Source organism: Massilia sp. CMS3.1, assembly GCF_051262535.1.
Lineage (GTDB): Bacteria > Pseudomonadota > Gammaproteobacteria > Burkholderiales > Burkholderiaceae_D > Telluria.
Genome location: NZ_JBIMES010000003.1, coordinates 57672 through 112056 on the forward strand (window position 1 = coordinate 57672; position 54385 = coordinate 112056).

Consider the following 54385-nt stretch of genomic DNA (forward strand, 5'->3'; position numbering starts at 1 on the left):
CGCCACGCTGACCCAGCAATTGCTGGCCTTTGCCCGCCAGCAGCCGCTGCAGCCGGAAACGCGCAACGTGAACCGCCTCATTTCCGGGTTCGAATCGGTGCTGCGGCGCGCCGTGAGTGCGGCGATCGATTTCCAGGTGCGGCTCGACCCGCAGGTGCGCTCCACGGTCATCGACAGCGCGCGCTTCGAATCGGCGATCCTGAACCTGGTCGTCAACGCGCGCGACGCCATGCCCGACGGCGGACATGTGCGCATCGAGAGCGCCAACGTCGACCTCGCCGAGCACGCGGCGCAGGGTCTGGCGCCGGGGCCGTACGTGCGGGTGACCGTGACCGATACCGGCACCGGCATGTCGCCCGAGACCGCGGCGCGCGCTTTTGAACCCTTCTACACGACCAAGGAAGTGGGTAAAGGAACGGGCCTGGGCCTGTCTCAGGTCTACGGCTTCATCAAGCAGTCGGGCGGCGAGGTCGTGATAGCGACCGCGCCGGGCGAAGGAACGGCCATTTCCATCTTCCTGCCGGCCGCGCCCGACCAGGATGGCGCGACGACACACCGCGAAAATACCGAGCTGGTCCTGATCGTCGAGGACGAGTCCGACCTGATGGACGTGGCTGCAGCGCTCTACATCAGCATGGGCTACGAGGTCGTTACCGCATCGAGCAGCAACGAAGCGCTGCCGCTGCTGGCCAGCCGCAAAGTCGACATTCTGTTCACCGACATCATCATGCCGCACGGGATGAACGGCATCGAGCTGGCGGCCTATACGCGCGAGCACTATCCTGAGGTGAAGATCATCCTCGCCTCGGGCTATCCGCTGCCGGCCCTGAAGTTCGAGGACGCCAACCTGGAGGATTTCGCCTTCGTCAACAAGCCGTATCGCCTGTCGGACCTGGCGCGCGTCTTGCGCACGGCGGCCTGAGGCGCGCCTCGAGAATGGCGCTGCATATCGATACGCCGCTGCTGGCGTCAACAGCATTCCCACAGCGGCGCGTCTGGCTGAAGATGGAAGCGCTGCAGCCGAGCGGCTCATTCAAGCTGCGTGGCATCGGCCACGCCTGCGCAACTTATGCGGCCCGCGGCGCGCGCCGTATCGTTGCCTCCTCGGGCGGGAATGCGGGCTTGGCGGCAGCCTATGCCGGCCGCGAACTCGGCTTGCCGGTGCTGGTCGTGGTGCCGGAAACGACGAGCGAACGCGCCCGTGCCCTGCTGGCACGCGAAGAAGCCGAGGTCTGCGTCCACGGCCTGTCGTTCCAGGAAGCCAACGCGCATGCGCAATCACTGCTCGGCCCGCAGGATGCCTTCATTCACCCGTTCGACGATCCGCTGCTGTGGGAGGGACACGCCGGCATGATCGACGAAGTCGCACGGTGCAGCGTGCGGCCGGATGCGGTGGTGCTGGCGGTTGGCGGCGGCGGCTTGCTCAGTGGTACGGTGGCCGGCTTGCGCAGGCAGGGGTGGAACGAGGTGCCCGTGTTCGCGGTCGAGACCGTGGGTGCGGATTCGTATGCGCAGTCGCTGGCGGCGGGTAAGCGGGTCGAACTGGCGGCCATTGCCAGCATCGCCACCTCCCTGGGCGCGCGCAAGGTGTCGGAACATGCGTTCGACCTGGCGCGCACGCACCCGATCACGCCCATCGTGGTGACCGACCGTGAAGCGGTGACGGCCTGCCTGCGCTTCATGGACGATCACCGGGTCGTGGTCGAGCCGGCCTGCGGCGCCGCGCTGGCGTTGGCTTACCAGGCGGACGGTCCTTTGATCGGCTTCGAGAACCTTCTTGTCATTGTTTGCGGTGGCGCTACTGCGACGGTGGCGCAGCTGCAGGTATGGGATGCCCAGCTGGGTTGACCGAGTGCCCACGCGGATCCAAAGCACCATCAACGAAACAGGCAACAGCCCCACCAACCCCTGATCAGCGCTCACAACGCAAACAGGATATCGCTGATGCGCTCGTAAACGACGTCGGCTGACGGCCCCGCGTTCGGCCAGTTCAGGATATCGAAGTGATCGTAGCCGCGGTAGTTGCCCAGGAAATTCCAGCTGCCCCTGATGGGCGTGCCGTCGAAATCGTGCGCCGGGTGCCCGGCGGGAGCGCGCATGCTGACGGTGTTGACGACACCGTCATTGGCGAACCAGCTGCGGTCGATGCGCACCCGTCCCGACGTATCCTGGGTGTAACCGCCCATCCCGTGCTGCAGCATCGACGGCACGATCCATTCCCCGGCGTAGTTCTTGTAATAGGCGAACATGTCGCTCCTCGGGTACTGGTAATAGCGATTCTGCAGCGGCGCGATCCTGCGGTCGGTGTCGTTGCAGCAGGGGGCGCCCGCTTCGGTGGCCTGGGTGCCGACCGAAAAATAATAGACATGGGGAGAAGTGCGCGCCCAGGCATTGAAGCTGCGCGCGCCGTCGGGCGCCATTTCCCAGTTCGCGGAATCGGCCTGGAACCAGTCGCGCAGCGGCGGGGGAAGTTCGGACAAGATGCCCGTCACGGCGTCGCGCAGGGTGGTGCCGTTGTGCGGCGCCGAGATCGTGGTGACGCTGCGGATCCAGTCGCGCTTTCCGCCGCGGTAGAGTTCGCCACCGCCGGCGTTCGCATCGCCGTGTTCCAGCAGTTCGACCAGCGCCCGGATCGTGGTGCCGCCCTGGCTGTGGCCGATCATGTGCAGCCGATGGCGCGCGTCCCAGCCCGGGTGCAAGGCCGGCGGATGGCCCTGTGGATTGTTGGCGGGGTCGGCGGCCCAGCATTTGATGGCCTTCGCAGTACCGTCGGGTTCGAGGCGCTGCGCCCCGTAATCGACGCAGCCGCCCTTGATCTGGGCGTACAGTTCGGCCGCGCGCTCGCGGTTGGTGGCAATTGCGCCGACGACGGCGGTGTAGACGGTGCGCGGCCCTTTATACGTACGCAGGTGGTCGGCGACGTCGCCTTTGCCCCCCCAGTACAGGAAACCGCTGCGCGGGAACTGGTCGGGGCCGAAGCCGAGGAAGCCGTGTACCAGCACGACCGGATCGTTATTCGCGGCGCGGACGGGGCCGGACAGCACCGCCAGCATCAGCGTGAGTGCGGCGAAAAGGATCCAAGGCAAGCGCGGCATGCATCACTCCGAGAGGTCGATTGCCTCATTGTCGGAGCGCGCGCAAAGGATGGGTTTGCGCCAGGTCGTGTGTGCGCAGAAAAGACACCGCTGGCGCACCAGAAGGGTGCGCCGTCGGCTTGACGAAATGAATCAGTCTGCTGTCGGGGCCGCGGTGGCGGCGGGCGCCGGCTGGCGTGCCCCGGTACTGCCCACCGCGCCCGGCGCGTTGGCATCGGCCGGCGCCGCGATCGAGGCGGTCATGCTGGCTTTCTCGGCGGCGTCGATCCGGTTGCCGTTCCAGACGATGTAGTCGTCGATCGAATACAGCTTGCATGGCTCGCGGCTTTTCGCCGAGCAGGTGATCAGGGCACGCGCTTCCGGCGCTTCGCCTTCCTCGGCCCAGGTCCAGGCGCCGCTCGGCGAGACGGCAAACGCACGCGGCGTCATCTTGGTCAGATAGTCGGCGTAGGCGCGGCGCCCGTTTTCCGAAAGGAAGGGTACGGCCTCGAGGTCGTCGAGCTGCGCGTAATCGGTACGCGGCGGGGTCGGGGGCGGCGGCACGCTGTGCAGCACCTCGGTCGGCATGCCGACGCTTTTCAGGAAGCGCACCATGTCCTCGAGCCAGATCTTTTCGCCGTCGCGGCTGGCCAGCATGCCGTGGGCGTCGCGCTTGAATGAAGCGAACTCGACCAGGCGCGCCCTGCCGCCAGCCTGGGAAAACGCTTCGTGCAGGCGGTTCGCCAGGTCCGGGCCGAACAGCGAATCGTTCTCGCCATACATCCACAGGCTCGGTACCTTGCTGTTGGCGCCATACTCGGCAAAGGCTGAGACCAGCGCCGAGCGCCAGGCGCAGCGGTTGCTGTCGTCGCGCAGGCCACCGGCAAAATTGATCAGGCCGCGCACGCCCGGCAGGTCGCGCGTACCCAGCGCCATCGTCGCCAGGCCGCCGTAGGACTGGCCGGCCACGATCACGTGGCCGGCGTCGATCCAGGACTGGGAGCCGGCATAGTCGAGCGTCGAACGGATGTCGTCGGCTTGCAGGTGGCCGTTGGCCGTCATGTCGCAGCCGCGGTCGCGGTAGCGCCCGGTCGAGTTGGCAAAGCCCTGGCGCATCGGCACCATCACCGCATAGCCGCGCTTAACAAACGCGGTCGCCATGTGATAGAAGCGGTCGCGCGGCTGGGCGCTCGGGCGTCCCGGATCCTTGCCGTGGTTAATCACCAGTAAGGGGAAAGGGCCGGGGCCGTTCGGGCGAAACACCGTCGTCTCCAGCATCGCGCGCTTGTCCAGACCCGCCGGTACCTGCACGATCTGCTCGTTCATCCGGTAATCGAGTTCGAGCTCCTGCTCGATCGCGACGCTAGGCAACATGGCCAGGCTGGCGAGCAGGGCAGTGGCGATCTTGCGAACAGAGGGGCGAACTCTCAACATGGGAAACTCTGGAATGCCTGCCGGTGCGACAGAATTGCTAGAAAGAATGAATTGATTCTAGGCACCTAGTAAAGGCAGGGCAATATCCGTTTAGGCAACTCCAGAGCTAAATTTTCGTGTGTGGTCAAGATGCTTATTTACATCAATATCGAACGCCGTAAACGTGGCGCCGCGGGCACAAAAAAGCATGGGCAAGCCGGCAAGATTGTCGTTTATTCAGCTGTCGAAAGGGCCATGGCGCGAGTACGAAGCGCACGCAGCGGGAAACAAATGGATGGCATTGCCGCGCATAGGGAGATCGGATGCGATTCCGGAACCGGCTCCTGATCCCTGGTCGTCGCCATCCTCGTGCCCGCGTTCGTCGGCGCGACGCTGGCGGTGGCGTATGTCTACCTTCAGCAACAAAAGGACCAGGAGCTTGCGGTCGCGGAAACCAGTCACGCCTTCGCGTTGCTCATCGACCACGAAATGCGGCAGCAGGAGGGCATCCGGGCGACCTGGTGGCGCATCAGTAGCCGAGCGTCAAGGTGGCGCGCCCGGCCACGCGACTTCACTAGAATGGTTGCGGGGCTGTTCCCGGCTTGAGTGGAGGCGAACATGGTCAAGGTAGCGGTGATTGTCGGCAGTACCCGTCCCGGGCGCAAGGCGCTCGACGTGGCGCGCTGGGTGATGGAAACGGCCTCTCAACGCACGGACGCGAGCTTCGAACTGGTCGACATCCAGGATTTCAAGCTGCCCCTGCTCGACGAGCCGGTACCGCCCTCGATGGGCCAGTATTCGAAGCCGCACACGATCGCCTGGGCCGAAAAAATCGCCCAATACGACGGCTTCGTGTTCGTCACGCCCGAGTACAACCACGGCACCTCGGGCGCGCTGAAGAATGCCATCGATTTTCTCTACAAGGAATGGAACAACAAGGCTGCCGGCTTTGTCGGCTACGGCAGCGCTGGCGGCGCGCGCGCCATTGAAAGCCTGCGCCTGGTGATGGGCGAACTGATGGTGGCCGACGTGCGCGCCCAGGTGATGCTGTCGCTGTTCACCGACTTCGAAAAAATGACGGTTTTCAAGCCGGCGGCGCATCAGATCAAATCGGTCGACGCCATGCTGGAACAGGTGGTGGCCTGGAGCGGGGCGCTGGCGCCGTTGCGGGAAAGCCCGCGCTGATACAATCGGCGCCTTTTGCGCGCTCATGACAGTTGATCTTCCTTCCCGCCGCGCCCTCTGCGCGGCCTGCCTGCGCGCGCAAAGCGCCTGCATTTGCGCCTGGGTGCGGCCGGTCGCGGTACAGGCCGGTCTGCTCATCCTGCAGCACCCGCTGGAAGTGGGCAATGCCAAGAACAGCGCGCGCCTGCTGCACCTGTGCGTCGCGGGCAGCCGCATGGCAGTCGGCGAGGTGTTCGATCCGGTTTCACTGGATGCCATGTTGCAGGCTGACGGGCGAACGCCGGTCTTGCTGTATCCGGAAACGCCCGGCCTTGTTTGCGCAAAGCCGGACAGCGCCATCCCTCCACACAAGCTGCTGATCGTCGTGCTCGACGCCACGTGGCGCAAAAGCCGCAAGATGCTGTACCTCAATCCCGCCTTGCAGTGCCTGCCGCGCCTGGCGCTGGTCGATATGCCCGCGTCCGGCTACCGCATTCGCAAGGCGCATGCGCCAGACCAACTCTCGACGCTCGAAGCGAGCGCTCATGCGCTGGGACAGGTCACGGGCGACATGGCCGCGGTGGCGCCGCTGTTCGCCGCTTTCGAAGGATTTGTGCAACAACAGGCCGCTTTTGTGCCGCTGACTGTTGCGCGCACGCGGGACGCTTGAGTTCAAATGCGTAGCGGCGTACCATACTGTATAAATATACAGTATAAGGTGTCCTCATGGAACTCCGTGAACGAACGATAGACCGGGAATACAGTGCCGAGCAGCCAATGTTGCCGCCGCGTCCGCTCGCGGCGCACAAGGGGCGCGGTGCCGTATCGAATATCCAGGGCCGTCATGAAGTCAAGGCCCGCGAAGGTTTCGACGATGGGTGGGAAGCGGGCGTCGAGTCCGGCGCCGCATCGCCCTTCAAGACCCAGGTGACGGACGAGTTCGCGAAGAGCATCCTCTCGCGCAACGCCTCGCCCGACATCCCCTTTACAGTCTCGCTCAATCCCTACCGCGGCTGCGAGCATGGCTGCATCTATTGCTTCGCCCGGCCGACCCACAGCTACCTGGGCCTGTCGCAAGGCCTCGACTTCGAGACCCGCCTGTTTGCCAAGGTGAATGCGGCCGAGCTGCTGCGGCGCGAGCTGGCCCGTCCCGGCTACACGCCCGAGCACATCGCGATCGGCGTGAACACCGACGCCTACCAGCCCTGCGAGCGCGAGTATCGCCTCACGCGCCAGGTGCTCGAGGTGCTCAGCGAATGCCAGCATCCGGTCGGAATGATCACGAAATCCTCGCTGATCGAGCGCGACATCGACCTGCTGGCGCCCATGGCGGCCAAGGGCCAGGCCTGCGCGGCGATCACGATCACCACGCTCGACTCGGAAATCTCGCGCACACTCGAACCACGCGCGGCCGCACCGGCGCGCCGCCTGCGCACCATCCGCACGCTGACCGAGGCCGGCATTCCGGTGAGCGTCAGCGTGGCGCCGATCATCCCCTTCGTCACCGAGCCGGAGATCGAGCGCATCCTGGACGCAGCGCGCGACGCCGGCGCGGTGAGTGCGCATTACGTCGTGCTGCGCCTGCCCTTCGAAGTCAACCCCCTGTTCCAGGAGTGGTTGGAGGCCCATTTCCCGGAACGGGCCGGGCGTGTGATGAACCGCGTGCGCGAGATGCGCGGCGGGAAGGATTACGACAGCGATTTTTCGAAACGCATGCACGGAGAGGGTGTATGGGCGGATCTGATTCGCCAGCGCTTTACCAAGACCGTCGAACGGCTGGGCCTGGGCAAGCTGGGCAGCCGCTTCGAGCGGCTGGATGCGACGCAGTTCCGGCGGCCGCTGGTGGTGCCCGCGGCAGCCGGCAAGGCGGGAGGCAAGAAGGCGGGGCAGCTGGATTTGTTTTGAATCGCGCCGCGACCCTGCGTCCTGGGCCTACTGACCCAGGCAAATCACCTTCGTCGCATATTCCTTGGCGTTGCTCTTCTTGCCCGCTGCCCAGTCAATGACTTCCTGGGCCTCGGCCACCGTCATGATCGTGGCCTTTTCCTTGTTCTTGATAAAGGAAACGCCTTCGAACTTGCCGTCCTTGCCGCGCATGACTTTGGCAAAGACGGGCGGCTTCTTGTCGCCGTCGGCAATCTTGTTTTGTTGAACGAGGTAACGCTGATCGTTGGTTTCCATGGGGCGCTTATGCTGAAGTGAACAATACAGGCTATATTTTACGTCCTGGATGAAGGGAGGCGGGATCAGCGCAGCGAATCGAGGAAATCGCTGACGCGCGCGGGCGCGACCGGCTTGGTGAAATGCATGTCGAATCCGGCTTCTTTCGAACGGGCGAGATCATCCTTCGCGCCCCATCCCGACACCGCGACGATCCTGCAAGCATCCAGGTCCTTGTTCTTCCTGAGCTGCTGCGCCACTTCATAGCCCGTCATCTCCGGCATGCCGATATCGAGAAAGACAACCTGCGGCAGGAATTGCTCCGCAAGCGCAACGGCCTGGCGCCCATCGTGCGCGACGCGAAGATCGTGGCCATGCATGTCAAGCAGTGCGGCCAGGGTCGACGCCGCATCGACATTGTCGTCGACCACCAGGATGCGCAAGGTTTTCGCTGCCCCGGCAGTCGCGTTGGGCGCTGCGACACCCGCGAAGACAGCCATGCCGCCCGGGTCGACAGGAAGCCTGACAATGAAGGTGCTGCCCTTGCCGGGTCCCTCGCTGATGGCCCGGACCGTGCCGTCGTGCAGGCTGACCAGCTGGCGCACCAGCGACAGGCCGATTCCCAGGCCGCCCTGGGCGTGGTGCATGTTGCGTCCCACCTGGCTGAACATGTCGAATACCGATTCCAGCGCTTGCGCAGGAATGCCGATGCCGCTGTCGGTCACTGAAATGACGGCGTCCATACCATCCTGCTCCACAGTCAGTGCGATGGTGCCGCCATGCGGCGTGTATTTCGCCGCATTGGTCAGCAGGTTTCCCACCACCTGGGCAATGCGGGCGGCGTCGGCATTGACCGGGAGCGGCGCATCATGCAGCTTCAGGCTGAACAGGTGATGGCCTTGCTCGATCAGGAGGAGACTGGTTTCAACGGCATTCGAGACGATGGACTTCAGGTCGACCTGGGCCTTCCTGATATCGACTTTGCCGTTGGTCACGCGCGCGATATCGAGCAAGTCGCCGATCAGGTGGGATAACTGCTTTACCTGGCGCTCGATAATGCCGCGTACGTTCATGATCGTCTCGGTACTGTCCGAGCGCATGCGCATGATTTCCAGGCCCGTGAGAATCGGCGCCAGTGGATTACGCAATTCGTGTGCAAGGACAGCCAGAAATTCGCTCAGGTTCTTGTTCGATTTGGCGACCTCGTCGAACAAGGAGCGCTGCTTCGATTCGGCCAGCCGAAGCGCCGCCTCAGTACGCTTGAAAGCATCGATGTTCATGACAACCGTCACCTGGCCGTTCAGGCCGCCGTCGCTGCCGGTAAGCGGTACTGCGGCCACCTGCGTCCAGATCTCGTTGCCGTCGTCGTTTGTGTACAGCGCTTCGATGCCTGGAACAACCCGTTCGCCGCGCAAGGCGCGCGCTCCTACGAAGTCCTGGCGCGCATAAGGCCGGCCGTCCGCATGCACAGCACGCCAGCGCTCGCGCCGCGCGTCGTCCAGCGACGGCAGGATATTCGTCGGCAGGTAGCTGTGCATTTCCTTATTCGACAGCACGACCTTGCCATGCCGGTCGACTACTGCAACGCCGACCGGCAAGGCCTCGAACATGGCGGAAAGCGTTTCCCGTGTTTCATGAAGCGCTTGCTCGGTCTGCTTCCGATCGTTAATGTCAAGGACATTGCCGACGAATCCGAGAAAGTCGCCGCCGGCGGACCACCTGGGCCGGCCCGCATCGATGACCCAGCGGTAACCGCCGTCCGCGTGGAGGAGCCGATGTTCGAGGCTGAATTCCTCCCTGCGCGCGTTGGCCTCCAGGAAGGCCTTGCTTGCCGCCGCGCGATCTTCCGGGTGGATCATCGCGGTCCAGCCTAAGCCCAGGCCCTCCAGTTCACTTTGTCCGGTAAAGGCATACCAGCCGCGCGACAGGAAAGAGCAGCGGCCATCGGGCTCGGTTACCCAGAGCATCGCCGGCGCGGCATCGGCCAGGGTCAGGAATTGCGACTCGCTGCGCGCCAGGGCGCGCTCGGCCAAATGCCGTTGCAGCGCGACGGTCGCCTGGTTGACGGCCACTCCATGTTGGCGATATTGCGCGACATTTTTCCAGGGGGTGCATTCGCCGGATCGATCATCCCGAGCAAGGTCTCGATCATCAGGGCCTGATCGAATTTTCCATCCTTGAGGTAAGTCTCGCGCCAGTTCAGGACTTCGAGTTGTCCCCCCGCCTCGGCTGCGGCGACGTTGATGCCTTCCTGTGCCAGGCGCGCCAGGTGGGCGTCGCGCCGGTCCGGATCGACGATGTGGAAGGCGCGGTCGCCCCGTTCGAACCCTTCCATAATGAAAGGCATGAGCACGCGATATTCTTCTTCCCTGGTATGGAAGAAGGCGCAGGCGTGGCAGGAATGGGTGAGGGTGGAACCGGCGAGGTGTACGTGCTTCTGTGCGTTCGGCATGGTGGCTACCAGGAATGATGAGCCAGAACGTACCCAGGCCCAAGGTGTGTGTAGAAAAAACCAGCCAAAGTATTGATTTTTCGGCTATTTCACATTTTACATGAGCAACAGCAACCTGTTCCCGTAAAAGGCCCGGCACCGATCGCTCCTGTGGCGAAATCAGCGCTTCGCGTTGTTCGCCAGATGCCGTTCGATTTCGAACACGTGCGCATCCTCCTTGCCGAGTGCGCGCAGGGCGCGCGCCAGTTCCAGCAGGTACTCGCTGTTCGGTCCGCTCGGTCCGCGCGCGCCGGCGATCTGCTGCGCAATGTCGAGCTCGGTCGCCGGTCCCAGGAAGGCCGCGTTTTCATGCGTGGCGATGTACACCAGCCCCTCCACGCTGCTGCCGCCGTCGTCGAAAACGATATCGATTGCCAGCCGCAGGTAACCGTTCTTTTCGCGGTGGTCGAGGTGCGCGAATTCCTCGGGCGTGACCAGGTAGGCCATGCCGTGGCAGACGGCGCCGTCTTCCGGTACCAGCGTCACGACGCGACCCGGAGCGGTCTCGGTACCGCGGTGGTCGTGCGAACCCTGCCAGAAGCGGCGCGTCCAGCCGCGGATGGCGGCCGGGCGCCGTTCGACGTAGGGGAAGTCGGCCTTGAAAATCAGCGAGCCGTAGCCGAACAGCCACACGCGGTGGTGGCCGTCGAATTTATCCATGCGCTGGTTTGTGGCGACAGTGTTGTGGGACATCGGTGCTGCTCCGGCGAAAACAATGCGCCGATTCTAGCCCGGCGCGGCGCCCGGCGCTGGGGAAGGCTGCTCGCGCGCCAGGTCGCGCTTCGCGGCAACGTAGGGAAACAGGAAGTCGATGAAACTTTCCGCCGCCGGCGACAACGAGCGCCCGGTGCGCGTGTAGACAAAAAAGCGGCGTGTCAGCCGTGGCTCCTCGAGCGGGCGCATGTGCAGCTGGTGCATGCGCACCAGCGGCTCGGCATACGGCAGGCAGACCGTGATTCCGAGGCCGGCGCCGACCATCGCCAGCGCCGTCGTCATGAAGGTCACCTCGTTGGCAGGCTTCAGGGACACGTCTCGCAACTGCGCCCGCATGTCGGCCAGCAGGCGCTGGGTAAATTGTCCCTGAAGCGCGATGAACGGGTAGCGCGCGATGTCCTGCCAGGTGACGCGTCCGTTCGCCTCCAACGGGTGGCCCTGGGGGAATACCAGTGAAAACGGCATCTCGAACAGTTCGCGCGCTTCCAGTTGCGGCACCGCTTCGCGTTCCGGCCCGATGCCGAAATCCGATTCGCCGGAGAGCACGCGCGCGATCACGTGCTCGACCGCGCTGTCGGCAACCCGGACATCGATGTCCGGATAATCGGCGCGGTAAGCGGCCACGGCTTCGGGCACCAGGGTGCAGCACATCAGTTGCGGCGCGGCGATGCGCACCACGCCTTTTCGCAGCTGCGTATGGTCCGCCACGTTCGCCAGCGCACCGTCGAGATCATCGATCATCTGGCTAAATAGCGGATACAGCTCGCGCCCGATTTCCGTCAATACGATGCGCCGCGTGGAACGGTCGACCACGCGTGCGCCGAGCGTCTGTTCGAGCTCCTTGATCAGCCCGGACAAGGCCGATTGTGTGACGTGCAGGGTCTGTGCCGCCGACGTAAAGTGTCCCGTCTTGGCGAGTGCCACGAACGCGCGCATTTGGCGCAGGGTAGGATTCATAAGATAGTCTGATAACTCGCGCGAAAAATATTGTTTGTATGATAGTCCGATTTCATTTGTAATGGCCGCAACAACGCATCACCACAAAACAGAGACGAAGGAATCGCCATGAAACTCGCCACACTCAAGACCGGCGGCCGCGACGGCACGCTGGTGGTCGTCAGCCGCGACCTCGTCACCTGCCAGGCCGTCCCGAAGATCGCGCGCACCCTGCAATGCGCGCTCGACGACTGGGACGCGGTCGCACCGAAGCTGGAAGCCGTCTATGCCCTGCTCAACGCCGGCACCGCCGACAAGGCCGAGTCGTTTATCGAGATGGAATGCCATTCGCCGCTGCCGCGCGCCTACCAGTGGGCCGACGGCTCGGCCTACATCAACCACGTCGAGCTGGTACGCAAGGCACGCAATGCCGACGTGCCGGCCTCGTTCTACACCGACCCGCTGATGTACCAGGGCGGCGGCGACTCCTTCACCGGCCCGTGCGACCCGATTGCCGTCATGAGCGAGGACTGGGGCATCGACCTGGAAGCGGAAGTGGCGGTCGTCACCGGCGACGTGCCGATGGGGTCCAGCATCGAACAGGCGGCCAAGGCGATCCGCCTCGTCATGCTGGTCAACGACGTCTCGTTGCGCAACCTGATCCCGCACGAACTGGCAAAGGGTTTCGGCTTCTACCAGTCCAAGCCGGCGAGCGCTTTTTCTCCGGTGGCGGTCACGCCTGACGAGCTGGGTGGCGATTGGCGGGACAGCAAGCTGCACTTGCCCCTGCTGGTCACGATCAACGACGAGCCCTTCGGCAAGCCGAATGCCGGCGAAGACATGACCTTCAGCTTCGCGCAATTGATCCACCACGCGGCGAAGACGCGCGAACTGTGCGCCGGCAGCATCATCGGCTCGGGCACGGTGTCTAACAAGCAGGGCGGCCTGCACGGCTCCTCGATCGCCAACGGCGGCGTCGGCTATTGCTGCCTGGCCGAAGTGCGGATGTACGAAACCATCGAACACGGCGCGCCGCAAACGCCATTCCTGCACTACGGCGACAGCGTGCGCATCGAGATGTTCGATGCCGCCGGCGAGAGCATTTTCGGTGCAATCGACCATGAAGTCGCGCACTACCACGGGAGGAAAGAATGAAGCTCTATACCTATTTTCGCAGCTCCGCAGCCTACCGCGTGCGCATCGCCCTGAACCTGAAGGGCCTGAACTACGACGCGGTGCCCGTGCACCTGCTCAAGGAGGGCGGCCAGCAGCGCCAGGAAGAGTTCCGTGCGATCAATCCGAGCGGCCTGGTGCCGGCCTTCCAGGACGAGCGCATCACCCTGACGCAATCGATGGCGATCATCGAATACCTGGACGAGCGTTTCCCGGCCGTGCCGCTGATGCCGCAGGACGCGCCGGGCCGCGCGCGCGTGCGCGAGCTGGCCCAGATCATCGCCTGCGACATCCATCCGCTGAACAACCTGCGCGTGCTGCGACATCTGGTACACGAGCTCAAGCTGAGTGAAGAGCAGAAGAACGCCTGGATCCGCCACTGGATCAAAGAGGGCCTGGCCGGACTCGAATCTCACCTGGCGCGCGACCCGGCCGCCGGCCCGTTCTGCCACGGCCAATCGCCGACGATCGCCGACTGCTTCCTGGTGCCGCAGGTGTTCAATGCCCAGCGCTTCGAGATCGATATGGCGGCGTATCCGAATATTGCGCGTATTGATGCGCTGTGCGTGGAGATGCCGGCGTTTGTGGCCGCGCATCCATCGCAGCAGCCGGACGCGGAATAAGAGGCATCATGAACAACGGCGGACGCCTAGGCGCCCGCCGTTTTTGCATGTCACTTTTTGCTTGATGCCCGGTTGATTAACGGTCCGGTTCCGACGGCGAGGAGATTTCGTCGAGCGCGCGGTCGACGTCGGCTGAATGCCGGGTGGCCACGTCGCCCAGCGAAACGATACCGATCACTTTCCCGGTTTGCTCGTCGATCACGGGTACGCGGCGAATCTGCACGTCGCCCATCTTGCCAAGCACGGAATCGACGCTCTCGTTTTCCGTACAGGTGCGTACGTCGGTGCTCATCACTTCAAGTACTTTTGTCGAGCTCGGGTTCTGGCCCACGGCAACCGAGCGCACGGTGATGTCGCGGTCGGTGATCATGCCGACCAGCTTGTCGCCGTCGAGCACCGGAATGGCGCCCACGTTCAGTTCGTCCATCAGTTGCGCAGCGCGCTGCACGGTGTCCTGCGGCGAAATGGTTTGCACGTCACGGGTCATGATGTCCTGGATCGTTTGCATGCTGTCTCCTTTGATTATTGAGCGGATGACAACCATGCTCTCATTTCTGAAACCGCTACGCCTGATTGAGGCGCGGCACGCCCGCGCCCGCCAGTACGGGGCTGCGCTACAATCCGCCTCTTTTTTGCCTGCCCCATTCCATGACCAGCCCCGCCATTCCCGCTTCCATCGTCGACGCGCTCGACCTGGCCGACGCTTCCTGGCGCCCGCACCTGCTGCGCGGCTTGCAGGCGGTCGCCACAGCCGATCCCGGCTACCTGCCGGCCCTGGCGGCCGACGACTTCCTGCCGACGCAGGGGCGCCTGTTCGCCGCTTTCGCCCAGCCCTTGGAAAAGGTGCGTTATGTGCTGGTGGGGGAGGGGCCGTACCCGCGTGCCGAGAGTGCGACCGGTGTCTGTTTCATGGATGGCGCCGTCGGGGAATTGTGGAGCGAGACCGGGCTGTCCAAGCCGGTGAACCGGGCGACGTCGCTGCGCAACTTCATGAAGATGCTGCTGGTGGCCGATGGGCAGCTGCAACTGGAGGATACCGGTGGGGCGGCAATGGGACCGGTGGCGGCTGCCGCACGTACCAATGGCTCGATCGGGACCTTGGCGCAGCTGCAAGACAACCTGACGGCGCAGGGTTTCCTGCTGCTGAATGCGGCGCTGGTATTTCGCAAGCACGTCGCGCCGGTGATCGACGCGCGCGCCTGGCTGCCCTTCTTGCAGACTGTGCTGGCGGTGCTCAGCGAGCGGGCGCAAGCGCCGACGCTGGTGCTGTGGGGGAAGATCGCGGAGCAGTTACGCAAGCTGCCCGAGACCGCAGGCTTGCCGCAAGCGTATGCGGAGCATCCGTATAACCTGAGTTTCATCGGGCATCAGGGGATGCAGCGGCTGTTCGGGCCGATGGCCCTGTTGCGGGCGCGGTGATACGCGCCGCGAGCACCTCGAAACGGCGCCGCCGCCCACCCGGAAAACACCCTCAACCCACCCCGCCGGTTTTGGACCCCTCCAAGACAAACCCCACCGATTTTGCTATACTTGACTAAATCGTTCAACTAATCAGGTCTTCACACTTCAGCACCGAAGACTTGCAGAAATGAACAAGGGCAATATTTTAACATTACCGGGGTTGTGATGCGTCTGACCACCAAAGGCCGTTTTGCTGTTACTGCGATGATCGATCTTGCCCTGCGACAGGGTAACGGTCCCGTCACGCTGTCGGGCATCAGCCAGCGCCAGGCCATTTCGCTGTCCTACCTGGAGCAGCTCTTCGGTAAACTCCGCCGCCACGAGATCGTCGAATCGATCCGCGGACCGGGGGGTGGCTACAGCCTGGCGCGTCCGGCGGACAAGGTGACGGTGGCCGACATCATCATCGCCGTCGACGAGCCGCTTGATGCGACCCAGTGCGGCGGCAAGGAAAACTGCCACGGGTCCGATGCCGCCAGCGGCACCCGCTGCATGACCCATGAGCTGTGGACCACGCTCAACGCCAAGATGGTCGACTACCTGGACTCGGTCTCCCTGCAAGACCTGGTCGACCAGCAGAAGCAGAAAGAACAAAACGTCGTCGTGGTGCACCGCAATCCTGGTGCTGCCGCCGCCATTACCGCACAAAACTGAAGCAAAATTGGAGTGAACTGATGAACGCGCCTTTGGACAAAAAAATCGAGCAGAGCTTCGTGACTGCGCCGCATTTCCCGATCTACATGGATTATTCGGCGACCACGCCGGTCGATCCACGCGTGGCCGACAAGATGATTCCGTTCCTGCGCGAGCAGTTCGGTAATCCCGCGTCGCGCAGCCATATGTACGGCTGGTCGGCCGAGGCTGCCGTCGAAGAGGCGCGCGCCCACGTCGCCGCCCTGGTCGGCGCCGATCCGCGCGAAATCATCTGGACCTCCGGCGCGACCGAGTCGAACAACCTGGCGATCAAGGGTGCGGCCAACTTCTATAAAACGAAGGGCAAGCACATCATCACCGTCAAGACCGAGCACAAGGCCGTGCTCGACACCGTGCGCGAGCTGGAACGCGTCGGTTTCGAAGCGACCTACCTCGAGCCGCAGGACAACGGCCTGATCACGGTCGAGCAACTGGCCGCGGCGATCCGTCCGGACACGATCCTGGTTTCGGTCATGCTGGTCAATAACGAGATCGGCGTGATCCAGCCGATCGACGCGATTGGCGAGCTATGCCGCTCGAAAGGCATCATTTTCCACTGCGACGCCGCCCAGGCGACCGGCAAGCTCCACATCGACCTGGAAAAGACCAAGTGCGACCTGATGACCTTTACTGCGCACAAGACCTATGGTCCGAAGGGCATCGGCGCCCTGTACGTGCGCCGCAAGCCGCGCGTGCGCCTGGAAGCGCAGATGCACGGCGGCGGCCACGAGCGTGGCCTGCGTTCGGGCACCTTGCCGACGCACCAGATTGCCGGCATGGGCGAAGCCTTCCGCATCGCCAAGGAAGAAATGGACACCGAGATCGTACGCATCACCGCGCTGCGTGACCGCCTGGCCAAGGGTCTGATGGAAATCGAAGAGGCTTACATCAACGGCGACATGACCAATCGCGTGCCGCATAACCTGAACGTCTCGTTCAACTATGTCGAAGGCGAGTCGCTGATCATGGCGATCAAGGACATCGCCGTGTCGTCCGGTTCGGCCTGCACCTCGGCCAGCCTGGAGCCATCCTACGTGCTGCGCGCCTTAGGGCGCAGCGACGAACTGGCGCACAGCTCGATCCGTTTTACCATCGGCCGCTTCACGACCGAAGAAGACATCGATTTCACGATCGACCTGTTGAAGTCGAAGGTTGGCAAACTGCGCGAACTGTCGCCTCTGTGGGACATGTTCAAGGACGGAATCGATATCAGTTCCATCCAATGGGCAGCCCACTAATGAACCTCGCCAAACCTACTGCGCGTTGCACTGTCGGCCTGCGATGCTCGCTGTACTACTCGTACAGCTGCGCGTCTCGGCCAACATTGCTGCCGCTCGCTACGGTTTTTCGAGGTTCACTAATTTAAGAAATTCAAGGAGCATCAAAATGGCATATTCGGACAAAGTACTCGACCACTACGAAAACCCGCGCAACGTTGGCGCTTTCGACAAGGGTGACGAATCGATCGGCACCGGCATGGTCGGCGCACCGGCCTGCGGCGACGTGATGAAGCTGCAGATCAAGGTCAACGACCAGGGCCTGATCGAAGACGCGAAGTTCAAGACCTACGGCTGCGGTTCGGCCATCGCATCGAGCTCGCTGGTGACCGAATGGGTCAAGGGCAAGACGCTGGACCAGGCACTGGCCATCAAGAACACGCAGATCGCCGAAGAACTGGCGCTGCCGCCGGTGAAGATCCACTGCTCGATCCTGGCGGAAGACGCGATCAAGGCGGCTGTCGCCGACTACAAGACGAAGCACGCAACTGCGCAGTAAATTAGATTCGATAGTTAGATTCGATTGAAGCTCAAGAGGAACGCATGGCAATCACACTGACCGAAAAAGCCGCGAAGCACATCAGCCGCTACATCACGCGTCGCGGCAAGGGCCTCGGGCTGCGTTTCGGCGTGCGCACCACCGGCTGCTCGGGTCTGGCCTACAAGCTGGAGTACGTCGACGAAGCGGCGCCTGAAGACAATGTCTTCGAGTCCTATGGCGTGAAGGTCTTCGTCGACCCGAAGAGCCTGGCCTACATCGACGGCACCGAACTCGATTTCGCCCGCGAGGGACTGAACGAAGGCTTCCGCTTCAACAACCCGAACGTCAAGGACAATTGCGGTTGCGGCGAAAGCTTCCGGATCTGAGCCGGTGATGCAGAACCACTTCGAGCTGTTCCAGCTGCCCGCGCGTTTTGATGTCGACATGGCGGCGCTGGACGGGGCCTACCGCGAGGTCCAGGGGCGTGTGCACCCGGACCGTTTCGTGAACGCGACCGATGCCGAAAAGCGCGTCGCGATGCAGTGGGCCACGCGTGCCAATGAAGCCTATCAAACCTTGAAAAACCCCCAGAAGCGCGCGCAGTACCTGTGCGAGCTCAATGGCGTCGACCTGCAGACGGAATCGAACACGGCGATGCCGATGGCCTTCCTGATGCAGCAGATGGAGTGGCGCGAAGCGCTCGGCGACGCGCGCGCGGCGAAGGATGCCTCCGTGCTGGACGAACTCGATGCGCAGGTGCGCGGCGAACGCAAGACGATGCTGGCGCAGGTCGGCAAGCAGCTCGACGCCGGGAACTTCGATGCGGCTGCGCAGGGCGTGCGCTCGCTGATGTTCCTCGATAAATTCGGGGACGAAGTACAGTACGCGTTCGAAGCGATTGACAGCTAGAACAAAGCCTGCCTGAAGCGCAGGGACGTAGCGTGGGCGGGCTTCCCGCCCACGCGTTCAACATGTGTATGAACGTCGCGATGCGATGTTTACAGGATGGGCACGCGGCGCCCACGCCACGCCAATCAGCAAATAAAACAACAACCAGGTAACAAGAACATGGCACTTCTGCAGATTTCCGAACCCGGCATGTCGACCGCGCCGCACCAGCACCGGCTGGCGGTAGGCATCGACCTGGGTACTACCAATTCGCTCGTCGCCACCGTGCGCAGCGGCAGCCCTGAAGTGCTCAGCGACGAGGATGGCCGCGCGCTGCTGCCATCGGTCGTGCGTTACCTGGCCAACGGCAACGCGCATATCGGCCACAAGGCGCAAGCCCACCGCACCACCGACCCGAAGAACACCATCGTCTCGGTAAAACGCTTCATGGGCCGCGGCCTGAAAGACATCGCCCACGCCGAAAACCTGCCGTATGACTTCGTCGATTCTCCCGGCATGGTCCAGATCCGCACGGTGGCCGGCGTCAAAAGCCCGGTCGAGACCTCGGCCCAGATCCTGGCGACCCTGCGCCAGCTGGCCGAAGATTCGCTCGGCGACGACCTGGTCGGGGCGGTCATCACCGTGCCTGCCTACTTCGACGACGCCCAGCGCCAGGCCACCAAGGACGCGGCCCAGCTGGCCGGCATCAACGTGCTGCGCCTGCTGTCCGAACCGACCGCCGCAGCAATCGCCTACGGACTCGATCAGGGATCCGAAGGCGTGTTCGCCGTGTATGACCTCGGCGGCGGCACCTTCGACATCTCGATCCTGAAGCTTTCCAAAGGCGTGTTCGAAGTGATGTCCACCGGCGGCGATTCGGCCCTGGGCGGCGACGACTTCGACCACCGCCTGTTCTGCTGGATCACCGAGCAAGCCAAACTCTCGCCGCTGTCGGACGAAGACACCGCGACCCTGATGGTGAAGGCGCGCCAGGCCAAGGAACTGCTGTCGTCGAACGACGAAACGACGATCGACGCCATCTTGAACTCGGGCGAACTGGTGCACGTGAAAATCACCGCGCACACCTTCTCCGAGATCACGAAGCACCTGGTCGGCAAGACCATGAACGCGATCCGTAAAGCCATGCGCGACGCCGATGCGTCGGTGGAAGACGTCGATGGCGTGGTGATGGTCGGCGGCGCGACGCGCATGCCGCATGTGCGCCGCGCCGTGTCCGAGTTCTTCCACACCATCCCGCACGCGAACATCGACCCGGACAAGGTCGTCGCGCTGGGCGCCGCGATCCAGGCCAACCTCCTGGCCGGCAACCGCGCTTCGGGCGACGACTGGCTGCTGCTGGATGTGACGCCGCTCTCGCTCGGCATCGAGACGATGGGCGGCCTGGTCGAGAAGATCATCCCGCGCAATTCTACGATTCCGTGCGCGCGTGCGCAGGAGTTCACGACCTTCAAGGACGGCCAGACCGCCCTGGCGGTACACGTGGTGCAGGGCGAGCGCGAGCTGGTGTCGGATTGCCGTTCGCTGGCGCGCTTCGAGCTGCGCGGCATTCCGCCGATGGCAGCGGGCGCCGCGCGCATCCGCGTGACTTACCAGGTCGACGCCGACGGCCTGCTGTCGGTCGCCGCGCGCGAGACGCGTTCGGGCGTGGAAGCGTCGATCACCGTGAAACCGTCCTACGGTCTGGGTGACGACGAGGTTGCACGCATGCTGCAGGATTCGTACAGCTCGGCGCAAGTGGACATGCAGATGCGCGCGCTGCGCGAAGAGCAGGTCGAGGCCGAGCGCATTTTGCTGGCGACCCAGTCGGCGCTCGACTCGGACAGCAATTTGCTGGAAGAAGCGGAGCTCGCTGCGCTGGCGACCCTGGTGCAGGGCGTGGTTGACGCGCTCGCGCGTTCGAACGATGCCGAAGTGGAATCGGGCCTGCGCCAGAATGCGCTGCACGACGCCGTCCAGACGCTCGCCCACGGCACCGACGAGTTCGCCGCGCGGCGCATGGACAAGAGCGTGCGCCAGGCGCTGGCCGGCAAGTCGCTGGACGAGATTTAAACGGTCCGCAAACCGATCACCATTATTGTAGAGGTCAACAAGTGCCACAAATCGTCATCCTGCCCCACCCGGTCTTCTGCCCCGACGGCGCCGTCCTCGACGCCCCAAGCGGCAAATCCGTCTGCGACGTCATGCTGGAAAACGACATCGACATCGAACACGCCTGCGACCGCGTCTGCGCCTGCACCACCTGCCACGTGATCGTGCGCGAAGGCTTCGCCTCCCTCAACGAGCAGGAAGAAAAAGAAGAAGACATGCTCGACAAGGCCTGGGGCCTGGAGCCGAACTCGCGCCTGTCGTGTCAGGCGATCGTGGCAAGCGAGGACCTCGTGGTCGAGATCCCGAAGTACACGATCAACCACGCGGCCGAAAAGAACCACTGATACCAAGTCTATGAAGCGCGTTGAACACACCAGGAAGCCGGCCGCCGCGCCTGAGCTCCCGCCCGAGGTCCGTCCCGGCCAGTCGATCGAGCTGCTCAAGGAACTGCACATCCTCACGCGCGACGCCAAGCTCAATCAGGACAGCCGCCGCAAGCTGAAACAGGTCTACCACCTGGTCAACTTCATCGAGCCGCTGCTGAACGACGTTCGTGGCGATAAGGGCGCCGTCTCCCTGGTCGACCACGGCGCCGGCAAATCCTACCTCGGCTTCATCCTGTACGACCTGTTCTTCAAGGGCCTGGAAGAAGCCTCGCACATCTACGGCATCGAAACGCGCGACGAACTGGTCGCGAAATCGACCGAGCTGGCATCGCGCCTGGGCTTTCCGAACATGTCCTTCCTGCCGCTGTCGGTGGCCGAATCGACAAGCTCCAGCCTCCTGCCCGAGAGGATCGACATCGTCACCGCACTGCACGCCTGCAACACTGCGACCGACGACGCGATCGACTTCGCCTTGAAGAAGAAGGCCAGGCACATGGTGCTGGTGCCGTGCTGCCAGGCGGAAGTGGCGAGCGTGCTGCGCAAGAACAAGGGCAAGGACCTGGGCAAGAGCGCGCTGACCGAAATCTGGCGCCACCCGATCCACACCCGCGAATTCGGGAGCCAGGTCACCAACGTGCTGCGCTGCCTGCAGCTCGAAGCCCACGGCTACCAGGTGACGGTGACGGAACTGGTGGGCTGGGAGCACTCGATGAAGAATGAGCTGATCGTCGCCACCTATAAGGACCTGCCGCGCCGGCGCCCGAGCGAGCGCCTGCAGGAAGTGCTGGCCACGCTGGGACTGGAAGAGATGGGCGGGCGTTTCTATGCTGCGCAAGCCGAAGCCGTAACCAACGACGACTAATGACCATGAGCGAAAATAAACACTGGATCGACCTGCGCAGCGACACCGTCACCCAACCCTCGCAGGCGATGCGCGCCGCGATGGCCGCCGCTGAAGTCGGTGACGACGTCTACGCCGACGACCCGACTGTGAACCGCCTGCAGGATTTCGCGGCCGATCTGTTTGGTTACGAAGCGGGCATGTTCGCCCCGAGCGGCACGCAAACCAACCTGATCGCCCTGATGACCCACTGCGGCCGCGGCGACGAATACCTGGTCGGCCAGGAAGCGCACACCTATAAATACGAAGGCGGCGGCGCCGCGGTGCTGGGCTCGATCCAGCCGCAGCCGATCGCCAACCAGGCGGACGGCTCGATCTCGCTGGCCGACATCGAGGCCTACATCAAGCCCGACGACATGCACTTCGCCCGCACCCGTTTGCTGGCGCTGGAAAACACGATCGGCGGGCGCGTATTGAATCAGGACTACATCGCGGCCGCCACCTCGCTGGCGCATGCAAAAGGCCTCGCGACCCACCTCGACGGCGCGCGCGTGTGCAACGCCGCCGTCAAGCAGGGCGTCAGCCTGCGCGACGTGGTAAAGGGTTTCGATACGGTGTCGGTCTGCCTCTCGAAAGGCCTGGGCGCGCCGGTCGGCTCGGTGCTGCTGGGCCCGAAAGCCTTTATCGCACAGGGTATCCGCTGGCGCAAGATGCTCGGCGGCGGCATGCGCCAGGCGGGCGTGCTGGCCGCGGCTGCCCATCACGCGCTCGCGCACAATGTGGAACGTCTCGCTGACGACCATGAGAATGCGGCCCTGCTGGCGCGCGGTTTGAAGGAGATCGAGCTGCTTGCCGTCGGCACGCCGCAGACGAATATCTTCTGGCTCGACATCCCGCCAGCGGCCTGCGAGCCGTTACGGCAGTTCCTGGCGCAGCAGGGCATCCGCGCCTCGATCGGTGCGCGCACGCGCCTGGTGACCCACCTGGACATCTCGCGTGCCGACGTCGATACCGTCGTGGCCGCCTTCACCTCCTTCTTCAAGAACTGGCAAGCGTCATGAGTAACGATGGAATCCGCCTGGCCAAACGTGTGGCCGAACAGGCAGCATGCTCGCGCGCGGAAGCAGAGCGCTACATCGCCGGCGGCGGCGTGAGCGTCGACGGCGCCGTGGTCGAGGACCCGGCCACGCGCGTCACGCCTGCGCAAAGCGTTGTGCTGCTGCCGGGCGCCAGCGCCGAGGAAGCCCCTCCGGTCACCATCCTGCTGCACAAGCCGGCCGGGATGAATGCCGGCGTCGGCGCACGCGGTACGAGTGCGCTGGACTGCCTGACACAGGAGACGCTGGTCCTTGGCGGCCATGGCCAGCCGCGCTTCCTGAAGCGCCACCTGGCGCGCCTGACGCTGTGCACGCCGCTGGAAACCGATGCCAGCGGCCTGCTGGTCTACACCCAGGACTTCCGCGTCCTGCGCAAGTTGCTGGACGACGGCGAGCGCGTCGAGCACGAGTACGTGGTCGAGGTCTCGGGCGGTATCGCGGAAAATGGCCTGGCACTGCTGAACCACGGCTTGAACTTCAGCGGCAAGCCGGTCAACCCGATGAAGGTCAGCTGGCAAAGCGAAGGTCGCCTGCGCTTCGCCGCCAAGGGCATGCGTCCCGGCCAGATCGAGCACATGTGCGCGGCGGTGGGCTTGACGGTCACCGACATCAAGCGCTTGCGCGTGGGGCGGATGTCGATGGGTGGTGTGCCGGCGGGGCAGTGGCGCTATCTGACCGAATACGAGCGGTTTTGATGGTGGCGTAGGGTGGGCCTCCGCGGCCCCGCTGTCTCCCGCCCACCGTACGTCCCTCGCGTTCTACAACTTGGCGGATCGGCTTTACTTCTTCTTCCCCACCTTCGGCAACGCAATCAACCTCGTCCCCGCAATCCGGTCATGCAGGAACTGCCGGTCCTTGTCCAGAAACGCCGTCAGCGCCCAAGCTAGCAGCCCGAGTATCAAGACAAGCGCCCATTCCTTCACACGGTGCAGGTCCAGCAGCGCACCTACGACCAGCGCCGGCGCAAACCAGCCCCAGGCCAGCAGGTAGCGAATCGCCGCATTCCGGAACGGCACCTTTGCATGGCCTACTTTCACCAGCTTGATGCGCCAGGTCTTCATGGCCAGCGTAAAGCCGCTGCCGCTCCAGGCGTGGACGAAATACGCCGCCGTCACCAGGAACAGGAACACCATCAGCCCGGCACGGTAGGCCGGATCCTGGCGGTTGCCGGTGACGAAAATGTAGATGAAGACGGCGAGGGCCTCGACCGCGATCAGGAGCAAGGCTTCGTAGAGCATCGCGACGACGCGACGCTTGACGGTCGGCGTGCCGATCACGGGGGATGCAGCTGAATTAACCGTTTGCATTCGATGGCGCAGGGGCGGCGGAAGGTTGGGCGGTTGGCGCGGGCGCCGCCGGGGAAGCTGCGGCAGGTGGCGTCACCGGGACAGGCGCCGGCTGGCTGATCGCCGGCGCTGCCGGGATCGAGCTTGGTGCTTGCAAGGCGATGCAGGCGGCGCCGCGGCGCGTGGTGCCGGCCGGGCAACTGGTCGGGGCGACGATGGTGGTCGAGGAGGGCGCCGGAAGGTTGGCGGTGGCCGCCTTCTTGCGCGCGGCCGATTGCGCCAGGCGCTGCTTCTCGCCGGGGGTGAGCTGCTTGTAGCTTTCCCAATTGGCGGCCTTGTCGCCCGGTGCGAGTTTGCGCGTCTTGTTGTAGTTCTCGCGCGCCAGGGTGCGCTGCTCGGGCGTCAGGCGCATCCATTGGCGCATGCGCTCGTGCACGCGTCCTTGTTCGGTCGGATTCATGGAGCCGAAGCGGCGCGACATTTCGAGCCATTTTTTCTTGCGCACGCCATCCATCGCGTCCCATTCCGGATGCAGCGGGGCGAGGGCGATCTGCTGCGCGGGCGACAAGTCGCGCCACAGCGGCTTGTCGAACACGCGCGTGTCCTTGGCGGACGTGCCCGGGACGCTGGCGGCCGTGGCAGCGCTGCGCGCGTCGGCCGGGGCGTCGTTTCCTGTGTTATCCCAGATGAGCCAGGCTGCAAGCGCGGCCAGCAGCGCCGCCAGCGCGGCAATCCAGCCGAGGCGGCGGGGCTTGGAAGGGGGTGTCCTCATTGCTGGCGCTGTTGCGACTCCAGGTAGGCATTGAAGCCATGGTCGAGGTAAGCCGTCAACGGCAATTCATCGGCCAGCACGGCCGCGTCGAGTTCGGCCAGTTCGGCGATACGCTGCTGCTGGTCGTACTGGTACAGTCCGCCGAGGCCGAAGACCAGCGCCAGCAGGGGAATGGCGACGCCCAGGCGCCCGAGGCCGGCGCCGGATAAATGGAAGCCGACATCGAAGAAGCGGCGCGCCCCCTGTGCTCGCGCGGGCGCATCGGCTTTTTTTCGCGACAGGGCAAGTGCGCGTGCAGCGGCCAGGCGCTCGGTCGTGGACGCCGGCAGCGCGTCGAGGTTGTCGTTCAGGGCGTGGCGCAGCTTGTACGCCAGGTTGATGTCGTCGTTATTCATAGTATTATTCCCTTGGCCCGCAAGGCATCGGCAAGGGTATGCGTAGCGCGAGAACAGTGCGTTTTGACACTGCCCTCCGAACATCCCATTGCCGCGGCCGTTTCGGCCACGTCCATATCCTGCCAGTAACGCATAAGGAAGGCTTCGCGTTGACGCGTCGGGAGCTTTTGTATCTCCGCTTCGATCAGGCGCAGGGTCTGGGCACGTTCGACCTGGTCCATGCTGGACTCGGCCGCTGCCGTTCCTTCTTCCGCTTCATACGCATCGAGTATATCAAAGTCCTCGTCCTCGCCCCCACGCCGGCCGAGCCCGGAAAACAGGCTGACCCAAGTATTGCGTACCTTTTCGCGGCGGAAATAATCAAGGATGGTGGTCTGCAAGATGCGCTGGAACAACATCGGCAGTTCGGCGGCCGGCTTGTCGCCGTATTTTTCGGCGAGCTTGATCATCGCGTCCTGCACGATGTCGAGCGCCGCTTCGTCCTTGCGCACTGCGTACACGGCTTGCTTGAACGCCCGCCGTTCGACATTCTCGAGGAAGTCGCCTAGTTCTTTGTCTGTGGCCATGCGCTGAAGGAGAGGGTGATGCGCCCGGATGCTTGGTCCGTGCTTTATGGAAAACTCACGAATCCTAGCAAAAATCCCCCTTGGTTGCACCCTTATTGCTCAGTGTCGCTCGGTCCGGGCGAACTGGGCTTTAAAAAAAACGCATGACGATCCTCGAAATGATTCGTTTTCAAGCCGACACCGGCTGGCTAAGCTGAACCCAACATTGACTCAGCGAGCCCATCATGCCGTTAGATACCGCTTCCCGCCAGGACTTCGACATCCGGCCATTGCACGCACCGCTAGGCGCCGAAGTGCTCGGCCTCGATCTGTCGCGCCCGATCAGCACCGCCGACCTGGCCCGCGTGCACCGCGCCCACCTCGGCCACCACGTGCTGGTGTTTCGCGACACCCGTATCACCCCGGCCCAGCAGGTGGAATTTTCGCGCCGCTTCGGCGAACTGCAGATCCACGTGCTGCGCCAGTTCCAGCTCGCCGGGACCCCGGAGGTGCTGGTGATCTCGAACATCCGCGAGAACGGCGAACCGGTCGGCCTGGGCGACGCCGGCCACTACTGGCATTCCGACCTCTCCTATAAAGCGACCCCGAGCCTGGGTTCGATGCTGCATGCGCAGGAACTCCCGGCAGAGGGCGGCGACACCCTGTTTTCGAACCAGCACCTGGCCTGGGACACGCTGCCCGACGCCCTGAAACGCGAAGTGGAAAATGCCCAGGCCGAGCACAGCTACCTGGCGCGCTACGAAGACCTGCGCAAGATCAATCCGTGGCGCCCGGCGCTGACGCAGGCACAAATCGACGAAGTGGTGCCGGTGCGCCATCCGGTCGTGCGCACCCATCCGGAAACCGGACGCCGCGCGCTCTTCGTCAGCGAGCATTTCACGACGCGCATCATCGGCATTCCGGAAGAACGCAGCCGCGCCTCCCTCGACGCCTTGTTCGAACACAGTACGAAACCGGAATTCATCTACCGCCACGCATGGCAGCCGCACGACATGGTGTTCTGGGACAACCGCTCGCTGATGCACCTGGCCGCCGGTTGCCCACCCGAACAGCGCCGCAAGCTGTACCGCACCACGATCGCGGGCGATGTCCCGTTCTGAACCAGGAGAATCGATGGCTAATTTGAAAAAATTCGCGGCCGCACTGGCAGCTGCCTCTCTGGTTGCCGCCGCACCCGCCGCTCAGGCCGAGGGCAAGATCCGCATCGCCGAGCAGTTCGGCGTGGTCTACCTGTTGCTCAATGTCGCGCAGGACCAGAAGCTCATCGAAAAGCACGGCAAGAAGCATGGTGTCGAGATCGATGTCGACTGGGTCAAGCTGTCGGGCGGGGCGGCCGTCAACGATGCCTTGCTGTCGAATTCGGTGGACGTGGTCGGCGCCGGCCTGGGGCCCTTGATGACCATCTGGGACCGCACCAACGGAAAGCAAAACGTGCGCGCCGTCGCTTCGCTCGGTAATTTTCCGTATTACCTGGTCAGCACGAATCCGGCCGTCAAATCGATCGCCGACTTCTCTTCGCGCGACCGCATCGCGCTGCCCGCAGTCACCGTCTCGGTGCAGGCGCGCATCCTGCAGATGGCCTCCGCCAAGCAGTGGGGCCCGGCCCAGTTCAAGAAACTCGATCAGTTCACGCAAGCCCTGCCGCACCCGGACGCGGCGGCGGCCGTGATCGCCGGCGGCACCGAGATCAACGCCCATTTCGCCAATCCGCCGTTCCAGGAGCAGGAACTGGCCGGCAATCCGAAGGCGAGGATCGTGCTCGATTCCTACCAGGTGCTGGGTGGCCCGAGCTCGTCGACGGTGCTGTACGCCACCGAAAAATATGTGAAGGACAATCCGAAAACCTACCGCGCCTTCCTCGACGCGCTGGTCGAAGCGGCGCAATTGGCCAGTACCAATCCGGAAGCGGCGGCCGACGCCTACCTGCGCGTAAACAAGGGCAGCATCGACCGCGCGCTTCTCGTGAAAGTGATCAGGAATCAGAAGGTGCAATTCAAGGTGGCGCCGCAGAACACGCTGGGTCTCGCGCAGTTCCTGTTCGAGGTCGGCGCGATCAAGAAGAAGCCGGAAAGCTGGAAAGACTATTTCTTCGAGCATCCGGCGCTCGCCTCGGGGAGTTAAGCATGAACACGCCCCCATTGCAGGTCGTGCCGCCGCAGGGACCGCTGCTGCGCGCCGAGCACGTGACGATCGAATACGCCGGGACGGCAGGCACCGTGCGCGCCACGGAAGACGTCAGCTTCGAGGTGCATCGGGGCGACCGTTTCGTGCTGCTCGGCCCCTCCGGCTGCGGCAAGTCGACCTTGCTGAAGGCGGTGGGCGGTTTTATCCAGCCGCGTGCCGGCAGCCTGCGCCTGGCCGGACAACCGATCACCGGGCCGGGCCCGGACCGGATGGTCGTGTTCCAGGAATTCGACCAGCTGCCGCCCTGGAAGACGGTGGAAAACAACGTCATGTTTCCGCTGCGGGCGGGCGGCATGAAGAAACTTGATGCGCGCGAGCGTGCCCGCCACTGGCTCGGCAAGGTTGGCCTGGCGCGCTTTCTCGATGCTTACCCGCACACGCTCTCGGGCGGGATGAAGGCGCGCGTGGCGATCGCGCGCGCGCTGGCGATGCAGCCGGAAATCCTGCTGATGGACGAGCCCTTTGCCGCGCTCGACGCGCTGACCCGGCGCACGATGCAGGAGCAACTCCAGAGTTTGTGGGAAGAGATCGGTTTTACGATGCTGTTCGTGACCCACTCGATCGAGGAAGCGCTGGTCGTGGGCAACCGTATCCTGCTGCTGAGCCCCCATCCGGGCCGCGTGCGCGCCGAGCTCAACAGTCACCAGTTCGATTTGAAAAGCGCCGGCAGTCCTGAATTCCAGGCCGCCAATGAACGCATCCACCGGCTGCTGTTCGCAGGCCCGTCGCAGGTCGCGCCGGCTCCCCCGGCTTTTGCGGAGCACGCATGAACGCCTTTCGAGATCCTCCGATCCGTCCCGAATATGAACTGGCGCTGGTGCTGCCTCCTGCCGGTGTTGCCGCTGCGCAGATGCAGGCCGCCTCCAAAGGGTGCTCGCCGCCGGCAGGTTTCGCCTGGCTGCGCAAGGCGGGCATGCTGCTGGTGCTGGCCGTGATTTGGGAGCTGCTCGCGCGCTGGTATGACAACGACTTGCTGCTGCCGACCGCCTTGCAGACGGGCAGGGCGCTGATCGATGGCATCGCTTCGGGCGAATTGTTCGGCTATATCGCGGTCTCGTTCGCGGTGCTGACGCAGGGTTACCTGATGGGTGTCGCCGGTGCGTTCCTGCTGACCTGGCTGGCGGTGTCGAACCGTGCCGGGCGCGAGCTGATCGAGACGCTGACCTCGATGTTCAATCCGCTGCCGGCGATTGCCCTGCTGCCCCTCGCCTTGCTGTGGTTCGGACTGGGCAAGGGGAGCCTGATCATGGTGCTGATGCATTCGGTGCTGTGGCCGCTGACCCTGAATGCGAGCGCCGGTTTTCGCGCGGTGCCGGAGACGCTGCGCATGGCGGGGCGCAATTATGGGCTGGGAGGATTGCGGTTTGTGCTGCAGATCCTGATTCCGGCGGCGCTGCCGGCGATCCTGTCGGGGCTGAAGATTGGCTGGGCGTTTGCATGGCGAACCTTGATTGCAGCCGAGCTGGTGTTCGGGACCACGTCGGGGCAGGGCGGCTTGGGGTGGTTCATTTTCCAGAGCCGTAACGAATTGTTTACGGATAAGGTGTTTGCGGGCTTGGCGGCGGTGATCATCATCGGGCTCGCCGTGGAGAATATTGTGTTTCAGACGCTGGAGCGGGTGACCATCCGCCGCTGGGGAATGGAGCGCTAGGGTACCATCAAGCGCATCGCTGCAGCGCACGATCCCCTCGGATCGCGCACCCAACCGGTGCATATTTTCTTTTCATTTTTTTATCTTGACCAAAATGGTGCAACGCAGTAAGGTGTTTCTTACGCTTTGCACCCCCGAAGCATCACCGTCCGCCAGACCGGCACACAAGGCCTGTTCGGTGTGACACGCTTTCATTTGTAGGCAGTTTGCTCCAACCCGCGCCACAAGCGCGAGAGATGCGTCGAGCCGCTACAGACACTCAGCCAAACGAGTTGCGTCCTGCGCCGTTATGAAAGGTACCAATGGGTATCCGGATTGAACGTCGTGACCGCAGAAAGAAGGGAAGCTTGAGCGCTGTAGGGCAATCCGCATTTCGTTAGGAACGAGCATCCGATCAATCTCCCTCTGGGTCTTGAAAGGAATGATTCATGAATAACGAAACATCAGCCCCGATCACCGGCGCTGAAATAGTCGTCCGTTGCCTGGCCGAGGAAGGCGTGAAACACGTCTTTGGCTATCCCGGTGGCGCAGTGCTGTACATCTACGACGCCATCTTCCAGCAAGACAAATTCCAGCACGTCCTGGTGCGCCACGAGCAGGCAGCCGTTCACGCGGCCGACGCCTATTCGCGCAGCTCGAATACCGTGGGCGTGGCCATTGTCACCTCCGGCCCGGGCGTGACGAATGCCGTCACCGGCCTGTCCACCGCCTACATGGATTCGATTCCGATGGTAGTGATCAGCGGCCAGGTGCCAAGCCATGCGATCGGCCAGGATGCCTTCCAGGAATGCGACACGGTCGGCATCACCCGCCCCGTCGTCAAGCATAATTTCCTGGTCAAGGACGTCAAGGACCTCGCGCTCACGATCAAGAAAGCCTTCTTCATTGCCCGTACCGGCCGTCCGGGCCCGGTGCTGGTCGATATTCCGAAGGACATCAGCATGCACAAGTGCATGTTCGAGTATCCGCGCGAAATCGAGATGCGTTCGTACAAACCGGTCGACAAGGGCCACACAGGCCAGATCCGCAAGGCAGTCCAGTTGCTGCAAAACGCCGAACGGCCGATGATTTACGCGGGCGGCGGCGTGATCCTGGCGAATGCCTCGCAGGAACTGAACCGCCTGGTCGACAAGCTCGGCGCCCCGGTCACCAACACGCTGATGGGCCTGGGCGGCTCGCGCGCCAGCGACCCGCATTTTGTCGGCATGCCCGGCATGCACGGTACCTATGAAGCGAACATGGCGATGCAGCATTGCGACGTCCTGATCGCGATCGGCGCGCGTTTTGATGACCGCGTGATCGGCAATCCGAAGCACTTCGCCAGCCATCCGCGCAAGATCATCCACATCGACATCGACCCGTCGTCGATCTCGAAACGGGTGAAGGTCGACATCCCGATCGTCGGCAACGTCAAGGAAGTGCTGACCGAATTCCTGGCGCAGCTCGATGCCGCAGGCGCCGCCCGTGCCAACCCGGAGCAGCTGCGCGCCTGGTGGAAGCAGGTCGACGAATGGCGCGCAATAGACTGCCTGAAGTACGAAGATTCCGATCTCGTGATCAAGCCGCAGTCGGTCATCGAACAACTCTGGAAAGTCACGGATGGCGACGCCTTCATCACCTCCGACGTCGGCCAGCACCAGATGTGGGCTGCCCAGTACTACCCGTTCGACAAGCCACGCCGCTGGATCAATTCCGGGGGGTTGGGCACGATGGGCGTCGGCCTGCCGTTCGCGATGGGCGTGCAGATGGCCAACCCGGATGCGACCGTTGCCTGCGTCACCGGCGAAGGCTCGATCCAGATGTGCATCCAGGAGCTTGCCACCTGCAAGCAATACCACCTGACGCCGAAGATCATCCTGCTGAACAACCGCTTCCTCGGCATGGTGCGCCAGTGGCAGCAGATCGATTACGGTTCGCGCTACTCCGAGTCGTATATGGACTCTTTACCCGACTTCGAGAAGCTGGCCGAAGCCTATGGCCACGTCGGCATGCGCATCGAGAAGCCGTCCGATGTCGAAGGTTCGCTGCGTGACGCTTTTGCGATGAAGGACCGGCTGGTCTTCATGAACTTCATCACCGACCAGAACGAGAACGTCTGGCCAATGGTCAAGGCCGGCAAGGGCTTGTCTGAAATGCTGCTCGGATCGGAGGACCTGTAAATGAGACACATCATCTCGGTTCTCCTCGAGAACGAAGCCGGCGCCCTGTCGCGCGTGGTGGGCCTGTTTTCGGCGCGTGGCTACAACATCGAAACCCTGACCGTGGCGCCGACCGAAGACGCAACGCTCTCGCGCATGACGATCGTGACTTCCGGTTCGGACGACATCATCGAGCAGATCACCAAGCACCTGAATCGCCTGATCGAAGTCGTGAAGGTAGTGGACCTGACCGAAGGCCAGCACATCGAGCGCGAGCTCATGCTGATCAAGGTGCGGGCGGTCGGCAAGGAGCGCGAGGAACTCAAGCGCACTGCCGACATCTTCCGCGGCCGCGTCATCGACGTCACGGAAAAGACCTACACGATCGAACTGACCGGCGCCAAGAGCAAGCTCGATGCCTTCATCGACGCCATCGACCGCTCCTCCATCCTCGAGACCGTTCGTACCGGCGGCTCCGGCATCGGCCGCGGCGAACGCATCCTGAAGGTGTAGGGTGGTCCGCTCCACCTCACTGTACACATGACATGAAACGTCGGCGCCGCCCACGCGTACCGCCCGCACACAACGAACTTTAAAGAATAGGAATGACCATGAAAGTTTTCTACGACAAAGACTGCGACCTCTCCCTCATCAAAGGCAAGAACGTCGCCATCATCGGCTACGGCTCGCAGGGACACGCGCACGCCCAGAACCTCAGTGAATCCGGCGTCAACGTCACCGTCGGCCTGCGCCGCGGCGGCGCTTCCTGGAACAAGGTCGAACAAGCGGGCCTGAAGGTCGCCGAGGTCGACGAGGCAGTCCAGAACGCCGACATCATCATGATCCTGCTGCCGGACGAAAACATCGCCCAGGTCTACAAGGAAAACGTCGAGCCGAACGCGAAGCAGGGCGCCGTGCTCGCCTTTGCCCACGGCTTCAATGTCCACTACGGCCAGGTCGTGCCGCGCGCCGACCTCGACGTGATCATGATCGCGCCAAAGGCCCCTGGCCACACCGTGCGCAGCACCTATAAGGGCGGTGGCGGCGTGCCGCACCTGATCGCCGTCTACCAGGACAAGTCGGGCGCGGCGCGCGATATCGCGCTGTCGTACGCGATGGCCAACGGTGGCGGCCGCGCCGGCATCATCGAGACCAATTTCCGCGAAGAGACCGAGACCGACCTGTTCGGCGAACAGGCCGTGCTGTGCGGCGGCGCTGTCGAACTGATCAAGGCCGGTTTCGAGACCCTGGTCGAAGCGGGCTACGCGCCGGAAATGGCGTATTTCGAGTGCCTGCACGAGCTCAAGCTGATTGTCGACCTGATCTACGAAGGCGGCATCGCCAACATGAACTACTCGATCTCGAACAATGCCGAGTACGGCGAGTACGTGACCGGCCCGCGCATCGTGACCGAAGACACCAAGAACGCGATGCGCCAGTGCCTGAAGGACATCCAGACCGGCGAGTACGCGAAGAGTTTTATTCTCGAGAACAAGGCCGGCGCTCCGACCCTGATCTCGCGCCGTCGCTTGACTTCCGAGCACCAGATCGAGGAAGTCGGCGCCAAGCTGCGCGCGATGATGCCGTGGATCGCGAAGAACAAGCTGGTGGACCAGTCGAAGAACTAAGAGTCAGGACTGGTTTTCGTAAGCGGCCGATCACAGTTGCAACTTTCCATTACAAAATCACGACGGAAAGCAAGGCGACGGTATCGTATAAGTGAAGCCCCCTTTACTTAGCCGGAGAAAACCATGTCCCTTCCAAAACTCATCCTCGCCGCCAGCCTGGTCGCAGCCGCCCACGCCGGTGCGCAAGCCCTGCCGGCGCCAGGCACAGCCGGCACGATGGTCATCGTGCCGGCCAACGGCGAAGTGCGCCACGCCAACGACCAGGCGACGGTGACCTTCGCCGTCGAGGAATTCGACAAGGACAAAGCAGCGGCCGCCGCGCGCGTGAACCGCAAGATGAAAGAGGGCACCGAGATCGTGCGCCGCGCCGATCCGAAAGCCGAGCTCAAGACCCAGGGCTATTACACCTACCCGGTCTATCCGGAGCCGCCGGTGCAGCCGCTGCCTGCAAGCCGCACCCCAATCAAACCGGTGCCGAGCGGCTGGCGCGTCGGGCAATACCTGGAGGTGAAAACGACGAATCTGGCCGAGCTGCCGAAGACGGCGGCCGCGGCCCAGAAGCTGCTGTCGATTAATGGGATCAACTTCGGCCTCGCCCCGGCGACCGAAAAGATGCTCGACGACCGCCGCATTCTCGAAGCCTATCGCAACCTGAACGAACGCATCGTCTCGATCGCGCGCGCGATGGGACGCCAACCCTCGGATGCGGTGCTCGATACGGTCGATTTCGAAGGGTCGGGCAACTATGGCGGCCGGCCCGAGATGCAGATGGCGTCGATGGCGGGCGCGCGCATGAAAGTGGCGGACGACGCGATGCCGGAACCGAGTTTCGAGCCAGGCGAGACGACGCTGCAGATGCGCCTGGTGGGGAAGGTAAAGTTCAACTAAAAAAACAGGTGACGAAGCGCATAGCCCAGGCGTGTCTTGCCAGTAAGACATTACTTGGGACGGATTCAATAGTATCCGTTCGCTAACATGCCGTTCCCGCCTCTATAATGAGGAAACGGCGCTGTAGCGCGATGACTACTTGAATACGGAACCTTATGCCAACTTTCCCACGACGCAAGAAAACTGGTGGAGCGCCCCGAGCGCCACGCTTCTCCCGCCTGAAGCGCTTCGGGCGCCGGGTTGAAGACAAGGGCGGCCCGCGCGGGCGCGGCATTTATTTATTGCCGAACGCCTTCACGACCGCTGCGCTGTTCTGCGGTTTCTACGCGATCGTGATGGCGATGAACCAGCGCTTCGAACACGCCTGCTGGGCCGTGTTCATCGCGATGATTCTCGACGCGCTGGACGGGCGCGTTGCGCGCCTGACGAATACCCAGTCCGAATTCGGCGCGCAGTACGATAGTTTGTCGGACATGGTGTCCTTCGGCGCGGCGCCGGCGCTGGTGATTTACGAATGGTCGCTGCGCGGCCTCGGCAAGTGGGGCTGGATCGCAGCCTTCGTGTATTGCGCCGGGGCGGCGCTGCGCCTGGCGCGCTTCAACACGAATATCGAAGTGGTGGACAAGCGCTTCTTCCAAGGCTTGCCCAGCCCGGCGGCGGCGGGCCTGGTGGTCGGCTTCATCATGTTCATGACCGATCCGGACATCAACATCAGCGCGCGCCAGGTGGACTGGGTGAGCTGGTTCCTCGCTGTCTTCGCCGGCCTGACGATGGTGTCGAACGTACCGTTTTACAGCTTCAAGGACGTGAACTTCCGCAAGTCGGTACCGTTCATCGTGGTATTCCTGATCGCGCTGGCTTTCGCGCTGGTGGCGATCGATCCACCGAAAGTCCTGTGGCCGATTTTTGTCGTGTACGGTTTGTCGGGCTATGTGGTGTTCGTGATCCAGCGCGCCAAAGGCAAGCGGGTCAGCATCATCCCGACCGATGAACCGATCGAGAACGATAAAGTCGAGCGCCGCTAGGGTCCGACAGGGGAGCACGCTGCAGTCGAAGGTGGGGCGGACGGTCCGCAGCTTTGATCATGTGCGCGGTGGTGCCAGCCCCACCCAGCCCGTACTCCAGCGCGTCAATTCCACTTCTGCTTGGTCGCCGGCTGCTCGTCCGCATCGCAACTGGTGATCTTCGGCTTGATCCCATGCTGCATGGTGTCGATGCCGTCCGGCGCATGGTTCGATTCGTAGGTGACGCAGTAGGTACCGTAGGCCGTGATCACGCGGTGACGCCTGCGTCCATACCCCCCGGGGTCGAGGATCTCCTGCGTCTTGGGCGCCTGATACCACTTGTTCGGCGCCATCTCGCCGGCGTAGGCGATGCCGCGCTCCAGTTTCATCTGCGCCGTCTCGATCGGCGCGCGGATGCCGCGTCCCGGATTTTCCTTGCGCAGCGCGCGGTCGGCGGCGCCGGCGGCGGCCCGCGCCTCGCGCAGCAGGTCGGCGCTCGATAAGGTCGGCGCAGGCTGCGCGTCGGCGGCCTGCGCTGCGGGCAGGGTGATCGCCTCGGCGCCCGGCGCCGTCGGCGGCGGGCGTTCCGTCCGCGCCTGCTGGCGTGCCCCCGGTGCAGCGCGTGCGCCGGGGGCGGCTGCCCTGGCAGGGGCAGGCGAAACGGTGACCGGCCGAGCAGATGCAGGCAGCGGCAGCAGGCGCACGAACTGCATGTGCGGCGCTGCGCCATCGTCCTGCACCACGACCGGCCGCGACAGCTGCCACAAGCCGACCAGCAGCACATGCACTGCAAGCGACACGCCGATGCCGGCGAGGTGGCGCGGCTGCTGGAAGGAAGGTTGTGCGCTTGTCATAGGCCTGCAATATACATCCACCACTTGTCACTGTGGAAACAAACGCATATGCATACGAGGCGGCGCCAGGGCGCCAAGGCGCAAGGGTGCGCCACGCCCATCGCCTGGGCCAATATACTCGGTGCATGACCAAACTCATCTACTGCGCCGCGGCAGTGCTGTTCGCCGGCGCCATCGCCGCCTGTTCGCCCCTCACCGTCGTCAATGCCGTCTCGCCGGCCGGCGCCGTGCAGGCCACGGCATCGATCCGCTACGGTGGCGACCCACGCAACATGCTCGACGTCTACCAGCCCGCAGCAGGTGCGAAGAATGCGCCCGTCATCGTCTTTTTCTATGGTGGCAACTGGGTCAGCGGCAAGCGCGACGATTATGCCTTTGTCGGCCGCGCCCTGGCGGCGCGCGGCTTCGTTGTTGTCGTGCCCGATTACCGCCTGTACCCGCAAGTACGCTATCCCGAGTTCCTGATCGATGGCGCTGACGCGCTCGCCTGGACCGCGCGCGAGATCGCGGCCCACGGCGGCGACCCCAACAACATCTTCCTGATGGGCCACAGCGCCGGCGCCTATAACGCGGCCATGCTGGCGCTCGACGCGCGCTGGCTGGGCAAGCAGGGTTTAAAGCCCGACATGCTGCGCGGCTGGATCGGCCTGGCGGGACCCTACGATTTCCTGCCGGTGCAAAACCGCACCACACAGCCCGTGTTCAGTGCACCGAACACGCCGCCGGATTCGCAGCCGCTCTACCACGTGAACGCCGCCTCGCTGCCCGCGCTCCTGATCGCCGCGAAGGAGGATAGTCTCGTCAACCCGACCCGCAATACCGGAGGCATGGCCGCAAAACTGCGCACTGCGCAAGTGCCGGTGCGCGAGGTGTATTACGACGGCGTCACGCACACGACGCTGGTCGCGTCGCTCTCAAGCGCGCTGCAAAAGCTGGCGCCGACGCTCGACGCGGTCGAGGCCTTCGTGCGCAGCGACGGCGGGCGCAAGTAAGGGGCCTGGCAGCGTGGGGCGCTTACCAGCGCCGATCCCGCACCTCGAACATCGGGTCCGGCCCATTCATCATCTGGCGTACGACGCCGGCCTCGTCGAAATGCACGTGCATCAGCGAATTCCACACGCTCGCTTCCTTGTAGCGGTAAGACCAGACCTCGTAGTTGCGCATCCTGACGCGCGACTGCTCGGCCGGGCGGCCGATGGTGCGCAGCACGTCGGCCTTGGTCGCCTGGTCGACCTTGATCGTGGCGAATTTTTCACCCGTGAGCACTTGTTCGTACGACAGCAGGCGTCCGTCCGCGCCGATGCGCGCCATCCAGGTGAACTGGCCGAACGGCCCGGTCGCATACTCGAGCACCTGGCCGCCGGCAGCTAGCGGGTAGCTGCTTGTCGGTTGCCCCAGCTTCGCTGTAACGGCCGCGACCGGTTCGCCCACGGCGGGCGCTTCGCGAAACAGTGGCCCGGCGCAACCGGTCAGGAACAGTGCCGCGCACAGCGTTGTCATCTTCAAAATAGTACGCATGGAAATCCCCGCAAAAAGCTGTGAAAACCCCATGATGCCTGAACCCGTCCGCAGCAAAAGCTGGTGACGCCAACTGTTTTCGCATATACTGGCGGGTCTGTCCGCAAGGGCAGCGTTTTTTAATCAAATCACGGTGCGCTGGGTTACGACTCTTGCACCGCATGTGAAAGGTAACATCATGTCCGTAGAAAACATCAACAAGTCGGCAATCATCGCCGACAACGCACGTGGCCAAAACGACACCGGCTCGCCGGAAGTCCAGGTCGCACTGCTGACCGCACGCATCAACGAACTGAACGGCCACTTCAAAGCCCACCAGAAAGACCACCACTCCCGCCGCGGCCTGATCATGATGGTCAACCGTCGTAAGAGCCTGCTGTCTTACCTGAAGAGCAAAGACCTGAACCGTTACCGCGACCTGATCGCCAAACTCGGCCTGCGTAAGTAATTTTTGCGCCAGACGGTTTAGTCAAAGAAATGCCTGCGTCAGTGCTGCTGTCGCGGGCATTTTTTGTTTTACGGATTCTGTTGAATGAATAAACGGCCTACGAGGCTCCCTTGACAGGGTTCCTTTTCAGCCGTACGCGGTGAGGTGAACGACAGCTCCTGAAAATCTGTCGGCAATTAGAAAGGGATTACCAATGTTTAACAAAGTTACGAAGACCTTCCAGTACGGCCAACACACCGTCACCCTGGAAACTGGTGAAATCGCTCGTCAGGCATCCGGCGCCGTGCTGGTGTCGGTGGAAGACACCGTCGTGCTGGCTACCGTCGTCGCCCGCAAGGACGCCAAGCCGGGCCAGGACTTCTTCCCGCTGACCGTCGATTACATCGAAAAAACGTATGCTGCCGGTAAAATCCCGGGCGGTTTCTTCAAGCGCGAAGGCCGTCCTTCCGAAAAAGAAACGCTCACCTCGCGCCTGATCGACCGTCCGATCCGTCCGCTGTTCCCGGAAGGCTACCTGAACGAAGTCCAGGTCATCATCCACGTGCTGTCGGTCAACCCTGAAATCGATCCGGACATCCCGGCGATGATCGGCGCCTCGGCCGCCCTGTGTGTCGCCGGCGTCCCGTTCAACGGCCCGATCGGCGCCGCCCGCGTCGGCTACGCCAACGGCCAGTACATCCTGAACCCGAGCACCACCCAGCTGAAAACCTCGCAGATGGACCTCGTCGTCGCCGGTACCGAAACGGCCGTGCTGATGGTCGAATCGGAAGCGCAGCAACTGTCGGAAGAAATCATGCTGGGCGCGGTCGTCTTCGGCCACGACCAGATGCGCGTCGTCATCGATGCGATCCACGACCTGGTCGCCGAAGGCGGCAAGCCGGAAGTCGAGTGGCTTGCCCCTGCCAAGAACGAAACCCTGATCGCTCAAGTGAGCGAGCTGGCATCGGCAAAAATCCGCGATGCTTACCAGACCCGCGAAAAATCGGCACGCCAGCAAAAGCTGAAGTCGCTGTCGAGCGAAGTCATGGCGGCCCTGTCCGAGCAAGGCATCCAGGCCGATTCCGGCGACGTCGGCAATATCCTGTTCGACATGGAAGCCAAGGTCGTGCGTACCCAGATCCTGGACGGCGAGCCACGCATCGACGGCCGCGACACGCGCACCGTGCGTCCGATCGCGATCCGTACCGGCGTGCTGCCGCGTACCCACGGTTCGGCCCTGTTCACCCGCGGCGAAACCCAGGCGCTGGTCATCGCGACCCTCGGCACCGCCCGTGACAGCCAGAAGATCGACGCGCTGATGGGCGAGTACACCGACGACTTCATGATGCACTACAACATGCCTCCGTTCGCCACCGGCGAAACCGGCCGTGTCGGCACCCCGAAGCGCCGCGAAATCGGCCACGGCCGCCTGGCCAAGCGCGCACTCGTCGCTGCCCTGCCTAACCCGGAAGATTTCAGCTACTCGGTGCGCCTGGTGTCGGAAATTACCGAATCGAACGGTTCCTCGTCGATGGCATCGGTCTGCGGCGGCTGCCTGGCACTGATGGACGCCGGTGTGCCGATGAAGGCGCACGTCGCCGGCATCGCCATGGGCCTGATCAAGGAAGGCGGCAAGTTCGCCGTCCTGACCGACATCCTCGGCGACGAAGATCACCTGGGCGACATGGACTTCAAGGTGGCCGGTACCCCAGCGGGTATCACGGCGCTGCAGATGGACATCAAGATCATGGGCATCACCAAGGAGATCATGCAGGTGGCACTGGCGCAAGCCAAGGAAGCCCGCCACCACATCCTGGCCGAGATGCAGAAGGCCGTGCCGAACGTGAAGACCGAACTGTCGGACTTCGCACCACGCCTGATCACGATCAAGATCAATCCTGAGAAGATCCGTGACGTCATCGGCAAGGGCGGCGCCGTCATCCGCGCGCTGACCGAAGAGACCGGCACCCAGATCGACATCACCGACGAAGGCATCGTGACCATCGCCTCGGTAGACGCCGCCGCCGGCCAGGAAGCCAAGCGCCGCATCGAAGAACTGACGGCATCGGTCGAAGTGGGCAAGACCTACGACGGCACCGTCCTGAAACTGCTGGACTTCGGCGCCATCGTGCAAGTCATGCCTGGTAAAGACGGCCTGCTGCACATCTCGCAGATCGCCAACGAGCGTGTCAACGCCGTTGCCGACTACCTGAAAGAAGGCCAGCAAGTGCGCGTCAAGGTCCTCGAGACCGACGAGCGCGGCCGTCTGAAGCTGTCGATGAAGGCGGCTGATCCGGCGGAAGCTGCAGCGCAGTAAGTTATCCCATCAGCGGTTCGCCGTTGAATGAAAAAACCGCCAGTGCGTGAGCCTGGCGGTTTTTTTTTATGTCCGGTATCGGGTGCTGACCGGCAAGCTGCGCGCTTCGCGTCATGCGAGTCGCGCGCTTGCGGTAGCGGGCGCCGGCCTGTCAGGCCAGTTTCGAGACCAGCAATACCAGCAGCGCGACGACGATACCGAATTTGGTACCGGAAATGAAACTGGCATACACCGGGTTGCGCCGGTACAGAAACTTTTCAGGCCGACCGAATAGTGACTTCATCTAGCTTCTCCTTGGGATAAGCATCCCCGTTGTGCAGAGGTGTGAGCAGTGTCGTCATCCTCACGTCCCGTGGAGCGCATCGGCGCGACACATCAGGCTAACAATTCCCTCAGAGCATAACATTGTCGAAGATCAAAGTTAAGCGCTCGGGAGCGAGGTAGACGCTCCACCGGGACGCGTTTGCCGCTGGCGCACGAAGCAGAATAGGGTGTGGTGGGTCGGGCGCCGAATTGCCCCCCGCTCCGCACAAGTGTTACCTGGAAATGTAGCCGAAAGTGTTATAGTCAACGATTATCAAATTGCGGAGCAGCTCGTGCGAAATTCGGGCGCATCCGTGCAGTGACGACCAAACCTAGGACCCAATCGATGACGACGAAAGACAACGCCACCCGTATCAGCCAGATTATCCAGGAGCATGAGGCCGAAATCGGCTCGCAGTGGATTTCCCAGCTTGAAGCGATGCTCGTGCGCGGCTCCAGCAGCTCGCGCGAACAACTGCGCAACCATTGCAAGCAGTTCCTCTCGGCCTTTGCGATCGCCACCGGCGATGGCGAAATCGAGAACATCGAACACCGTTCGTGGGACGAAGTGCGCGACCTGCTGACCGACATCTCGTCGACCCGCGCGAAAAGCGGCTCGACGCCGAGCGAGACCGCCAGCTTCGTGTTTTCGCTCAAGCAGCCGCTGTTCGCCCAGCTGACGACCGCCTTTGCCGAAGAACCGGCGACCCTGGCCGCCGCATCGTGGGCCATCAGCTCGCTGCTCGACAAATTCGGCCTGTACACCATCGAGGTGTTCCAGAAAGCGCGCGACCAGATCATCGTGCGCCAGCAGCAGGAGCTGCTCGAGCTGTCGACCCCGGTGGTAAAACTGTGGAACGGTATCCTGGCGCTGCCGCTGATCGGCACGCTGGACTCGGCCCGCACCCAGGTGGTGATGGAAAACATCCTGCAAAAGATCGTCGATACCGGCGCCGAGATCGCCATCATCGACATCACCGGCGTGCCGATGGTCGACACCCTGGTGGCCCAGCACCTGATGAAGACGATCGCCGCCGCGCGCCTGATGGGCGCCGACTGCATCATCAGCGGCATTCGCCCGCAGATCGCCCAGACCATCGTCCACCTGGGCGTGAACCTGGAAGACGTCGTCACCAAGGCCACCCTGGCCGACGCTTTCCTGGTCGCCCTCGAACGCACCGGCGCTTCGGTCAGCATCGGCAAGAAGAACGGATAAGGGTCGCGACACGATGGAACGCATTCCTATCCTGCGCATGGGTGACCTGCTCCTGGTCACCATTCAGGTCGACATGCACGACCGCCTGGCCATGACCTTGCAGGACGACCTGACCGAGCGTATCGTGCGCGATAACGCCAAGGGCGTGCTGATCGACATTTCGGCGCTCGACCTGGTCGATTCCTTCATTGGGCGTATGATCAGCAATACTGCGGCGATGGCGCGCGTGCTCGACGCCCAGACGGTCGTGGTCGGCATGCAGCCGGCCGTCGCGATTACCCTGGTCGAGCTGGGCCTGACCCTGCACGGGGTAAAGACTGCGCTGAACGTCGAGAAGGGCATGGTTCTGCTCGGGAAGAACCTGAATAGATGAGCACTGCGAATGATCCCGCAGTTGATTTCGAGTCCGACTTGCTGGAGCGTAATGGCAGGCAGCGTGTCGAGCGCATCAGCCTGCCCCTGCGCACCGACGAAGACGTTGTCTACCTGCGCAAGCAGGTGCGCGAACGTGCCGTGGCCATCGGCCTGTCCCTGGTCGACCAGACCAAGCTCATCACCGCTGCGAGCGAACTGGCCCGCAATACGATCAAGTATGGCGGCGGCGGTGGTGCGCACCTCGACAAGCTGACCGACGGCTTGCGTCAGGGCGTTGGCCTGGTCTTCGTCGACAGCGGTCCCGGCATTGTCGATCTCACGCTGGCGCTGCGCGACGGCTACACCACTGGCGGCGGCCTGGGCCTTGGCCTGGGCGGCTCGAAACGCCTTGTCGACGAATTCGACATCGATACCCGTCCCGGAGAAGGGACCGCCATTGCGGTCGTCAAATGGAAACGCTGATCAGCTCCCTGAGCACCCAACATGCCTTTCCGATCGTGCACGCCAGCGACATCTCGGCGGCGCGCCGCGCCGGGCAGAAGATGGCACTCGAACTCGGTTTCAATGAAACGCGCGCTGGCCAGCTGGCCCTGATCGTCACCGAGGCCGGCACCAACCTGCTCAAGCATGCGGGCGAGGGCGTGCTGTACCTGAGTCCGGCGCAGTCCGCAGGCGTGACCGGGGTCGACGTGCTGGCGGTGGACAACGGCCCCGGCATCGACGATGTCGATGCCTGCCTGCGCGACGGCATGTCGACTGCCGGCACCTCGGGTACCGGGCTGGGCGCGCTGCGCCGCCTGTCCGACGAATTCGACGTCTGGTCGGAGCCCGGCGACGGCGCCCTGTTCTTCATGCGCCTGTGGCGCGACGAAGCGGCGCCAGGCCTGTGCGGGGTCGAGGTCGGCGCATTGACCGTGCCCCTGGCCGGCGAAGAAGAATGCGGCGACGGCTGGGGCGTGGCCTGCGACGCCAAGGGCGCCAGCTTGCTCGCGGTCGATGGCCTCGGCCACGGTCCGCTGGCCGCGGCCGCTGCGCAGGCGGCCTTGCGCGAGCTGCAGCGCTTACCGGGCGCTGAGCCTACCGCACTGGTCAACGCGGCGCACGACGCCCTGCGCGGCACCCGCGGCGCGGCGCTGGCGGCGGCGCGCATCGACTTCGAGAACGACGTCGTGCGCCTGGCCGGCATCGGCAACATCGGCGCCTATGTGATCGACGGCGACAGCCGGCGCGCGCTGGTCTCGCACAACGGCATCGTCGGCCACAACATGCGCAGGGTGCAGGAATTCTCGGCCCCTTGCCCGCCCGGCGCCCTGTGCATCCTGCATTCGGACGGCATCCAGACCCAGTGGGACCTGGACCGCTATCCGGGCCTGATGGCGAGAAGTCCGGCGCTGGTGGCGGCGATGCTGATGCGCGACTTCATCCGCCGCCGCGACGACGCCATGGTGATGGTCGTGCGCCGGCGCTCGGGACGCTGATGAGCCAGCGCATCCTGGCCGTCGCTCTCGAGAGCGACAAGGATGTGGTGCTGGTGCGCCAGCGCGCTCGCCAGGTCTCGGCGCTGCTCGGCTTTAACAAGCAGGACCAGGTGCGCATCGCCACGGCCATCTCCGAAGTGGCGCGCGCCGCCAGCTACGGCGGCGCCGGCGGACGCGCGCTCTTCGCACTCGGCGACCTCCACCACCGTCAGCAGCTCGAGGTGCTGGTCAGCGCCGCCAGCGTGCCGGCGCCGGGCAGCGAAGCGGCTGCACTGACGGAAGTCGCGCTGGTGACCGCGCGCCGCCTGATGGATGGGTGCGACATCGACAGCGCTACTGGCATGCCGATCGTGCGCATGCGCAAATCGCTGCCGCCGCAGGTGCCGGTCAGCCCGACGCGCCTGGCCCAGATCGCCACCGAACTGGCGGCCACGCCGACCGGCAACTCCTACGAGGAAGTGCAGCAGCAGAACCGCGAACTGGTCGAGACACTGGCCGAACTGCGCGAGCGCCAGGAAGACCTGCTGTCGCTGACGCGCGAACTGGAAGACACGAACCGCGGCATCGTCGCCCTGTACGCCGAAATCGAAGACAAGGCCGAGCACCTGCGCCGCGCCGACGAGATGAAATCACGCTTCCTGTCGAACACCAGCCACGAGCTGCGTACGCCCCTGTCGTCGATTCGGGCGCTGTCGAAGCTCCTGCTCGACCGCATGGACGGCGAACTGACACCCGAGCAGGAACACCAGGTCGGGCTGATAGAGCGCACCGCCACCGAAATGTCGGAGCTGGTCAACGACTTGCTCGACCTGGCCAAGATCGAAGCGGGCCGGGTCGAGCCGCAGACGGAGCCGGTCGTGGTCGAGAACCTGTTCCGCGCCTTGCGAGGCATGCTGCGCCCGCTGGTCGACACCGAGCACGTCGAGCTGGTGTTCGACGGCGGCGGTGTCGAAAGACCGTTCGAATCGGACGAGACCATGCTGGCCCAGATCCTGCGCAATTTCATCGCGAACGCGCTCAAGTTCACCGAGCGGGGCTCGGTGCGTGTCACCGCGGACGAGGACGAGGCCGCCGGCACCATCACGTTCGCCGTGACCGACACCGGCATCGGCATCGATGCCGACCACCTGCACCTGATTTTCGAGGAGTTCGCGCAAGTCGAAAACCCGCTGCAACGGCGCAGCAAGGGCACGGGCCTGGGCCTGCCGCTGTGCCGGCGCCTGGCCGGGCTGCTTGGCGGCCACGTCGACGTCGTCAGCCGGCCCGGCGTGGGCTCGACCTTCATCCTGACGCTGCCGCGTCACTTCCCCCATCCGGCGCCAGCGAGCACCTGACGATACCGACACATGACAGCCCATTCCCCCCTCATCCTCAACGTCGACGACAACGACGGCGCGCGCTACGCGAAGACCCGCATCCTCAAAAGCGCGGGCTTCCGCGTGCTCGAAGCGGCCAACGGCACCGATGCGCTGGCGATGGCGCGCGAAGAAGAGCTGGCGCTGGTATTGCTGGATGTGAAGCTGCCCGACATCAATGGCATCGAGGTGTGCCGGCGCATCAAGGCCGACCCCGACACGAACTGCGTGCTGGTGCTCCAGACCTCGGCCGCGCTGACAAACCGTGCCGACCGGATCCGAGGCCTCGAGGGTGGCGCCGACAATTACCTTGCCGCGCCGATCGAAGCCGACGAGCTCATTGCCAATGTCAACGCGCTGCTGCGCATGCGCCAGACCCAGGACGACCTGCGCGAGAGCGAGGAGCGCTTCCGCCAGCTGACCGACAACATCGAGGACGTGTTCTGGATGTTCTCGGCGCCGGACGGCGTGCTGGCCTATGTCAGCCCGGCCTACGCGACGATCTGGCGCCGTAGCGTCGACACGCTCAGGCGCCAGCACGCCAGCTGGCTCGACGCCGTCCATCCGGACGACCGCGCGCGCCTTGCCGGACGCTGGGCGGCGCTGGCGACCCAGCCGCACTACGAAGAGGAGTTCCGCCTGGTGCTGCCGGACGGCGCGACGCGCTGGGTGCGTGACCGTCTGTTCGCGGTGCGTAACGCGCGCGGCGAGGTCTACCGCGTGGCGCGCGTGACCAGCGACGTCTCGGCAAGGCGGGAAATGGAAGCGCTGCTGCGCGCGGCCGACGCCAACAAGAACCAGTTCCTCGCAACTCTCGCGCACGAGCTGCGCAATCCCCTCAGCCCGATCCGCAATGCCGCCACGCTGCTTGGCGTCGGTGGCGAGAATGCGGCTGAGCGCCACGCCCATGCGCGCGAAGTCATCCTGCGCCAGGTCGACCACCTGGCGCACCTGGTCGACGACCTGCTCGACGTGGCGCGCATCTCGGAAGGCAAGATCGTGCTGCGGCGCGAAGAAGTCAACCTCGGCGCCGTGATCGCCCAGGCGATCGAGACCGCCGGCCCGCTGATTGCCGCGCGCGGCCACAAGCTGGCGGTGAAACAGCCGGACGGCCAGGTCTGGGTCGCGGGCGACCCGGTGCGCCTGGCGCAGTCGATGGGCAACCTGCTGCACAACGCCGCCAAGTTCACGCCGAAGGGCGGCGAGATCACCCTTGAGGTCACGCTGCACGGCGACGACGTCCACATCTCGGTCATCGATAACGGCATCGGTATCGCCGAGGACAACCTGCCGCGCATCTTCGCCATGTTCGCGCAGGCGGCGGTGCCGCCGGACCGCGCGCCGGAAGGGCTCGGCATCGGCTTGTCGCTGGTGTCGCGCCTGCTCGAGATGCACGGCGGCCAGCTGCGCGCCGCAAGCCCGGGCATCGGCTTGGGCAGTACCTTCACGGTGGAGCTGCCGATTTTGCGAACCGACGGGTCCGAGTCGGCCGCCGGCAGCAGCGCCGGGGAGAGCGGCAGCGCTTGCGGCCTGCGCGTGCTGCTGGTGGACGACAATATCGACGCCATGGAGATGATGGGCTTCCTGCTGACCGAAATGGGCCACGAAACCTGGACCACGTCGGACGCGAGCGAGATCGAGGCGCTGGCGCTGCGCCACCGGCCGCAGGTGATCGTGCTCGACATCGGCCTGCCGGGCGCGGACGGCTACCAGCTGGCGCGCATGCTCAAGGCGAATCCGGAGCTGACCCACATCCGCCTGGTCGCGCATACCGGCTACGGCTCGCCCGAAGACCGGCGCCGGGCCCAGGAAGCGGGCTTCGACGCCCACCTGGTCAAGCCGGCCGAGCTGGAAGACCTGGAAAAGGCGCTGCGCGGCTAAACCGTGCGCGGCGGTGAACTTACCGCCCCTCGGCCTCTCTTAATGAAACCAGCGACGTCATCCCGACGCCTGCGGGCTAGCCCAGGAGATCCGCCATGGTACAGCTTTCGACGCCCGGCACGCCGCTCGTGCTGGCCTGCGCGCAACTGAAGCGCAATACGCCGGCCGAGGTGGCCCAGGCCAACACTCCGTGGCGCGAAGCCTCGCTCGAATCCTGGCGCCGCCGCAACGCGGTGCTCGATGCCGTCTTCTACGACCTGAAAGTCATCGACCCGCAGGAGGCGGCCGCGCTCGCTCCCTGGCTGGCGCGCGAAGGCGCCTTGCTGATCGTGCCGCCCTCGGGCGCCGGCATGCTGCGCCTGTGCCTGGACATCGACGACTTCGCGAAAGAAGGCGGCGCCGGCACCCGCATCCTCGCCGTGGCCGGCGTCGGCAGCTCGGCACTCGGCACGGCCGCCTTTGCGCGCAACGTGGCCGACGCCTTCGGCGAACCGGTGGCGGCGGTGGTATCGGGCTATGGCCTGGCCGACCTGTTCACGGAAGCGCTCGGGGGCTGGTTCTGGTTCGGTACGCTGAACCGCATGCGCCACACGTTCGAACAGATCGACGAGCTCACGCGCGGCACCGTCTTCGACATCAGCCTTGCCGCCCCGCCGAACGTGGCCCACGCCAGCCTCGATACGCGCATGCTGTGCGCCCTGCTCACCGACAGCCGCTTTCGCTTTGGCCTCCTGACCGGGCATTCGAAAGGCAACCTGGTGATTTCGGAAGCGCTGTATGCGCTGCACGATGCCGGGGCCGACGCGCACCTGGCCGACATCGGCATCGTTACGGTCTCGGCGGCGATCGCCATGCCGCCGCGCTACCGCAAGATCATCGATGTGATGGGGGAGGTCGACTGGTTCGGAACCATGAATTCGAATTCGGCGATCAATGTGGAGGTCCGGCCGAAGAACGCGTGGCACCACACGAATACGGAGTTGATGTGCCACCTGCCGGTGCAGGAGGTGATGAGTGCCTTGCGGCGGGAGAGGGGAGCGGCGTTGCTGCATTAAGCAGGCGCGGGCTCGGAAATGCCGCACCAGAAAAAATGCCCGCACGCGGCGGGCATCGAACCGGACAAGCCGTCTTACTTCTCGCTGACCTTGAACTCGCCGAACGGCTTGAGCTGCTCGCCCACCGCCGCCGGGTCGCCGACCACGACGATCGACTGCGACTCCGGTGCGAAATACTTCTTCGACACATCGCGCACCTGCTGCGGCGTCACCTTCTGGACCAGCGGCACGTACTGGCCGAGGAATTCAGGCGGCAGGCCGATCAGCCAGTTCTGCGCCAGCGTGTTGGCGACCGCGCCTTGCAGCTGGTTGTTGATCAGGTAGCTGCCGGCGACATAACGCTTGTTCATCGTCATTTCGTCCGCGGGCACCAGCTCGCTGCCGATGCGCTTGTACTCGTTAAAGTACTCGGTCAAAGCCGCACCGGTGACTTCGTTGCGCACGTCGGCGCCGCCGACGATCGCACCGCCCACGCGGTTCATGCGCGCACCGGCCGAGGCGCCGTAGGTGTAACCCTTCTGCTCGCGCAGGTTCAGGTTCACGCGGCTCGAGAAGCCGCCGCCGAGGATGGTGCTGGCCAGGCGCAGCGGCACCTGTTCGTCGGCGCTGGCCTGGATGCCGGGAGCGCCGACGCGGATGGTCGACTGCACGCTGCCATCGCGGGCAAGCAGGACGCGCGCCGGCTTGGCCGCACGCGGCGCCGGTGCGGTGTCTGCCAGTCCCACGCCTTCGGCCTTCCAGTCGCCGAACGCAGCCTGGGCCAGCTTCATCGCGTCACGCTCGTTAATGCGGCCGCTGATCACCAGCAGCGTGCGGTCCGGACGGAAGCGCCTGGCGTGTTCGCTACGCAGCATGTCCTGCGTCACCGAGTTGATCGCTTCGGCGGTCGGCTGGGTGTGGCCGTACGGGTGCTCGCCGTAGACGGCCTGGTTGATCGCGCGCTCGGCGCGAAAACGCGGCGTGGCCTCGAGCGCGCGCAGGCCCTGGAGCGCGTTGGCCTTGGCCAGTTCGACTTCCCTGGCCGGGAAGTTCGGGGTGCGCGCGACTTCGGCCAGCAGCGCCATCATGCCCGCCGCCTGCGAGGAGACGGCGTTGGCCGATACGGAGATGCCGTCCGAGGCCGCGCCCGCAGCCACCGAGCCGCCCATGCCCTGGGCCGCTTCGGCGATGGCGCGCGAGTCGCGCCTGGCGCTGCCTTCGTTGATCATCCCGGCCAGCAGGTTGGCGAAGCCCGGATTGTCGCTGGCGTCGGCGGCAAAGCCGGCGCCGCGCACCGCCAGCACGTAGTCCACGCGCGGCAGGCCACGGCGCGGCACGACCCAAACGGTCATGCCGTTGGCGAGGGTCTTCTTGACGATCTTCGGCGTAGGGATCGGCTTGTCGGCGCCGTAGGCGGGCATGGCGGAGGAAGGGGACGGCGCTCTTGCCGCGGACGGGGCGTCCGCAGCAAAAGCCGCCGGTGCGAAGGCCAGCGAAACGGCCAGTGTCAGCATCAGTTTTTTCATCGATGCGCTCCTTATTTCCGGGTGCCGGCAGGCGGCGTGGTTGGTGCGCCGGCAGCGGCCACTTTGGCGACGGGCTTGCGGTCAATGACGGTGCGGTTGTTCTTCACCAGGTAGATCGACGCCGCGCGCTGGATGTCCTTCGAGGTCACGCCTTCGATCCAGCCCGGAATCTTGTTGACGACGTTGGCGTCGCCCCACAGCGTTTGTAATCTGGCCAGGGTGTCGGCGCGGCTGATGAAGCTCTCCAAACCGTTGTTCCAGTCGGCCAGCAGGCGCGTTTTCACGCGTTTCAGGGTTGCGTCGTCGACGCCGTCCTTGACGATCTTCGCGATCTCTTCGTCCATGGCGCCCAGGATGGCGTCGGCATTCGTGTTCGGCTTGTACATCGTGTACACGGTGAACAGGGTCGGGCCGTCGAATTCCCACGGGCTGGTCAGGCCGAACAGCACGTCGGTGTTGAGCGCCAGCTCGCGGCCCTTGACCAGGCCCTGGTACAACACGGACGCGTCGCCGCCGGCGAGCAGCTCGCCCAGCACGGCCATCGGCGCCTGGTCGCGGCTGCCGCGGTCCGGCATCTTCCAGGCCGCCGCCAGCGCCGGCACCTGGGCCAGCGCATCGCTTTGCTCGATGCGCTTTTCGACCGTGTTCAGCGGCTCGGTGAAGTCGCCGCCCTTCGGTACCGGACGCGCGGGAATGCCGCCGAAGTATTTCTGGGCCAGCGCGAAGCCCTGCGCCGGGGTCACGTCGCCGGCGATCGCCAGCACCGCATTGTTCGGGCCGTAGTAATCGCGGTGGAAGGCGCGCACGTCTTCCAGGCTGGCGCCTTCGAGGTCTTCGAAGCTGCCGTAGCCGTCGTGGTTGTTCTCCCACTTCTGGAACGCGTGCTGGCCGATGTCGATCCACATGAAGCCGCCGTAAGGTTGGTTCTTCACGTTCACGCGATCTCTTCCTTGACCACGTCCTGCTGGTTTTTCAGGGTCGCGGCGCTGAAGTCGAGCGTCTTCATGCGGTCCGCTTCCAGCCACAGGATCGGTTCGAGCGAGGAGCTTGGCGCGGTCTCGATGTAATTCGTAAAATCGGCGCGCGTCGAGCCGTTGTTGCGGCCACCGCCACCGGTGATCGTCTTGTCGAACACGCCCTTCGGTGCATTCGGGGTGCCCTGGAACATCAGGTGTTCGAACAGGTGGGCGAAACCGGTGCGGTTCTTCGGCTCGAGACGCATCCCGACGTGGTACACGACCGAGACGCCGACGGTCGGCGAACTACTGTCCGGGGTAACGATGACGGTCAGGCCGTTGTCGAGTTTCCTGGTATGGACCGGCAGGTCCCACTTGTCGGACGTTGCCGCAAGGGGAGCAGCCAGGACGGACACCGACAAGCTGAGCCCGGCCAGCAGGACGGGGAGTTGGCGCATGCGCATTGAAGACCTCACAAAGATGGCTGAGTCGAATGAAATCCGCGGAGCAGATGCACCCGCGGAGCATTTCATCTTAGCGCAAGGACATGTTAGAAAGTAATTATTTTGCGTATGCATATTGACCTAACGCAAGGCGGCGAGTCCGTGGATGTGTCGTCCAGGCCCGGAAATCTGCAGTCTGTCGCAATCCCGGTCGCGGCGATGGAGCCGCTCGCTATAGTGACTTCATTGTCAAACTGTATAAAAATTGTCGGGTAATCACAGTTTTGCTGGAACCCGGCAGGGCTTGCTGGTAGGGTGGCGCGCGTATGTACACGGTCTGTACGACGGCAGGGCCACGAACAAGAACATGATTCGAGAGCGGAGAAGCACATGACCCACTGTTTGAAGCTCGGCCTCGCGGCCCTCGGAATGCTGGCGCTGATGCGCATGGCAACGGCCGCGCCCGACACCATCACCGAAACCCGCCCGCTCGATGCGCGCGTGGTGCGCATCAAGATCGACGGCGTGGTGGACCTGCGGGTACGCCAGGGCAGCCCGGCCTCGCTGGTGCTCTCCGGAGACCCGCGCTGGATCGCCAACATGACGACGCTGCAAAGCAGCGACACGGTCGTGATCGGCACCGAGATGCACGAGATGCGCATGCAGCGCAAAAACGGGGTGCGCGCCGAGATCGTCATCCCGGGCCTGCGCGAAGTGAGGTCCGAAAGCGTCGGCATGACCGAGATCACCGGCTTCAAGGGCGACGAGCTGGAGCTGTCATTGGACGGCGCCGGTTCGATGAACGCGAATGTGGACTACCGCATCATCACTGCCAGCCTGGGCGGCGTGGGCAGCATGAAGCTGGCCGGCATCAACAGCGAACGCATCACGCTCGACCTGCAGGGCGCGGGCTACGTGAGCTTGACGGGACGCACCCAGTCCTTGCGGGCCGAACTGGGGGGACTGGGCAGCCTGGATGCACGGCAGTTCGCGGCCGATGCCGTCATGCTCAACCTGTCGGGCCTGGGCAATGCGACGGTCACGGCGCAAGTGAGCGCCAACCTGAACCTGTCGGGCATGGGGTCGGTCACAGTCTACGGCAAGCCGCTCAATCGCCGGGTGAGCGTCGATGGATTGGGCAAGGTCAGCTGGAAGTAAGGCCAAACGGGCGACAACGAGGTAGGCGAAAGACCGATCCACGCACAGAGACAATGAAAAAATTTATCGTAGCGATCCTGCTGGCGCTGGGCCTTGGCGGCACGGTGCAGGCGGGTTTCCCCGAGGGGGCGAGCGCGTACAACGCGCGCAACTACACGCAGGCGGTGCGCGAGATCGCGCCGCTGGCGCGCGCCGGCCATCCCGATGCCCAGCACTTGCTGGGCTTGATGTATTACATGGGCCGCGGCCTCGCGCGCGACTACAAGCAGGCGCTTCACTGGCACCTGAAGGCCGCGCAGCAGGGCAAGGCCGACGCCCAATACGTGGTCGGCGCCATGTACTACACCGGCAATGCCGTGCCGCAGGACCAGAAGCATGCGGTCACCTGGTTTCGCAAGGCGGCCGAGCAGGGCCACGGCGAAGCCCAGCATGCGCTCGGGCTCATGTACCGCTACCACGTGGCGGGCGTGCCGGGCGACCCGGTGATCGCCTACATGCTGTGGAATTTGGCGGCCGCCGGCGGCAACCACAACGCGGTCGGCCAGCGCGCGGCGATCGCGAAGACGATGACGCAGGAGCAGATCGAAGAGGCGCAGGCGCTGGCGCGGACCTGGAAGGTGGGGACCGCCTTGCCGACGCAATCGAAGACGGGTGGGGGATGAGCACCTTGAAGTCGCGTAACCTGCCTGGCTGAGATGAGCCGCCAGTCCAGCCGGCGGCTCGCCTGACTCATTGCGCGAGTGCCTCCGATTTCTGCTGCGCTCGCTTCAGCGCTGCCGCCCCCGCCGACCGGAACAGCGTCAAGGGCACCGCATTCCCCATCGCCTGATACCCCAGGTCGTTCGGATGCAGGTGGTCGCCGCTGTCATACGCCGGCAGGAAGCGCGTCGGGTGTGCCGGGTCGCGCGTGGCGAGGTCGAAGTCGATCACGCCGTCGAATTCGTCGCTCGAACGGATCCAGTTGTTCACCGCCTGGCGCACGACTTCCTTCTCCGGCGAGTAATAGCCCGCGCCTTCAAATGGCGTCAGTGTCGCACCGAACACTGAGATGCCTTTCGCATGGGCGCGCGCGATCACCTGGCGGTAGCCGGCAATCAGGTCGGCGGCCGGGATCGGCGTGGCGTTCGGGCTGTTGCCGATGTCGTTAATCCCGATCATCAGCGTCAGGTAGCGCACGCCAGCGGTGGCCAGCACGTCACGGTCGAAGCGCTCCAGGATGCTGCGGCCTCCCAGCAGGTTGGCCGGATTGCCCAGCAGGCGGTTGGCGCTGATGCCGCGGTTGACGACCCCCAGGCGGCCGTTGATGCCGATGACCGGATCGCGCACCGTTTGCAGGCGCCGCGCCAGCCAGTCGGGCCAGCGGTTATTGGTGTCAAGCGTGCTGCGCGTGCCGTCGGTGATCGAGTCGCCGAGGGCGACAATCGCTGGTCCCGCGCTGTCGACGTCGACTTCGGTGAGGAAGGGCCAGGAGGTGGTCAATCGCTGCACCGGGAGCGTGGCGGCGGCGGTGAAGTCGCCCGGCAGCGAGACATAGTTGGTCTGCGAGGCGACGTTGTGGATCGTGTTCGCCTCGACCGTACCGGGCAAATACAGGCTGACGGCGAGGTCGGCGAGGGCGGGCACGTTCAGTTCGACCGGGTCGGACAGCACCGGGGCGCCGATCGGAATCGTGACCGACGGGTTGCCGCCGAAGCTGAGCGCGCGGTCGGTGCCGGGCGCGACGTCGGACCCCGCGGCGCGCACGCCGATGCGGGCCGCGCCGATCCGCAATGGCAGCGTGCCGAATTCGTTGGATACGCGGATGCGCACGCGGTTGCCGCCGATGCTGGTGTGGACGATCAGGCGCAAGGTCTGGTCGGTGAAGGTCTGCAGGTTGGCTGCTGGCGGCGGGCCGGACGGGGCCGCGCCCCAGGTGCCGGTCCAGCGCTCGCCCGTCCAGTCCTGGGCGCCGGCGCCCTGCCCGGGCAGGGCGAGGGCAATGGCGAGCGCCGCGCAGCCGAGCAGCATGCCACGGCGCTGGCGGCAGGCAGGCAGGGGGCGGGAAAAGGCGC

At 64.2% G+C, this 54385-nt stretch carries 58 protein-coding genes (2 of these 58 only partly in view); 39 read left to right on the top strand and 19 right to left on the bottom strand.

The annotated features are described in order from the left end of the window. Both ACHAC9_RS06175 and ACHAC9_RS06180 read left to right on the top strand, forming a co-directional pair. Nucleotides 1–922, top strand: partial view of a PAS domain S-box protein gene (locus ACHAC9_RS06175; RefSeq protein WP_435758203.1) — the 3' end only. 989 nt of this gene lie to the left of the window's left edge; 922 of the gene's 1911 nt are visible here — the last part of the coding sequence; the start codon falls outside the window, past its left edge; it ends in the stop codon at nucleotides 920–922. Between the two features lie 14 nt (nucleotides 923–936). After that, nucleotides 937–1848, top strand: coding sequence for a pyridoxal-phosphate dependent enzyme (locus tag ACHAC9_RS06180; RefSeq protein ID WP_435758205.1), 912 nt, complete (start codon nucleotides 937–939; stop codon nucleotides 1846–1848). Between the two features lie 71 nt (nucleotides 1849–1919). Here ACHAC9_RS06180 and ACHAC9_RS06185 read toward each other — a convergent pair whose 3' ends face one another. Beyond that, nucleotides 1920–3095 (bottom strand): esterase/lipase family protein, encoded by a 1176-nt coding sequence (locus ACHAC9_RS06185; RefSeq protein ID WP_435758207.1) that lies wholly within the window; start codon nucleotides 3093–3095, stop codon nucleotides 1920–1922. A gap of 132 nt (nucleotides 3096–3227) precedes the next feature. Further along, nucleotides 3228–4508, bottom strand: a complete 1281-nt coding sequence (locus tag ACHAC9_RS06190; RefSeq protein WP_435758209.1) for a dienelactone hydrolase family protein — start codon at nucleotides 4506–4508, stop codon at nucleotides 3228–3230. Between the two features lie 597 nt (nucleotides 4509–5105). Between ACHAC9_RS06190 and ACHAC9_RS06195 the strand changes: the two genes are divergently transcribed. The 3 genes from ACHAC9_RS06195 (at nucleotide 5106) to ACHAC9_RS06205 (ending at nucleotide 7556) form a co-directional block, all read left to right on the top strand. Further along, nucleotides 5106–5672 carry an NADPH-dependent FMN reductase gene (locus ACHAC9_RS06195; protein WP_435758211.1) on the top strand — a complete coding sequence of 189 codons (567 nt, stop codon included), beginning with the start codon at nucleotides 5106–5108 and terminating at the stop codon, nucleotides 5670–5672. 25 nt (nucleotides 5673–5697) lie between these two features. Continuing rightward, the gene (locus ACHAC9_RS06200) at nucleotides 5698–6321 is read left to right on the top strand and encodes a tRNA-uridine aminocarboxypropyltransferase (protein WP_435758213.1); all 624 of its coding nucleotides are present in this window, start codon (nucleotides 5698–5700) and stop codon (nucleotides 6319–6321) included. A 107-nt stretch (nucleotides 6322–6428) separates the two neighbouring features. Next, complete coding sequence (locus tag ACHAC9_RS06205) at nucleotides 6429–7556, top strand: PA0069 family radical SAM protein (RefSeq protein WP_435758215.1); 1128 nt, start codon at nucleotides 6429–6431, stop codon at nucleotides 7554–7556. A gap of 27 nt (nucleotides 7557–7583) precedes the next feature. Here ACHAC9_RS06205 and ACHAC9_RS06210 read toward each other — a convergent pair whose 3' ends face one another. From ACHAC9_RS06210 to ACHAC9_RS06230, 5 genes are all read right to left on the bottom strand, one after another. Beyond that, nucleotides 7584–7832: a hypothetical protein gene (locus tag ACHAC9_RS06210; RefSeq protein WP_435758217.1), complete on the bottom strand. Its 249-nt coding sequence runs from the start codon at nucleotides 7830–7832 to the stop codon at nucleotides 7584–7586. A 65-nt stretch (nucleotides 7833–7897) separates the two neighbouring features. Further along, nucleotides 7898–9844 (bottom strand): hybrid sensor histidine kinase/response regulator, encoded by a 1947-nt coding sequence (locus ACHAC9_RS06215; RefSeq protein ID WP_435758219.1) that lies wholly within the window; start codon nucleotides 9842–9844, stop codon nucleotides 7898–7900. Next, the gene (locus ACHAC9_RS06220; RefSeq protein ID WP_435758221.1) at nucleotides 9802–10263 is read right to left on the bottom strand and encodes an MEDS domain-containing protein; all 462 of its coding nucleotides are present in this window, start codon (nucleotides 10261–10263) and stop codon (nucleotides 9802–9804) included. The genes ACHAC9_RS06215 and ACHAC9_RS06220 overlap by 43 nt, the downstream gene beginning before the upstream one ends. Before the next feature lie 159 nt (nucleotides 10264–10422). Then, a complete protein-coding gene (locus ACHAC9_RS06225) occupies nucleotides 10423–10995 on the bottom strand; it encodes a gamma-glutamylcyclotransferase (protein WP_435758223.1) in 573 nt (190 codons plus the stop codon). 33 nt (nucleotides 10996–11028) lie between these two features. Next, complete coding sequence (locus tag ACHAC9_RS06230) at nucleotides 11029–11973, bottom strand: LysR family transcriptional regulator (protein WP_435758225.1); 945 nt, start codon at nucleotides 11971–11973, stop codon at nucleotides 11029–11031. Between the two features lie 108 nt (nucleotides 11974–12081). Between ACHAC9_RS06230 and ACHAC9_RS06235 the strand changes: the two genes are divergently transcribed. Further along, nucleotides 12082–13107: a fumarylacetoacetate hydrolase family protein gene (locus ACHAC9_RS06235; RefSeq protein ID WP_435758227.1), complete on the top strand. Its 1026-nt coding sequence runs from the start codon at nucleotides 12082–12084 to the stop codon at nucleotides 13105–13107. Then, entirely contained in the window at nucleotides 13104–13748 is a 645-nt protein-coding gene (gene maiA / locus ACHAC9_RS06240; protein ID WP_435758229.1) for a maleylacetoacetate isomerase, read from the top strand. Before ACHAC9_RS06235 ends, maiA begins: the two co-directional genes overlap by 4 nt. A 76-nt stretch (nucleotides 13749–13824) precedes the next feature. Here maiA and ACHAC9_RS06245 read toward each other — a convergent pair whose 3' ends face one another. After that, nucleotides 13825–14256 carry a CBS domain-containing protein gene (locus ACHAC9_RS06245; protein ID WP_435758231.1) on the bottom strand — a complete coding sequence of 144 codons (432 nt, stop codon included), beginning with the start codon at nucleotides 14254–14256 and terminating at the stop codon, nucleotides 13825–13827. A 140-nt stretch (nucleotides 14257–14396) separates the two neighbouring features. Between ACHAC9_RS06245 and ACHAC9_RS06250 the strand changes: the two genes are divergently transcribed. The 11 genes from ACHAC9_RS06250 to ACHAC9_RS06300 all read left to right on the top strand — a co-directional run bounded on the left by ACHAC9_RS06250 (nucleotide 14397) and on the right by ACHAC9_RS06300 (nucleotide 23676). Then, the gene (locus ACHAC9_RS06250) at nucleotides 14397–15167 is read left to right on the top strand and encodes a uracil-DNA glycosylase (protein ID WP_435758233.1); all 771 of its coding nucleotides are present in this window, start codon (nucleotides 14397–14399) and stop codon (nucleotides 15165–15167) included. A gap of 207 nt (nucleotides 15168–15374) precedes the next feature. Continuing rightward, on the top strand, nucleotides 15375–15863 hold the full coding sequence (gene iscR / locus ACHAC9_RS06255; protein WP_435758235.1) for a Fe-S cluster assembly transcriptional regulator IscR: 489 nt from the start codon (nucleotides 15375–15377) through the stop codon (nucleotides 15861–15863). A 20-nt stretch (nucleotides 15864–15883) separates the two neighbouring features. Beyond that, nucleotides 15884–17140 carry an IscS subfamily cysteine desulfurase gene (locus tag ACHAC9_RS06260; RefSeq protein ID WP_435758237.1) on the top strand — a complete coding sequence of 419 codons (1257 nt, stop codon included), beginning with the start codon at nucleotides 15884–15886 and terminating at the stop codon, nucleotides 17138–17140. Between the two features lie 148 nt (nucleotides 17141–17288). Continuing rightward, nucleotides 17289–17678 carry a Fe-S cluster assembly scaffold IscU gene (gene iscU / locus ACHAC9_RS06265; RefSeq protein WP_435758239.1) on the top strand — a complete coding sequence of 130 codons (390 nt, stop codon included), beginning with the start codon at nucleotides 17289–17291 and terminating at the stop codon, nucleotides 17676–17678. Between the two features lie 44 nt (nucleotides 17679–17722). Further along, nucleotides 17723–18046, top strand: a complete 324-nt coding sequence (gene iscA, locus ACHAC9_RS06270) for an iron-sulfur cluster assembly protein IscA (RefSeq protein ID WP_435758241.1) — start codon at nucleotides 17723–17725, stop codon at nucleotides 18044–18046. A gap of 7 nt (nucleotides 18047–18053) precedes the next feature. Beyond that, on the top strand, nucleotides 18054–18569 hold the full coding sequence (gene hscB / locus ACHAC9_RS06275) for a Fe-S protein assembly co-chaperone HscB (protein ID WP_435758243.1): 516 nt from the start codon (nucleotides 18054–18056) through the stop codon (nucleotides 18567–18569). Between the two features lie 159 nt (nucleotides 18570–18728). Then, a complete protein-coding gene (gene hscA, locus ACHAC9_RS06280) occupies nucleotides 18729–20618 on the top strand; it encodes a Fe-S protein assembly chaperone HscA (protein WP_435758245.1) in 1890 nt (629 codons plus the stop codon). A gap of 41 nt (nucleotides 20619–20659) precedes the next feature. Beyond that, nucleotides 20660–21001, top strand: a complete 342-nt coding sequence (gene fdx / locus ACHAC9_RS06285) for an ISC system 2Fe-2S type ferredoxin (protein ID WP_435758247.1) — start codon at nucleotides 20660–20662, stop codon at nucleotides 20999–21001. 10 nt (nucleotides 21002–21011) lie between these two features. Further along, nucleotides 21012–21905, top strand: coding sequence for a class I SAM-dependent methyltransferase (locus ACHAC9_RS06290; protein ID WP_435758249.1), 894 nt, complete (start codon nucleotides 21012–21014; stop codon nucleotides 21903–21905). A 5-nt stretch (nucleotides 21906–21910) separates the two neighbouring features. Next, a complete protein-coding gene (gene ltaE, locus ACHAC9_RS06295) occupies nucleotides 21911–22945 on the top strand; it encodes a low-specificity L-threonine aldolase (RefSeq protein ID WP_435758251.1) in 1035 nt (344 codons plus the stop codon). Beyond that, a complete protein-coding gene (locus tag ACHAC9_RS06300) occupies nucleotides 22942–23676 on the top strand; it encodes an rRNA pseudouridine synthase (RefSeq protein WP_435758253.1) in 735 nt (244 codons plus the stop codon). Before ltaE ends, ACHAC9_RS06300 begins: the two co-directional genes overlap by 4 nt. Nucleotides 23677–23760: 84 nt before the next feature. On the opposite strand, the gene ACHAC9_RS06305 is transcribed toward ACHAC9_RS06300, so the two are convergent. Genes ACHAC9_RS06305 through ACHAC9_RS06320 form a run of 4 tightly spaced genes read right to left on the bottom strand, consistent with a single transcriptional unit; the run spans nucleotide 23761 to nucleotide 26000 of the window. Continuing rightward, a complete protein-coding gene (locus tag ACHAC9_RS06305) occupies nucleotides 23761–24258 on the bottom strand; it encodes an RDD family protein (RefSeq protein ID WP_435758255.1) in 498 nt (165 codons plus the stop codon). Nucleotides 24259–24274: 16 nt separating this feature from the next. Continuing rightward, nucleotides 24275–25039 (bottom strand): DUF3106 domain-containing protein, encoded by a 765-nt coding sequence (locus ACHAC9_RS06310; protein ID WP_435758257.1) that lies wholly within the window; start codon nucleotides 25037–25039, stop codon nucleotides 24275–24277. Next, on the bottom strand, nucleotides 25036–25434 hold the full coding sequence (locus tag ACHAC9_RS06315) for a DUF3619 family protein (RefSeq protein ID WP_435758259.1): 399 nt from the start codon (nucleotides 25432–25434) through the stop codon (nucleotides 25036–25038). The genes ACHAC9_RS06310 and ACHAC9_RS06315 overlap by 4 nt, the downstream gene beginning before the upstream one ends. Next, nucleotides 25431–26000, bottom strand: coding sequence for an RNA polymerase sigma factor (locus ACHAC9_RS06320; RefSeq protein ID WP_435758261.1), 570 nt, complete (start codon nucleotides 25998–26000; stop codon nucleotides 25431–25433). The genes ACHAC9_RS06315 and ACHAC9_RS06320 overlap by 4 nt, the downstream gene beginning before the upstream one ends. Before the next feature lie 224 nt (nucleotides 26001–26224). On the opposite strand from ACHAC9_RS06320, the gene ACHAC9_RS06325 reads away from it, so the two are divergent. The 9 genes from ACHAC9_RS06325 (at nucleotide 26225) to pssA (ending at nucleotide 35514) form a co-directional block, all read left to right on the top strand. Next, nucleotides 26225–27100 (top strand): TauD/TfdA dioxygenase family protein, encoded by an 876-nt coding sequence (locus ACHAC9_RS06325; protein ID WP_435758263.1) that lies wholly within the window; start codon nucleotides 26225–26227, stop codon nucleotides 27098–27100. Nucleotides 27101–27113: 13 nt separating this feature from the next. After that, the gene (locus ACHAC9_RS06330) at nucleotides 27114–28121 is read left to right on the top strand and encodes an ABC transporter substrate-binding protein (RefSeq protein ID WP_435758265.1); all 1008 of its coding nucleotides are present in this window, start codon (nucleotides 27114–27116) and stop codon (nucleotides 28119–28121) included. A 2-nt stretch (nucleotides 28122–28123) separates the two neighbouring features. Next, the gene (locus ACHAC9_RS06335) at nucleotides 28124–28954 is read left to right on the top strand and encodes an ABC transporter ATP-binding protein (protein WP_435758267.1); all 831 of its coding nucleotides are present in this window, start codon (nucleotides 28124–28126) and stop codon (nucleotides 28952–28954) included. Beyond that, nucleotides 28951–29835, top strand: coding sequence for an ABC transporter permease (locus ACHAC9_RS06340; protein ID WP_435758269.1), 885 nt, complete (start codon nucleotides 28951–28953; stop codon nucleotides 29833–29835). Before ACHAC9_RS06335 ends, ACHAC9_RS06340 begins: the two co-directional genes overlap by 4 nt. 428 nt (nucleotides 29836–30263) lie before the next feature. Continuing rightward, nucleotides 30264–31994 (top strand): acetolactate synthase 3 catalytic subunit, encoded by a 1731-nt coding sequence (locus ACHAC9_RS06345; protein ID WP_435758271.1) that lies wholly within the window; start codon nucleotides 30264–30266, stop codon nucleotides 31992–31994. Continuing rightward, nucleotides 31995–32486 carry an acetolactate synthase small subunit gene (ilvN, locus tag ACHAC9_RS06350; protein ID WP_435758273.1) on the top strand — a complete coding sequence of 164 codons (492 nt, stop codon included), beginning with the start codon at nucleotides 31995–31997 and terminating at the stop codon, nucleotides 32484–32486. Between the two features lie 98 nt (nucleotides 32487–32584). Further along, nucleotides 32585–33601 (top strand): ketol-acid reductoisomerase, encoded by a 1017-nt coding sequence (gene ilvC, locus ACHAC9_RS06355; protein ID WP_435758275.1) that lies wholly within the window; start codon nucleotides 32585–32587, stop codon nucleotides 33599–33601. A 123-nt stretch (nucleotides 33602–33724) separates the two neighbouring features. Continuing rightward, nucleotides 33725–34489, top strand: a complete 765-nt coding sequence (locus ACHAC9_RS06360) for an SIMPL domain-containing protein (RefSeq protein WP_435758277.1) — start codon at nucleotides 33725–33727, stop codon at nucleotides 34487–34489. A gap of 155 nt (nucleotides 34490–34644) precedes the next feature. Then, on the top strand, nucleotides 34645–35514 hold the full coding sequence (gene pssA, locus ACHAC9_RS06365) for a CDP-diacylglycerol--serine O-phosphatidyltransferase (RefSeq protein WP_435758279.1): 870 nt from the start codon (nucleotides 34645–34647) through the stop codon (nucleotides 35512–35514). A 104-nt stretch (nucleotides 35515–35618) separates the two neighbouring features. Here the strand turns inward: pssA and ACHAC9_RS06370 are convergent, their stop codons facing one another. Further along, complete coding sequence (locus ACHAC9_RS06370) at nucleotides 35619–36347, bottom strand: hypothetical protein (protein ID WP_435758281.1); 729 nt, start codon at nucleotides 36345–36347, stop codon at nucleotides 35619–35621. A gap of 125 nt (nucleotides 36348–36472) precedes the next feature. Between ACHAC9_RS06370 and ACHAC9_RS06375 the strand changes: the two genes are divergently transcribed. Beyond that, on the top strand, nucleotides 36473–37339 hold the full coding sequence (locus ACHAC9_RS06375; RefSeq protein ID WP_435758283.1) for an alpha/beta hydrolase: 867 nt from the start codon (nucleotides 36473–36475) through the stop codon (nucleotides 37337–37339). 22 nt (nucleotides 37340–37361) lie between these two features. Here ACHAC9_RS06375 and ACHAC9_RS06380 read toward each other — a convergent pair whose 3' ends face one another. Then, nucleotides 37362–37865 (bottom strand): hypothetical protein, encoded by a 504-nt coding sequence (locus ACHAC9_RS06380; RefSeq protein WP_435758285.1) that lies wholly within the window; start codon nucleotides 37863–37865, stop codon nucleotides 37362–37364. Nucleotides 37866–38043: 178 nt separating this feature from the next. Here ACHAC9_RS06380 and rpsO point away from each other — a divergent pair, with 178 nt between their 5' ends. Together rpsO and pnp are read left to right on the top strand one after the other, a co-directional pair. Further along, on the top strand, nucleotides 38044–38313 hold the full coding sequence (gene rpsO / locus ACHAC9_RS06385) for a 30S ribosomal protein S15 (RefSeq protein ID WP_192055423.1): 270 nt from the start codon (nucleotides 38044–38046) through the stop codon (nucleotides 38311–38313). A 193-nt stretch (nucleotides 38314–38506) separates the two neighbouring features. Beyond that, nucleotides 38507–40609: a polyribonucleotide nucleotidyltransferase gene (gene pnp / locus ACHAC9_RS06390; RefSeq protein WP_435758288.1), complete on the top strand. Its 2103-nt coding sequence runs from the start codon at nucleotides 38507–38509 to the stop codon at nucleotides 40607–40609. 151 nt (nucleotides 40610–40760) lie between these two features. On the opposite strand, the gene ACHAC9_RS06395 is transcribed toward pnp, so the two are convergent. After that, on the bottom strand, nucleotides 40761–40892 hold the full coding sequence (locus ACHAC9_RS06395; protein WP_435758290.1) for a hypothetical protein: 132 nt from the start codon (nucleotides 40890–40892) through the stop codon (nucleotides 40761–40763). Nucleotides 40893–41258: 366 nt separating this feature from the next. On the opposite strand from ACHAC9_RS06395, the gene ACHAC9_RS06400 reads away from it, so the two are divergent. The 7 genes from ACHAC9_RS06400 to ACHAC9_RS06430 all read left to right on the top strand — a co-directional run bounded on the left by ACHAC9_RS06400 (nucleotide 41259) and on the right by ACHAC9_RS06430 (nucleotide 48272). Beyond that, a complete protein-coding gene (locus ACHAC9_RS06400; protein WP_435758292.1) occupies nucleotides 41259–42128 on the top strand; it encodes an STAS domain-containing protein in 870 nt (289 codons plus the stop codon). 13 nt (nucleotides 42129–42141) lie between these two features. Beyond that, nucleotides 42142–42501 carry an STAS domain-containing protein gene (locus ACHAC9_RS06405; RefSeq protein ID WP_435758294.1) on the top strand — a complete coding sequence of 120 codons (360 nt, stop codon included), beginning with the start codon at nucleotides 42142–42144 and terminating at the stop codon, nucleotides 42499–42501. After that, nucleotides 42498–42965 (top strand): anti-sigma regulatory factor, encoded by a 468-nt coding sequence (locus ACHAC9_RS06410; RefSeq protein WP_435758296.1) that lies wholly within the window; start codon nucleotides 42498–42500, stop codon nucleotides 42963–42965. The genes ACHAC9_RS06405 and ACHAC9_RS06410 overlap by 4 nt, the downstream gene beginning before the upstream one ends. Then, complete coding sequence (locus tag ACHAC9_RS06415; RefSeq protein WP_435758298.1) at nucleotides 42953–43981, top strand: ATP-binding SpoIIE family protein phosphatase; 1029 nt, start codon at nucleotides 42953–42955, stop codon at nucleotides 43979–43981. The genes ACHAC9_RS06410 and ACHAC9_RS06415 overlap by 13 nt, the downstream gene beginning before the upstream one ends. Continuing rightward, complete coding sequence (locus ACHAC9_RS06420; RefSeq protein ID WP_435758300.1) at nucleotides 43981–45315, top strand: ATP-binding protein; 1335 nt, start codon at nucleotides 43981–43983, stop codon at nucleotides 45313–45315. Before ACHAC9_RS06415 ends, ACHAC9_RS06420 begins: the two co-directional genes overlap by 1 nt. Nucleotides 45316–45327: 12 nt before the next feature. Beyond that, the gene (locus ACHAC9_RS06425; protein WP_435758302.1) at nucleotides 45328–47217 is read left to right on the top strand and encodes a hybrid sensor histidine kinase/response regulator; all 1890 of its coding nucleotides are present in this window, start codon (nucleotides 45328–45330) and stop codon (nucleotides 47215–47217) included. 95 nt (nucleotides 47218–47312) lie between these two features. After that, the gene (locus ACHAC9_RS06430) at nucleotides 47313–48272 is read left to right on the top strand and encodes a hypothetical protein (protein WP_435758304.1); all 960 of its coding nucleotides are present in this window, start codon (nucleotides 47313–47315) and stop codon (nucleotides 48270–48272) included. A 74-nt stretch (nucleotides 48273–48346) separates the two neighbouring features. Here the strand turns inward: ACHAC9_RS06430 and ACHAC9_RS06435 are convergent, their stop codons facing one another. Genes ACHAC9_RS06435 through ACHAC9_RS06445 form a run of 3 tightly spaced genes read right to left on the bottom strand, consistent with a single transcriptional unit; the run spans nucleotide 48347 to nucleotide 51191 of the window. Continuing rightward, nucleotides 48347–49777 carry a M16 family metallopeptidase gene (locus tag ACHAC9_RS06435; protein WP_435758306.1) on the bottom strand — a complete coding sequence of 477 codons (1431 nt, stop codon included), beginning with the start codon at nucleotides 49775–49777 and terminating at the stop codon, nucleotides 48347–48349. Nucleotides 49778–49788: 11 nt separating this feature from the next. Next, nucleotides 49789–50715 carry a M16 family metallopeptidase gene (locus ACHAC9_RS06440; RefSeq protein ID WP_435758307.1) on the bottom strand — a complete coding sequence of 309 codons (927 nt, stop codon included), beginning with the start codon at nucleotides 50713–50715 and terminating at the stop codon, nucleotides 49789–49791. Next, nucleotides 50712–51191, bottom strand: a complete 480-nt coding sequence (locus ACHAC9_RS06445) for a M16 family metallopeptidase (protein WP_435758309.1) — start codon at nucleotides 51189–51191, stop codon at nucleotides 50712–50714. The genes ACHAC9_RS06440 and ACHAC9_RS06445 overlap by 4 nt, the downstream gene beginning before the upstream one ends. A 375-nt stretch (nucleotides 51192–51566) precedes the next feature. Between ACHAC9_RS06445 and ACHAC9_RS06450 the strand changes: the two genes are divergently transcribed. Together ACHAC9_RS06450 and ACHAC9_RS06455 are read left to right on the top strand one after the other, a co-directional pair. Then, nucleotides 51567–52334: a GIN domain-containing protein gene (locus tag ACHAC9_RS06450; RefSeq protein ID WP_435758311.1), complete on the top strand. Its 768-nt coding sequence runs from the start codon at nucleotides 51567–51569 to the stop codon at nucleotides 52332–52334. 53 nt (nucleotides 52335–52387) lie between these two features. Continuing rightward, nucleotides 52388–52996 carry a tetratricopeptide repeat protein gene (locus ACHAC9_RS06455; RefSeq protein WP_435758313.1) on the top strand — a complete coding sequence of 203 codons (609 nt, stop codon included), beginning with the start codon at nucleotides 52388–52390 and terminating at the stop codon, nucleotides 52994–52996. Between the two features lie 67 nt (nucleotides 52997–53063). On the opposite strand, the gene ACHAC9_RS06460 is transcribed toward ACHAC9_RS06455, so the two are convergent. Beyond that, nucleotides 53064–54385 carry the 3' portion of an SGNH/GDSL hydrolase family protein gene (locus tag ACHAC9_RS06460; protein WP_435758315.1) on the bottom strand. It continues 40 nt past the right edge of the window, so 1322 of the gene's 1362 nt are visible here — the last part of the coding sequence; its start codon lies beyond the right edge, outside the window — the gene reads right to left on this strand; it ends in the stop codon at nucleotides 53064–53066.

Bases quoted from the DNA above. Each gene is read 5' to 3' on its own strand.
- ACHAC9_RS06180 (WP_435758205.1), top strand. From the start codon at position 937: ATGGCGCTGCATATCGATACGCCGCTGCTGGCGTCAACAGCATTCCCA.
- ACHAC9_RS06185 (WP_435758207.1), bottom strand. From the start codon at position 3,095: ATGCCGCGCTTGCCTTGGATCCTTTTCGCCGCACTCACGCTGATGCTG.
- ACHAC9_RS06190 (WP_435758209.1), bottom strand. From the start codon at position 4,508: ATGTTGAGAGTTCGCCCCTCTGTTCGCAAGATCGCCACTGCCCTGCTC.
- ACHAC9_RS06195 (WP_435758211.1), top strand. From the start codon at position 5,106: ATGGTCAAGGTAGCGGTGATTGTCGGCAGTACCCGTCCCGGGCGCAAG.
- ACHAC9_RS06200 (WP_435758213.1), top strand. From the start codon at position 5,698: ATGACAGTTGATCTTCCTTCCCGCCGCGCCCTCTGCGCGGCCTGCCTG.
- ACHAC9_RS06205 (WP_435758215.1), top strand. From the start codon at position 6,429: ATGTTGCCGCCGCGTCCGCTCGCGGCGCACAAGGGGCGCGGTGCCGTA.
- ACHAC9_RS06210 (WP_435758217.1), bottom strand. From the start codon at position 7,832: ATGGAAACCAACGATCAGCGTTACCTCGTTCAACAAAACAAGATTGCC.
- ACHAC9_RS06220 (WP_435758221.1), bottom strand. From the start codon at position 10,263: ATGCCGAACGCACAGAAGCACGTACACCTCGCCGGTTCCACCCTCACC.
- ACHAC9_RS06225 (WP_435758223.1), bottom strand. From the start codon at position 10,995: ATGTCCCACAACACTGTCGCCACAAACCAGCGCATGGATAAATTCGAC.
- ACHAC9_RS06230 (WP_435758225.1), bottom strand. From the start codon at position 11,973: ATGAATCCTACCCTGCGCCAAATGCGCGCGTTCGTGGCACTCGCCAAG.
- ACHAC9_RS06235 (WP_435758227.1), top strand. From the start codon at position 12,082: ATGAAACTCGCCACACTCAAGACCGGCGGCCGCGACGGCACGCTGGTG.
- maiA (WP_435758229.1), top strand. From the start codon at position 13,104: ATGAAGCTCTATACCTATTTTCGCAGCTCCGCAGCCTACCGCGTGCGC.
- ACHAC9_RS06245 (WP_435758231.1), bottom strand. From the start codon at position 14,256: ATGCAAACGATCCAGGACATCATGACCCGTGACGTGCAAACCATTTCG.
- ACHAC9_RS06250 (WP_435758233.1), top strand. From the start codon at position 14,397: ATGACCAGCCCCGCCATTCCCGCTTCCATCGTCGACGCGCTCGACCTG.
- iscR (WP_435758235.1), top strand. From the start codon at position 15,375: ATGCGTCTGACCACCAAAGGCCGTTTTGCTGTTACTGCGATGATCGAT.
- ACHAC9_RS06260 (WP_435758237.1), top strand. From the start codon at position 15,884: ATGAACGCGCCTTTGGACAAAAAAATCGAGCAGAGCTTCGTGACTGCG.
- iscU (WP_435758239.1), top strand. From the start codon at position 17,289: ATGGCATATTCGGACAAAGTACTCGACCACTACGAAAACCCGCGCAAC.
- iscA (WP_435758241.1), top strand. From the start codon at position 17,723: ATGGCAATCACACTGACCGAAAAAGCCGCGAAGCACATCAGCCGCTAC.
- hscB (WP_435758243.1), top strand. From the start codon at position 18,054: ATGCAGAACCACTTCGAGCTGTTCCAGCTGCCCGCGCGTTTTGATGTC.
- hscA (WP_435758245.1), top strand. From the start codon at position 18,729: ATGGCACTTCTGCAGATTTCCGAACCCGGCATGTCGACCGCGCCGCAC.
- ACHAC9_RS06290 (WP_435758249.1), top strand. From the start codon at position 21,012: ATGAAGCGCGTTGAACACACCAGGAAGCCGGCCGCCGCGCCTGAGCTC.
- ltaE (WP_435758251.1), top strand. From the start codon at position 21,911: ATGAGCGAAAATAAACACTGGATCGACCTGCGCAGCGACACCGTCACC.
- ACHAC9_RS06300 (WP_435758253.1), top strand. From the start codon at position 22,942: ATGAGTAACGATGGAATCCGCCTGGCCAAACGTGTGGCCGAACAGGCA.
- ACHAC9_RS06310 (WP_435758257.1), bottom strand. From the start codon at position 25,039: ATGAGGACACCCCCTTCCAAGCCCCGCCGCCTCGGCTGGATTGCCGCG.
- ACHAC9_RS06315 (WP_435758259.1), bottom strand. From the start codon at position 25,434: ATGAATAACGACGACATCAACCTGGCGTACAAGCTGCGCCACGCCCTG.
- ACHAC9_RS06320 (WP_435758261.1), bottom strand. From the start codon at position 26,000: ATGGCCACAGACAAAGAACTAGGCGACTTCCTCGAGAATGTCGAACGG.
- ACHAC9_RS06325 (WP_435758263.1), top strand. From the start codon at position 26,225: ATGCCGTTAGATACCGCTTCCCGCCAGGACTTCGACATCCGGCCATTG.
- ACHAC9_RS06330 (WP_435758265.1), top strand. From the start codon at position 27,114: ATGGCTAATTTGAAAAAATTCGCGGCCGCACTGGCAGCTGCCTCTCTG.
- ACHAC9_RS06335 (WP_435758267.1), top strand. From the start codon at position 28,124: ATGAACACGCCCCCATTGCAGGTCGTGCCGCCGCAGGGACCGCTGCTG.
- ACHAC9_RS06340 (WP_435758269.1), top strand. From the start codon at position 28,951: ATGAACGCCTTTCGAGATCCTCCGATCCGTCCCGAATATGAACTGGCG.
- ACHAC9_RS06345 (WP_435758271.1), top strand. From the start codon at position 30,264: ATGAATAACGAAACATCAGCCCCGATCACCGGCGCTGAAATAGTCGTC.
- ilvN (WP_435758273.1), top strand. From the start codon at position 31,995: ATGAGACACATCATCTCGGTTCTCCTCGAGAACGAAGCCGGCGCCCTG.
- ilvC (WP_435758275.1), top strand. From the start codon at position 32,585: ATGAAAGTTTTCTACGACAAAGACTGCGACCTCTCCCTCATCAAAGGC.
- ACHAC9_RS06360 (WP_435758277.1), top strand. From the start codon at position 33,725: ATGTCCCTTCCAAAACTCATCCTCGCCGCCAGCCTGGTCGCAGCCGCC.
- pssA (WP_435758279.1), top strand. From the start codon at position 34,645: ATGCCAACTTTCCCACGACGCAAGAAAACTGGTGGAGCGCCCCGAGCG.
- ACHAC9_RS06370 (WP_435758281.1), bottom strand. From the start codon at position 36,347: ATGACAAGCGCACAACCTTCCTTCCAGCAGCCGCGCCACCTCGCCGGC.
- ACHAC9_RS06375 (WP_435758283.1), top strand. From the start codon at position 36,473: ATGACCAAACTCATCTACTGCGCCGCGGCAGTGCTGTTCGCCGGCGCC.
- ACHAC9_RS06380 (WP_435758285.1), bottom strand. From the start codon at position 37,865: ATGCGTACTATTTTGAAGATGACAACGCTGTGCGCGGCACTGTTCCTG.
- rpsO (WP_192055423.1), top strand. From the start codon at position 38,044: ATGTCCGTAGAAAACATCAACAAGTCGGCAATCATCGCCGACAACGCA.
- pnp (WP_435758288.1), top strand. From the start codon at position 38,507: ATGTTTAACAAAGTTACGAAGACCTTCCAGTACGGCCAACACACCGTC.
- ACHAC9_RS06395 (WP_435758290.1), bottom strand. From the start codon at position 40,892: ATGAAGTCACTATTCGGTCGGCCTGAAAAGTTTCTGTACCGGCGCAAC.
- ACHAC9_RS06400 (WP_435758292.1), top strand. From the start codon at position 41,259: ATGACGACGAAAGACAACGCCACCCGTATCAGCCAGATTATCCAGGAG.
- ACHAC9_RS06405 (WP_435758294.1), top strand. From the start codon at position 42,142: ATGGAACGCATTCCTATCCTGCGCATGGGTGACCTGCTCCTGGTCACC.
- ACHAC9_RS06410 (WP_435758296.1), top strand. From the start codon at position 42,498: ATGAGCACTGCGAATGATCCCGCAGTTGATTTCGAGTCCGACTTGCTG.
- ACHAC9_RS06415 (WP_435758298.1), top strand. From the start codon at position 42,953: ATGGAAACGCTGATCAGCTCCCTGAGCACCCAACATGCCTTTCCGATC.
- ACHAC9_RS06420 (WP_435758300.1), top strand. From the start codon at position 43,981: ATGAGCCAGCGCATCCTGGCCGTCGCTCTCGAGAGCGACAAGGATGTG.
- ACHAC9_RS06425 (WP_435758302.1), top strand. From the start codon at position 45,328: ATGACAGCCCATTCCCCCCTCATCCTCAACGTCGACGACAACGACGGC.
- ACHAC9_RS06430 (WP_435758304.1), top strand. From the start codon at position 47,313: ATGGTACAGCTTTCGACGCCCGGCACGCCGCTCGTGCTGGCCTGCGCG.
- ACHAC9_RS06435 (WP_435758306.1), bottom strand. From the start codon at position 49,777: ATGAAAAAACTGATGCTGACACTGGCCGTTTCGCTGGCCTTCGCACCG.
- ACHAC9_RS06445 (WP_435758309.1), bottom strand. From the start codon at position 51,191: ATGCGCCAACTCCCCGTCCTGCTGGCCGGGCTCAGCTTGTCGGTGTCC.
- ACHAC9_RS06450 (WP_435758311.1), top strand. From the start codon at position 51,567: ATGACCCACTGTTTGAAGCTCGGCCTCGCGGCCCTCGGAATGCTGGCG.
- ACHAC9_RS06455 (WP_435758313.1), top strand. From the start codon at position 52,388: ATGAAAAAATTTATCGTAGCGATCCTGCTGGCGCTGGGCCTTGGCGGC.